This is a genomic window from Bacillus sp. HY001 (assembly GCF_007558965.1).
Lineage (GTDB): Bacteria > Bacillota > Bacilli > Bacillales > Bacillaceae_G > Bacillus_A > Bacillus_A mobilis.
The window spans coordinates 1-48,988 of sequence record NZ_VLTE01000012.1; the positions used below are offsets into that span (position 1 = coordinate 1).

At 36.9% G+C, this 48,988-nt stretch carries 65 protein-coding genes and 1 pseudogene; 14 read left to right on the forward strand and 52 right to left on the reverse strand.

The genetic code is table 11. The annotated features are described in order from the left end of the window. The 21 genes from FOT98_RS08770 to FOT98_RS08870 form a co-directional block, all read right to left on the reverse strand. On the reverse strand, positions 1 to 323 hold a 323-nt coding region (locus tag FOT98_RS08770), incomplete at its 3' end, for a hypothetical protein (RefSeq protein ID WP_186292097.1). 8 nt (positions 324 to 331) lie between these two features. Further along, positions 332 to 985 (reverse strand): hypothetical protein, encoded by a 654-nt coding sequence (locus FOT98_RS08775; RefSeq protein WP_144290994.1) that lies wholly within the window; start codon positions 983 to 985, stop codon positions 332 to 334. Between the two features lie 13 nt (positions 986 to 998). Continuing rightward, on the reverse strand, positions 999 to 4,010 hold the full coding sequence (locus FOT98_RS08780; RefSeq protein ID WP_144290995.1) for a Gp37-like protein: 3,012 nt from the start codon (positions 4,008 to 4,010) through the stop codon (positions 999 to 1,001). A gap of 15 nt (positions 4,011 to 4,025) precedes the next feature. After that, complete coding sequence (locus tag FOT98_RS08785) at positions 4,026 to 4,712, reverse strand: hypothetical protein (RefSeq protein ID WP_144290996.1); 687 nt, start codon at positions 4,710 to 4,712, stop codon at positions 4,026 to 4,028. 2 nt (positions 4,713 to 4,714) lie between these two features. Beyond that, entirely contained in the window at positions 4,715 to 5,584 is an 870-nt protein-coding gene (locus FOT98_RS08790) for a phage tail family protein (protein WP_186292098.1), read from the reverse strand. 2 nt (positions 5,585 to 5,586) lie between these two features. Continuing rightward, positions 5,587 to 11,142 carry a hypothetical protein gene (locus FOT98_RS08795; protein ID WP_144290998.1) on the reverse strand — a complete coding sequence of 1,852 codons (5,556 nt, stop codon included), beginning with the start codon at positions 11,140 to 11,142 and terminating at the stop codon, positions 5,587 to 5,589. A 383-nt stretch (positions 11,143 to 11,525) separates the two neighbouring features. Further along, entirely contained in the window at positions 11,526 to 12,089 is a 564-nt protein-coding gene (locus FOT98_RS08800) for a hypothetical protein (protein WP_144290999.1), read from the reverse strand. A gap of 134 nt (positions 12,090 to 12,223) precedes the next feature. After that, positions 12,224 to 13,036, reverse strand: a complete 813-nt coding sequence (locus FOT98_RS08805) for a hypothetical protein (protein WP_144291000.1) — start codon at positions 13,034 to 13,036, stop codon at positions 12,224 to 12,226. Further along, entirely contained in the window at positions 13,036 to 13,230 is a 195-nt protein-coding gene (locus tag FOT98_RS08810) for a hypothetical protein (protein ID WP_144291001.1), read from the reverse strand. Before FOT98_RS08810 ends, FOT98_RS08805 begins: the two co-directional genes overlap by 1 nt. Positions 13,231 to 13,243: 13 nt before the next feature. Further along, positions 13,244 to 13,600: a hypothetical protein gene (locus tag FOT98_RS08815; protein WP_144291002.1), complete on the reverse strand. Its 357-nt coding sequence runs from the start codon at positions 13,598 to 13,600 to the stop codon at positions 13,244 to 13,246. A 9-nt stretch (positions 13,601 to 13,609) separates the two neighbouring features. Then, the gene (locus FOT98_RS08820) at positions 13,610 to 14,014 is read right to left on the reverse strand and encodes a hypothetical protein (protein WP_144291003.1); all 405 of its coding nucleotides are present in this window, start codon (positions 14,012 to 14,014) and stop codon (positions 13,610 to 13,612) included. Then, on the reverse strand, positions 14,007 to 14,384 hold the full coding sequence (locus FOT98_RS08825) for a hypothetical protein (RefSeq protein WP_144291004.1): 378 nt from the start codon (positions 14,382 to 14,384) through the stop codon (positions 14,007 to 14,009). The genes FOT98_RS08820 and FOT98_RS08825 overlap by 8 nt, the downstream gene beginning before the upstream one ends. 2 nt (positions 14,385 to 14,386) lie before the next feature. Further along, the gene (yqbG, locus tag FOT98_RS08830; RefSeq protein ID WP_144291005.1) at positions 14,387 to 14,767 is read right to left on the reverse strand and encodes a protein YqbG; all 381 of its coding nucleotides are present in this window, start codon (positions 14,765 to 14,767) and stop codon (positions 14,387 to 14,389) included. 1 nt (position 14,768) lies between these two features. Beyond that, complete coding sequence (locus FOT98_RS08835; protein WP_144291006.1) at positions 14,769 to 15,092, reverse strand: YqbF domain-containing protein; 324 nt, start codon at positions 15,090 to 15,092, stop codon at positions 14,769 to 14,771. A gap of 11 nt (positions 15,093 to 15,103) precedes the next feature. Then, on the reverse strand, positions 15,104 to 16,030 hold the full coding sequence (locus FOT98_RS08840; protein ID WP_144291007.1) for a phage major capsid protein: 927 nt from the start codon (positions 16,028 to 16,030) through the stop codon (positions 15,104 to 15,106). 28 nt (positions 16,031 to 16,058) lie between these two features. Further along, positions 16,059 to 17,267 (reverse strand): XkdF-like putative serine protease domain-containing protein, encoded by a 1,209-nt coding sequence (locus tag FOT98_RS08845; RefSeq protein WP_144291008.1) that lies wholly within the window; start codon positions 17,265 to 17,267, stop codon positions 16,059 to 16,061. Positions 17,268 to 17,373: 106 nt separating this feature from the next. Next, positions 17,374 to 18,294, reverse strand: coding sequence for a phage minor head protein (locus tag FOT98_RS08850; RefSeq protein WP_186292099.1), 921 nt, complete (start codon positions 18,292 to 18,294; stop codon positions 17,374 to 17,376). Continuing rightward, a complete protein-coding gene (locus tag FOT98_RS08855; protein WP_144291009.1) occupies positions 18,282 to 19,844 on the reverse strand; it encodes a phage portal protein in 1,563 nt (520 codons plus the stop codon). The genes FOT98_RS08850 and FOT98_RS08855 overlap by 13 nt, the downstream gene beginning before the upstream one ends. A 2-nt stretch (positions 19,845 to 19,846) precedes the next feature. Beyond that, positions 19,847 to 21,328 carry a DEAD/DEAH box helicase family protein gene (locus FOT98_RS08860; protein WP_144291010.1) on the reverse strand — a complete coding sequence of 494 codons (1,482 nt, stop codon included), beginning with the start codon at positions 21,326 to 21,328 and terminating at the stop codon, positions 19,847 to 19,849. A gap of 4 nt (positions 21,329 to 21,332) precedes the next feature. Next, positions 21,333 to 21,653, reverse strand: coding sequence for a hypothetical protein (locus FOT98_RS08865; protein WP_144291011.1), 321 nt, complete (start codon positions 21,651 to 21,653; stop codon positions 21,333 to 21,335). Further along, positions 21,634 to 21,873: a DNA translocase FtsK gene (locus FOT98_RS08870; protein ID WP_144291012.1), complete on the reverse strand. Its 240-nt coding sequence runs from the start codon at positions 21,871 to 21,873 to the stop codon at positions 21,634 to 21,636. The genes FOT98_RS08865 and FOT98_RS08870 overlap by 20 nt, the downstream gene beginning before the upstream one ends. 159 nt (positions 21,874 to 22,032) lie before the next feature. Here FOT98_RS08870 and FOT98_RS08875 point away from each other — a divergent pair, with 159 nt between their 5' ends. Beyond that, entirely contained in the window at positions 22,033 to 22,869 is an 837-nt protein-coding gene (locus FOT98_RS08875; protein ID WP_144291013.1) for a tyrosine-type recombinase/integrase, read from the forward strand. A 4-nt stretch (positions 22,870 to 22,873) separates the two neighbouring features. On the opposite strand, the gene terS is transcribed toward FOT98_RS08875, so the two are convergent. From terS to FOT98_RS08915, 9 genes are all read right to left on the reverse strand, one after another. Then, complete coding sequence (terS, locus tag FOT98_RS08880) at positions 22,874 to 23,818, reverse strand: phage terminase small subunit (protein ID WP_144291014.1); 945 nt, start codon at positions 23,816 to 23,818, stop codon at positions 22,874 to 22,876. A 97-nt stretch (positions 23,819 to 23,915) separates the two neighbouring features. Next, a complete protein-coding gene (locus FOT98_RS08885) occupies positions 23,916 to 24,149 on the reverse strand; it encodes a hypothetical protein (protein ID WP_144291015.1) in 234 nt (77 codons plus the stop codon). 139 nt (positions 24,150 to 24,288) lie between these two features. Then, a complete protein-coding gene (locus FOT98_RS08890) occupies positions 24,289 to 25,329 on the reverse strand; it encodes a DNA cytosine methyltransferase (RefSeq protein WP_144291016.1) in 1,041 nt (346 codons plus the stop codon). A gap of 11 nt (positions 25,330 to 25,340) precedes the next feature. Beyond that, on the reverse strand, positions 25,341 to 25,868 hold the full coding sequence (locus FOT98_RS08895; RefSeq protein ID WP_144291017.1) for a ParB N-terminal domain-containing protein: 528 nt from the start codon (positions 25,866 to 25,868) through the stop codon (positions 25,341 to 25,343). Between the two features lie 844 nt (positions 25,869 to 26,712). Continuing rightward, on the reverse strand, positions 26,713 to 27,201 hold the full coding sequence (locus FOT98_RS08900; protein ID WP_144291018.1) for an ArpU family phage packaging/lysis transcriptional regulator: 489 nt from the start codon (positions 27,199 to 27,201) through the stop codon (positions 26,713 to 26,715). A gap of 26 nt (positions 27,202 to 27,227) precedes the next feature. Next, complete coding sequence (locus FOT98_RS32285) at positions 27,228 to 27,371, reverse strand: hypothetical protein (RefSeq protein WP_186292100.1); 144 nt, start codon at positions 27,369 to 27,371, stop codon at positions 27,228 to 27,230. A gap of 32 nt (positions 27,372 to 27,403) precedes the next feature. Continuing rightward, positions 27,404 to 27,694: a hypothetical protein gene (locus FOT98_RS08905; protein ID WP_260850956.1), complete on the reverse strand. Its 291-nt coding sequence runs from the start codon at positions 27,692 to 27,694 to the stop codon at positions 27,404 to 27,406. Beyond that, a complete protein-coding gene (locus tag FOT98_RS08910) occupies positions 27,694 to 28,086 on the reverse strand; it encodes a hypothetical protein (protein WP_144291019.1) in 393 nt (130 codons plus the stop codon). The genes FOT98_RS08905 and FOT98_RS08910 overlap by 1 nt, the downstream gene beginning before the upstream one ends. A 172-nt stretch (positions 28,087 to 28,258) precedes the next feature. Then, positions 28,259 to 28,438: a hypothetical protein gene (locus FOT98_RS08915; protein ID WP_144291020.1), complete on the reverse strand. Its 180-nt coding sequence runs from the start codon at positions 28,436 to 28,438 to the stop codon at positions 28,259 to 28,261. 131 nt (positions 28,439 to 28,569) lie between these two features. Here FOT98_RS08915 and FOT98_RS08920 point away from each other — a divergent pair, with 131 nt between their 5' ends. Continuing rightward, positions 28,570 to 29,094: a hypothetical protein gene (locus tag FOT98_RS08920; RefSeq protein ID WP_144291021.1), complete on the forward strand. Its 525-nt coding sequence runs from the start codon at positions 28,570 to 28,572 to the stop codon at positions 29,092 to 29,094. 105 nt (positions 29,095 to 29,199) lie between these two features. Here FOT98_RS08920 and FOT98_RS08925 read toward each other — a convergent pair whose 3' ends face one another. The 12 genes from FOT98_RS08925 to FOT98_RS08975 all read right to left on the reverse strand — a co-directional run bounded on the left by FOT98_RS08925 (position 29,200) and on the right by FOT98_RS08975 (position 34,748). Then, on the reverse strand, positions 29,200 to 29,787 hold the full coding sequence (locus FOT98_RS08925; protein ID WP_144291022.1) for an HNH endonuclease signature motif containing protein: 588 nt from the start codon (positions 29,785 to 29,787) through the stop codon (positions 29,200 to 29,202). Beyond that, positions 29,787 to 30,020, reverse strand: a complete 234-nt coding sequence (locus FOT98_RS08930; RefSeq protein ID WP_144291023.1) for a hypothetical protein — start codon at positions 30,018 to 30,020, stop codon at positions 29,787 to 29,789. Before FOT98_RS08930 ends, FOT98_RS08925 begins: the two co-directional genes overlap by 1 nt. 52 nt (positions 30,021 to 30,072) lie before the next feature. Continuing rightward, positions 30,073 to 30,699, reverse strand: a complete 627-nt coding sequence (locus tag FOT98_RS08935; protein WP_144291024.1) for a dUTP diphosphatase — start codon at positions 30,697 to 30,699, stop codon at positions 30,073 to 30,075. Then, complete coding sequence (locus FOT98_RS32290) at positions 30,700 to 30,852, reverse strand: hypothetical protein (protein ID WP_186292101.1); 153 nt, start codon at positions 30,850 to 30,852, stop codon at positions 30,700 to 30,702. Continuing rightward, positions 30,837 to 31,301 (reverse strand): hypothetical protein, encoded by a 465-nt coding sequence (locus tag FOT98_RS08940; protein WP_260850957.1) that lies wholly within the window; start codon positions 31,299 to 31,301, stop codon positions 30,837 to 30,839. The genes FOT98_RS32290 and FOT98_RS08940 overlap by 16 nt, the downstream gene beginning before the upstream one ends. Next, entirely contained in the window at positions 31,302 to 31,442 is a 141-nt protein-coding gene (locus FOT98_RS08945; protein WP_144291025.1) for a Fur-regulated basic protein FbpA, read from the reverse strand. Further along, complete coding sequence (locus tag FOT98_RS08950; RefSeq protein WP_144291026.1) at positions 31,442 to 32,254, reverse strand: hypothetical protein; 813 nt, start codon at positions 32,252 to 32,254, stop codon at positions 31,442 to 31,444. The genes FOT98_RS08945 and FOT98_RS08950 overlap by 1 nt, the downstream gene beginning before the upstream one ends. Positions 32,255 to 32,271: 17 nt before the next feature. Beyond that, the gene (locus tag FOT98_RS08955) at positions 32,272 to 32,634 is read right to left on the reverse strand and encodes a cell division protein SepF (RefSeq protein WP_144291027.1); all 363 of its coding nucleotides are present in this window, start codon (positions 32,632 to 32,634) and stop codon (positions 32,272 to 32,274) included. 14 nt (positions 32,635 to 32,648) lie between these two features. Next, on the reverse strand, positions 32,649 to 33,071 hold the full coding sequence (locus FOT98_RS08960) for an AbrB/MazE/SpoVT family DNA-binding domain-containing protein (RefSeq protein ID WP_144291028.1): 423 nt from the start codon (positions 33,069 to 33,071) through the stop codon (positions 32,649 to 32,651). Between the two features lie 62 nt (positions 33,072 to 33,133). Then, entirely contained in the window at positions 33,134 to 33,646 is a 513-nt protein-coding gene (locus tag FOT98_RS08965) for a hypothetical protein (RefSeq protein WP_144291029.1), read from the reverse strand. An 11-nt stretch (positions 33,647 to 33,657) separates the two neighbouring features. After that, entirely contained in the window at positions 33,658 to 34,185 is a 528-nt protein-coding gene (locus FOT98_RS08970; protein ID WP_144291030.1) for a Holliday junction resolvase RecU, read from the reverse strand. Between the two features lie 362 nt (positions 34,186 to 34,547). Beyond that, entirely contained in the window at positions 34,548 to 34,748 is a 201-nt protein-coding gene (locus FOT98_RS08975; RefSeq protein WP_144291031.1) for a helix-turn-helix domain-containing protein, read from the reverse strand. Between the two features lie 195 nt (positions 34,749 to 34,943). On the opposite strand from FOT98_RS08975, the gene FOT98_RS08980 reads away from it, so the two are divergent. Then, on the forward strand, positions 34,944 to 35,381 hold the full coding sequence (locus FOT98_RS08980; RefSeq protein ID WP_186292106.1) for a helix-turn-helix domain-containing protein: 438 nt from the start codon (positions 34,944 to 34,946) through the stop codon (positions 35,379 to 35,381). A 102-nt stretch (positions 35,382 to 35,483) separates the two neighbouring features. Here FOT98_RS08980 and FOT98_RS08985 read toward each other — a convergent pair whose 3' ends face one another. From FOT98_RS08985 to FOT98_RS08990, 4 genes are all read right to left on the reverse strand, one after another. Continuing rightward, a complete protein-coding gene (locus tag FOT98_RS08985) occupies positions 35,484 to 35,873 on the reverse strand; it encodes a DUF559 domain-containing protein (RefSeq protein ID WP_144291033.1) in 390 nt (129 codons plus the stop codon). Positions 35,874 to 36,072: 199 nt separating this feature from the next. Then, entirely contained in the window at positions 36,073 to 36,231 is a 159-nt protein-coding gene (locus FOT98_RS32295; protein WP_186292102.1) for a hypothetical protein, read from the reverse strand. Between the two features lie 122 nt (positions 36,232 to 36,353). Continuing rightward, positions 36,354 to 36,509, reverse strand: a complete 156-nt coding sequence (locus tag FOT98_RS32300) for a hypothetical protein (protein ID WP_186292103.1) — start codon at positions 36,507 to 36,509, stop codon at positions 36,354 to 36,356. A 108-nt stretch (positions 36,510 to 36,617) separates the two neighbouring features. Next, positions 36,618 to 37,790 (reverse strand): AimR family lysis-lysogeny pheromone receptor, encoded by a 1,173-nt coding sequence (locus FOT98_RS08990; protein WP_144291034.1) that lies wholly within the window; start codon positions 37,788 to 37,790, stop codon positions 36,618 to 36,620. A 145-nt stretch (positions 37,791 to 37,935) separates the two neighbouring features. Between FOT98_RS08990 and FOT98_RS08995 the strand changes: the two genes are divergently transcribed. The 9 genes from FOT98_RS08995 to FOT98_RS09035 all read left to right on the forward strand — a co-directional run bounded on the left by FOT98_RS08995 (position 37,936) and on the right by FOT98_RS09035 (position 44,551). Continuing rightward, the gene (locus FOT98_RS08995) at positions 37,936 to 38,175 is read left to right on the forward strand and encodes a hypothetical protein (RefSeq protein WP_144291035.1); all 240 of its coding nucleotides are present in this window, start codon (positions 37,936 to 37,938) and stop codon (positions 38,173 to 38,175) included. Positions 38,176 to 38,691: 516 nt separating this feature from the next. Further along, positions 38,692 to 39,930, forward strand: coding sequence for a DnaD domain protein (locus tag FOT98_RS09000; RefSeq protein ID WP_144291036.1), 1,239 nt, complete (start codon positions 38,692 to 38,694; stop codon positions 39,928 to 39,930). Between the two features lie 105 nt (positions 39,931 to 40,035). After that, positions 40,036 to 40,332: a hypothetical protein gene (locus FOT98_RS09005; RefSeq protein ID WP_144291037.1), complete on the forward strand. Its 297-nt coding sequence runs from the start codon at positions 40,036 to 40,038 to the stop codon at positions 40,330 to 40,332. An 89-nt stretch (positions 40,333 to 40,421) separates the two neighbouring features. After that, positions 40,422 to 40,976, forward strand: coding sequence for a hypothetical protein (locus FOT98_RS09010; protein ID WP_144291038.1), 555 nt, complete (start codon positions 40,422 to 40,424; stop codon positions 40,974 to 40,976). A 21-nt stretch (positions 40,977 to 40,997) separates the two neighbouring features. Beyond that, positions 40,998 to 42,035 (forward strand): tyrosine-type recombinase/integrase, encoded by a 1,038-nt coding sequence (locus FOT98_RS09015; protein WP_260850958.1) that lies wholly within the window; start codon positions 40,998 to 41,000, stop codon positions 42,033 to 42,035. A 142-nt stretch (positions 42,036 to 42,177) separates the two neighbouring features. Next, positions 42,178 to 43,293 carry a ParM/StbA family protein gene (locus FOT98_RS09020; RefSeq protein ID WP_144291039.1) on the forward strand — a complete coding sequence of 372 codons (1,116 nt, stop codon included), beginning with the start codon at positions 42,178 to 42,180 and terminating at the stop codon, positions 43,291 to 43,293. Between the two features lie 9 nt (positions 43,294 to 43,302). Beyond that, positions 43,303 to 43,665, forward strand: a complete 363-nt coding sequence (locus tag FOT98_RS09025) for a hypothetical protein (RefSeq protein WP_144291040.1) — start codon at positions 43,303 to 43,305, stop codon at positions 43,663 to 43,665. Positions 43,666 to 43,756: 91 nt separating this feature from the next. Continuing rightward, the gene (locus tag FOT98_RS09030) at positions 43,757 to 43,996 is read left to right on the forward strand and encodes a hypothetical protein (protein ID WP_144291041.1); all 240 of its coding nucleotides are present in this window, start codon (positions 43,757 to 43,759) and stop codon (positions 43,994 to 43,996) included. A 15-nt stretch (positions 43,997 to 44,011) separates the two neighbouring features. Beyond that, positions 44,012 to 44,551, forward strand: a complete 540-nt coding sequence (locus FOT98_RS09035; protein WP_144291042.1) for a hypothetical protein — start codon at positions 44,012 to 44,014, stop codon at positions 44,549 to 44,551. 115 nt (positions 44,552 to 44,666) lie between these two features. On the opposite strand, the gene FOT98_RS09040 is transcribed toward FOT98_RS09035, so the two are convergent. Beyond that, the gene (locus FOT98_RS09040) at positions 44,667 to 44,975 is read right to left on the reverse strand and encodes a hypothetical protein (RefSeq protein WP_144291043.1); all 309 of its coding nucleotides are present in this window, start codon (positions 44,973 to 44,975) and stop codon (positions 44,667 to 44,669) included. Positions 44,976 to 46,118: 1,143 nt separating this feature from the next. Here FOT98_RS09040 and FOT98_RS09045 point away from each other — a divergent pair. Then, on the forward strand, positions 46,119 to 46,466 hold the full coding sequence (locus FOT98_RS09045; protein ID WP_186292104.1) for a YolD-like family protein: 348 nt from the start codon (positions 46,119 to 46,121) through the stop codon (positions 46,464 to 46,466). A gap of 49 nt (positions 46,467 to 46,515) precedes the next feature. Next, a complete protein-coding gene (locus FOT98_RS09050) occupies positions 46,516 to 46,890 on the forward strand; it encodes a hypothetical protein (protein ID WP_144291044.1) in 375 nt (124 codons plus the stop codon). A 44-nt stretch (positions 46,891 to 46,934) separates the two neighbouring features. Here the strand turns inward: FOT98_RS09050 and FOT98_RS09055 are convergent, their stop codons facing one another. The 5 genes and pseudogenes from FOT98_RS09055 to FOT98_RS32310 all read right to left on the reverse strand — a co-directional run. Then, a complete protein-coding gene (locus tag FOT98_RS09055) occupies positions 46,935 to 47,741 on the reverse strand; it encodes a GH25 family lysozyme (RefSeq protein ID WP_144291045.1) in 807 nt (268 codons plus the stop codon). A 76-nt stretch (positions 47,742 to 47,817) separates the two neighbouring features. Continuing rightward, the gene (locus FOT98_RS09060; RefSeq protein ID WP_144291046.1) at positions 47,818 to 48,021 is read right to left on the reverse strand and encodes a hypothetical protein; all 204 of its coding nucleotides are present in this window, start codon (positions 48,019 to 48,021) and stop codon (positions 47,818 to 47,820) included. 5 nt (positions 48,022 to 48,026) lie between these two features. Next, on the reverse strand, positions 48,027 to 48,515 hold the full coding sequence (locus FOT98_RS09065; protein ID WP_144291047.1) for a phage holin family protein: 489 nt from the start codon (positions 48,513 to 48,515) through the stop codon (positions 48,027 to 48,029). A 65-nt stretch (positions 48,516 to 48,580) separates the two neighbouring features. Further along, on the reverse strand, positions 48,581 to 48,727 hold the full coding sequence (locus FOT98_RS32305; RefSeq protein ID WP_186292105.1) for a hypothetical protein: 147 nt from the start codon (positions 48,725 to 48,727) through the stop codon (positions 48,581 to 48,583). Between the two features lie 21 nt (positions 48,728 to 48,748). Next, positions 48,749 to 48,988, reverse strand: a pseudogene (locus tag FOT98_RS32310) (hypothetical protein); the annotation flags it as partial.

Genomic DNA, 48,988 nt, shown 5'->3' on the forward strand with positions numbered 1-48,988 from the left:
AAACCATCAATTTTTTCTGTTAAGGATGGTTGATATATAGGATCCGGTGTAGGATTTTCCTCACTAGGATAAGAGAATAATATTTTTTTAGTTTGTAAATCAATACGATAACCGTTACATCTAGCAAACTCTTCGCTATATTCACCATACTGCAGCTGCAGCATACCAAAAGATTCTCTATTTCTTTGTGAAAGTTCCGTATACATATCAATATCTTGTTCTACGGTTGTTTCTACAACATTATTTTGCATTTCACTTGTAATCAAAATAATGTTCCCTGTTGCTATCTCGTAATAAATCTTACGCCCGATTTTAAGCACCATATTTCCTCCTATTCATATGCAACCCATTCGTATTCCCCGTTATTTACGCGCCAAGAAGTAGGTAACGTAAATCCACTTTGTCTTATAGTATCGGCTTTACTTTTATATCCCGCTGCCCCACTATCGTAATCAAAATACGATATTCCGATTCTAGTAATACTAGGTAAAAGCCCTATTATCAACTCGTTAGGCTCTCTCTTTGCGATTACCACACTCGGTTGGAAGGCTAAACCGTTTACCGTTATTGTACGCGTATCCATGAGGTGACCATTAAAAAGTTCATGAGTAACAATGGTTTGATTCGCCATAACTTTACCACTAGCAACTCTCTTTCCAGTTGAAATAGCACCTACTTTTGCTACTAGGCTTTGTAAAGACTCTGAATTAACAGCTGCTTGTCCTTTGCTCGTTAAAGAAGTAGCTAATTGATTTTTATTGTTCTGTATATGCGTTTTTAATTGTGCAAAAGAATCGTTACTGGTAGCAGGAGAGCCGATAACAGAAGCGATATCTTTTTTTCCATTATCGGCACTTGTAAAAAGCTCTTTAAGCGCATCTTCTACGTTTTTAGCAACAAATAATGTACTGCTAATTGAAACTTGATCTGCGTCTGTTCCGATAACTACCCATTGTGTTCCATCCCAATATTTTTGTTTAGGCATGTTTTCACCCCTTCTAATTTGTATCTATCCACAATAGATTTTTATTTGTAGGAGCAGTCTTTGCAGCAACAAAAGCAACTCCAGGTGGTCCTACATCACCTTTATCTCCCTTTGGCCCTTGTATTCCTTGAGGTCCTTGCGCTCCAGTGTCGCCTTTTGGCCCTTGAACTCCACGAGAAGGCTTTCCTGTATCTTGTGAGCCTAAGAACCAGTTACCGTTTGCTCCTACAGTAGGAGCGGTTCCTGCGTCACCTTTGTCTCCTTTTGAACCTTGTATCCCTTGAGCACCAGCATTACCCGTATCTCCTTTAGGACCTTGTATCCCTTGAGCACCAGTATTGCCTGTGTCGCCTTTAGGGCCCTGTATTCCACGAGAAGGCTTTCCAGTATCCTGAGATCCTAAAAACCAGTTACCGTTCGCTCCTACAGTCGGAGTGGATCCTGCATCACCCGTGTTCCCTTTAGGTCCTTGAATCCCTTGAGCACCAGTATTACCTGTGTCGCCTTTAGGGCCTTGAATCCCTTGAGCACCAGTATTACCAGTATCGCCTTTAAGACCTTGTATCCCCTGAGCGCCCGTGTCGCCCTTATCACCTTTAGGACCTTGGATTCCTTGTGCACCCGTGTCGCCCTTATCACCTTTAGGACCTTGGATTCCTTGGGCACCAGTATCGCCTTTAGGACCCTGTATTCCACGAGAAGGCTTTCCTGTGTCTTGAGTACCTAAGAACCAGTTACCATTCGCTCCTACAGTAGGAGCGGTTCCTGCGTCACCTGTGTTACCTTTTGGGCCAACCGCTCCAGTATCGCCTTTGTCTCCTTTAGGACCTTGTAAATCCACAACTGCTTGCATGGCTTCTATTAAAACGGAATCTCCTGCAGTAAGTCCATTTTTTAGCGTAATGGTTTTATTATTTGTTTCTGCAAAAGAATCATTAGGTTGCTTCGTTCCTCCGATAAATAAAGCAAGAGCGTTTACTCCCATCGGATATACATATCCATCATTCCAGGAGAATATCTTCTGTCCTTCTGTTGCTATAAACTTACGTTGGAATACTACATAAGATTGACTACTTCCCGCAGGACCTTGGGGACCAATACTACCAGTATCGCCTTTAGGACCTTGTATTCCTTGAGAACCAACTGCTCCAGTATCGCCTTTAGGACCCTGTGTTCCTTGAGGACCAACTAAACCCTGATCTCCTTTAGGACCTTGTATTCCTTGGGGACCAACTGCACCCTGATCTCCTTTAGGACCTTGGGCACCACGTGGACCAATATCACCTTTAGGGCCTTGCAGGTCAACCACCGCTTGCATGGCTTCTATTAAAACGGAATCTCCTGCCGATACAGGATTTTTTAATGTGATTGTATGATTATTAGTTTCAACAAACGAATTATTCGGCTGCTTCGTTCCACCCACAAACAAAGAAACAGCATTCACTCCTAAGGGATAAATATACCCATCATCCCAAGTAAACACTGTTTGTTTATCAGCTGCTGTAAATTGTTGTTGAAATACTACATAAGATTGGCCGTCACCAGCAGGACCTTGAGGACCCGTATTACCCTTCAGACCTTGAGGACCAACTGCCCCAGTTTCACCCCTGTCACCTTTTGGTCCTTGAATTCCCTGAGGGCCAGGGATCCCAATCTCACCTTTAGGACCAACTGCTCCAGTTTCACCCTTATCACCTTTTGGTCCTGGGATTCCCTGAGTACCAGGGATCCCAATCTCACCTTTAGGACCAATTGCCCCAGTTTCACCCTTGTCACCTTTTGGTCCTGGGATTCCCTGAGTACCAGGAATCCCAACCTCACCTTTAGGACCAACTGCTCCAGTATCGCCCTTGTCACCTTTAGGGCCTTGAATTCCCTGAGGACCAGTAGCACCTGTAGCCCCTTGAGGACCAGTTTCACCTTTTGCTGATTCAGCAGCAGGAGTATTGGTTTCTTGTTTAACAATTTCAGTTAAAGTAGGAGCTGATTTTCCGAAAGTAACCTTCAGAGATTTTGTGTTTTTCTCCCAAACTTCCTGTACTTCTGCAGCTCTTAAATCAAGTGATTTTCCTATTTCATCATCCTTAACTGTGACAATATCTCCTTCAAACCAGTGCTTTCCATACACAAAACTAGAATATGGATCAATATCAACTTCAAAGCTTTCAATCTTAGAAAAATCTGTATCTAGCTTTTGTTTTCCTCGTTGTGGCAGATCCGTTTCGTCTTCAATATCGCGCGCATCAATGAATACTTCTCGCCGATCAAATCCCGACAATTCAGATTCTCCTACAGTAATAAGACTCCGATCTACCCCTTCTCCTTGACCTGCGACATACCCTACATTTTTATAATTGGTTTCACTATCGATATATTTAATATTAGTTATATTGTCAAAATCGACACTGAATATAACGTAAGGGATCAATTTTTGTGAAATAGATCTATCTTGGCCTTCTAAAATATCAAATACAAAACGCTTATTATCATAATCTAATTGAATATCCCAACTTAATCCCGATGCAGCACTAATTTTAGACAACTCTTCTGCTAAATTTTTAAACCTGCTCTGGTAAACCATTTTAGAACCACGTTTTTTATCAGGCGCTATAACTAATCCAGGTATCTTTCGTTTCGGATCCACAGGACTAACCGCTTGTAAATTCACGTATTCCTTCATAATCGTCTCGGCATTAGCATTTATTCTATGGTTTGCTAGTCCTTCTGGTGGTAGAGTAATTCTACGGCTAACAAACCATTTCAAAGTATCCCCTTTAATGATTAAAAACTTTTCTCCCTTATCCTCGTCTTGTTCGATATGAGAGATAATACCAGCTTTCTTAGGATCTTCTTCTAGAAAAATCAGTACATCTTTTTTTAATTTCTCGACATTAGCAATAGATTTACTGACTTTAATTTGGAATGTGCTGCAGTTATGCCAATCGTTATTTACCATTAAACTTCTATTTACATCTACTTTTCCTAAAAAATTAAAATCCATATCAATAAGATTGATTGTACTCATACTTTCACCTTCTTATTACTTTCCTGTATCAATCCATAAATCATTTTTCTTAGGATTACTTGGTGTTGTACTAGCAATACTAATATTCATTCCTCCCGTAACATAAGCATTTTGCTGTGCAGCAGCAAACCAATCACGTACTTGGGCCATGAATGTATCAAACTCTTTTTTAAACATATCAGTTGGAATGGTAATAAGTGACGATACTAAACCACAGACACTCTCATCCAACCTTTCATCGGTAATTTTATTTACTTTTGTTGAAGCAGCATTAATTAATACCTGCGCTAAACTCAATTCATAAACAATATTGTTTCTGGTAAGAGCAGGAGGAACAGGTGTAGTAGCTGGTGTTCCTTGTTTAACCATAACTTTTATATATCGACTACTTTCAGCTCTATCTAATCTAACTACAATACGATCGATGCGAGGATTTGTAGAATGAGCAGCAGCATGAGTTAAAATAATATTATCCGTATTCCGATACATATAACCTTCCACATAAGCTGCTCCTGCTTCCACCTTAGTTTTCAATTCATTCGGTTGTTCTAATACTAATAAAGATGGCTTATTATTTTTATGATAAATACCACTTGTTAAAAATTGCTTAAAGTATGTTGCGTATTGTTCAGCATTATATTCTCTATCAAGTTTCCCGTTACTACCTATTAGGGAATCAAAAAAACTAGATTCTTCTGCCATACCTACACCCCCAAGAATCTTTCCTTAAATTTTATAGTTACAGGAGCACGTTCATACTCTGCTCCTGTACTATAAGACAATCGGTTATTACCATCTTCCAATTGAAAATACTTCGAAAAGGGATGCACATAATCATTGGCATCCCTTTCATTCCCGTTTGCATCTATTTTTGTAACTCTTTTATTCCTGTATGCCGTACTAATAACAAGTTTTTCGCCTTCTTTTAAGGACTGATTAACCTCAATGAACTGCGATAATGTTTCATTTACAATTCGTATAGGAGCAGTAGCAGGACCGTTAAATGTTATGAGTGGCGGTGTACTCACATCGCCATTGTTGGTAACTACTTTTGAACGAGAAGGAGATTTAAAAGCAAATGCATTTGGTAATCTGAGTGGGAATGACATCCCACCTTCATACACTGCTAATTCTTCCACTCGATCCTCTGCGCTTAACCATAATGCACCTGGACATATCAAATCAATGATGCACTTTTGATGAGTTTCCCTTCTGTTATCCTTACCAGAAGGGAAGTTTGGTACATGCTCTGATATAGCAGGTATTTCTCTTACTCCTAGTGGATACTCATATCGTAATATCCCTGGTTTAAGAGGAGTAAATACCCGTGCAACCCGCTGCCTATACTCATATAATTCTTCTATATTATTAGTTTTTATTTCTGCATTAATTGTTATCGATCTCGGCTCCAAATAAGCATCCTCAAAGGTTCTACCATGTTGTTTAAAAGATTGCGTTAGGATCATTTCCGCTGCTACTTCTCCAGCTCCCACCCAGGAGGTTAAATAGAAGGGACGGTAATGGCCGATTTCAATCGATTCTCCTCTGAAATTAATAAAGGTAAGCTTCTGCAACGTTACCGCCTCCATTCCATCGCTAAATCACGAGAAGCTTGTTTTGTTTTCCGTGCAATTTCTGATTCTGATAAAGTTGTGGGACTGTGGATAGTAATATATTGATTAATATCTCCACTTCCATTACCAGTTGTATTTTGTGTAACTGTCGCCATTCGCTCTGCTAGTCTATTAAATACTGCATCAGCAAACGGATCCATACGACGTCCAACTAGAGGAACCGCTGCCTCTGGACCTGCTTCACCAATTCCTATAACGCTTGCTGAATTGAAGAAACCACCATTCTTATGCCAAGTAACACCAAAACTAGGTAACACACCATTTAGCAGATCCCCTTTGCTATAACTAAAGCTTGGCATTGGTATCTTAGGCTTCGGAATTTCAATTTTGAAATCAAATGCTTTTTTAATGTTCGATACAATTTCCTTTACTTTGTCATACGCGCTAACTATCGGATCAATAATCGCCTTTTTTACGGAATTAAAAATTCCACTGACAATCCCAGAAAGACTGCTCCAATTATCCGAAATATACGATTTTACAGCATTTACTTTTTCGGACACATAACTATATATGGAATTCCAAACATTTGAAATGGTAGAAACTATAGAATTCCAAATATTGGAAGTGGCGGAACTTGTAGCATTCCACTTTTCGACAATGTAGTTATACGCGGCTGATATCTTGCTAGAGATATAGCTGTATATTTGACTTAGAAAATTTGAAATGGCAGAAACTATCGAATTCCAAATACTAGATGTTATCGACAGTGCCGCATTCCACTTTTCGGAAATAAAGTTATATGCAGCTGATAGTTTTTGGGAAACATAGTTATACATTTGACTTAAAAAATTTGAAATGGCAGAAACTATCGAATTCCAAATACTAGACGTTATCGACAGTGCTGCATTCCACTTTTCGGAAATAAAGTTATATGCAGCTGATAGTTTTTGGGAAACATAGTTATACATTTGATTCAGCCAATTTGAGATGGTAGAAACTATCGAATTCCAAATACTAGACGTTATCGATAGTGCTGCATTCCACTTTTCGGAAATAAAGTTATATGCAGCTGATAGTTTTTGGGAAACATAGTTATACATTTGGCTTAGCCAATTTGAAATGGTAGAAACTATGGAATTCCAAATACTAGACGTTATCGATAGCGCTGCATTCCACTTTTCAGAAATAAAGTTATATGCAGCTGATAGTTTTTGGGAAACATAGTTATATATTTGGCTTAGGAAATTTGAGATGGTAGAAACTATGGAATTCCAAATATTGGAAGTTGTAGAACTAATCGACTCCCACCCTGCCGCTATATATGAAACCACTAAACTTAAGAAACTAGTAACCGCAGAATAGATAGACTGCCAAATTGATTGTATAGTTGAGTATATAGCATTAAAAACAAACTCAGTCGCAGTTTTCAATCCTTCCCACGCCATGGTAGCAGCCGCGACCACTAAACCAATTGCCGGAGCAAAGAAATTTAGGATATTTGCAGCCCATTCACCTAAGAAATTCAGGACAGAATTTAAAGTGCTCATGGTAATTTCAACGCATTGATTCCATAAATCGCTAAAGAATGTACCTATCCCACCTAATACCGACATAGTAATTTCAACACATTGTGTCCACAGATCACTGAAGAATGTCCCTATGCTTCCTAGTACAGACATCGTAGTCTCAACGCATTGTGTCCATAATTCACTAAAGAAAGTACCTATACTTCCTAATATGGACATTGTCGATTCTACAAGTGAATTCCACTGATCTACCACATAGTCAATCACCATCTGGATATATGGCGAAATCCAATCTACCAAAGCACCCCAAATCGAGGCTAGTATTTCTAGTCCAATTTGGAAAATTCCCTTCCATATCTCGAATGCTGTCGAAAATACAGAACTGATAACTGTAACTACACCATCAAATATAGATTTAAGACCCTGCTTCCAGCTCTCTACATCTCCTGAAAGCCACCCAAAAAACACCTGTATAATTCCGCTTACGATTTCTACAATTCCGGTGACAATTCCAGTTAGACCTTCTAACATAGCAGAACCAATATCTTGAAGAATCGGCAGGATACTGCTACTAAAGAAACTCCACAAACTATTTAAGGTGGATTTGATTCCCTCTACGATTCCGCTTATTTTTTGTATCGTATCATCTGACATACCCAGCTGCTTCAGTAGATCGACACCACTTGTTTGATTACCAGTGAAGAAATCAAATAAAGCTTTTACAAACGTATAAGCTTGGGTAAATCCTTGTATTACGCCATCTATAAAGCTACGAATAACAGATTTAACTTGTGTAACACTTGCTATAATTTTTTGTATACTCTCAGGAGAGAATCCTAGCTTTTCTAAGATATTTACTCCTGCTCCAATATCACCTTTGAAAATTGAAGCTATCGCACTACCGAACTCGCGAACTTTTTCCACTACGAAAACAAACGCTTGTACAACTGCAGTTAGTATTGTAATAACATTTGAGAAATGTTTGGAAAATGCTGCGCCTAATAGGTTAATTGCCCCTACTAAAATATCTCTAATAATATTTACTAGAAAATTAAATATATCTGCGATGGTTTGCCATACTGAAGCAGCACTACCACCACTACTTAATGCAGAAAAGGCCTCAAATACAACACCAATAAAGGTACGTACTTGTGATACTACAGGTTCTATTGCTTTAAAGATTGCTACAAAAATATCAACCACTGCTGAGAAAGTATTAGATATTACACTACCTGCAGCAGAAAGGATTGGCATGAGCATTCCAGATAATAAATCTATAACTTTAGCAATGCCATCCCCCATCGACGTCCAAAAACTCTGTGTACTGCTTCCGCCGCCACCTACCAAGAGATTAATAACTTTCATGAAGGCGTCAAACAAACGCTGTGCATCCGCAGCTATTGAAGATATCATTGATCCGAATATGGATTGTATACTTTCCCATGCGTTAACAATGGAATTCCTGAATTTTTCCGAGTGCTCCCACATTTTCATTATGGACCCACCCACTACAACGATGGCCCCTGCTACTACTGAAGCCATACCCGCAACCCGTAGGAAACCTAACGCGACAGGTTTTATAGTCGTCCACAGTAATGTGAATGCAGCAGCCATTCCTTCCGCTCTACCTATACCAATTGCCATCGGTGCTAAAAATGCTACCATAGCGGTAAATAGGAAGGTGAACATTCCAACGGCTGCTGTTATACTTGGATTCATTTCATTCATTTTGACGATGAATTCGCCAACTTTAATTGCTGCGTTTACAATAACAGCAGCGACTTCACCCCAAATTTCCACGAATGGAGATAGTGCATCTGCCCAAGTTCCTTTAAATTGCTCCCATGCGATTCCGAGAGGACGCAGACTATCAACTAGCTCCTTCACCTGTTGATCTGTAGCTTCTTTTAATCCAGATAACTCATCGGTGGCTTGTTCTTTAGCTAAACGAGATTTTTCACGCCAGACATCTACATAATGATTTAATCCTTCGTCTGTCATTTGTGTTAGGGCATCTACTTCATTAGCGGCCTTTGGTCCCATTTGTTGTAGTTCCTCAATCAACCCTTCATCGACACCACGAGCAGATAATTCTTTTAAATTACCCATCCAGTTTCTTAACACTTCTGTTTGAGTTTCTAAATTCTTCGTTAACTTAGCAGGGCTTACTGCTTGTACTTGGACTTCTTCAAATATATTGGCGAAATTTTTTATTTCGTTTGTACGCTTGTCTAACTCTTCTGCATATACAGCAGTTACAGCTGCTACTTCACTTCTAATTTGTTCAGGATCCGGCCCAATTGCAGCGTTGGCCATTACTGCCGTGAATCCAGCCAGTGCAATACCAGCAGCCATAGCAAGTGACTGCATGCGCATAATCCCTGTATTGATTAAAGTTATCCTATCTTGCAAGTCCTTCATACTGGCACCGCTGCCTAGTTGTCTTAATGCAATTTGAGCGGCAGTTCCTCGTTTGGCCATTTGTTCCAAACTGTTACCCACTTGTAGGAATGCTCTATCTAAATTTTGTATCTGGCTTGTATTGCCAAGCGCATCCATCATTTTTTGGCTCGCTGTTTTCATGGCATTCATTCTATTTATAGAATTCATAAATGCATTTCTCTGGGTTTCGGCCATGATAACAGTTTGATTTGCTGCATCCTGCGTATGTATCCCTAATTGTTGCAACATAGCGTTGTACTCTTTGCCACCTAAAGCAGCTGCTTCCATCGCCTTTTTAACCTGCTTCAATTGTTGTTCTAACGCTTTGTTTGCTGCATCATAAGATGAGTGATCTCCTGCATCACGTAATTCACGGAGTTTATCCCTAGTTTGCGCGATTTCTTGTCGATACTTAGCTAATTGAGCTTCTGCCTGTTCCGTACTTATACGCATGGTTCCGTCTTTATTAAGACCTAATACAGCCAGCTGCGTTTCGTGTAATGATGAATTTAAATCTTGAATATATCTAGCGGCTTGTTTAGCACCTACTCCAGCACTCATCATTTTTTCTATGCTAACTCTATTTCTTACAGCAGCTTCTGCCATTTCATCTAGCGTTCTAACCTGTTTTGAAAGCGCCTTTAAATCTCTGCTCATTTGATCGAATTCGCTATGGAAGCCTTTTAAATGTTCCGGCATATTAGCTAACGCTGTTTGTAACTTTTGAGCAGCAGCAGCGGCTCTTGCGGCAGCAGCTCCGGCAGCGGCAGCGGCGGTTGCAGTTGCCCCAGCAGCGGCAGCAGCAGCAGTTGCAGAAGCGGCAGCAGCAGCGGCGGCTGCACTCGCTGCTCCAGCACCAACATTAGCAGCTGTTGAAGAAGAATTTGAGTTACCACTAGAAATCCGCGACATACGATTTTCAGCACGATCTAAATAGTCGTAAAAATCATTAAACGCAGATTCTGCTTCACTTAAATCACTTCTTACAACTCTAGCAATACCGCCACCAATATCGATATTCCGTATTCGTGACTCTAGAGCTCGGATTTTCGCTTCTACACGGCTTGTATCGATGTCTAATACTTTTGTATTCAGTTGTGGATTAAACCCTGCAATCTTTCTTTCTAGTTGTTTCAATTTCTCTTCAATACTTGTCGTGTTAATTTCAATTGAATTGATTTTGATTGTTGGATTAAACCCTACAATTAATCTTTCTAATTGTCGTAGTTTTTTCTCTACGCTTGTTGTATTAATTTCAATCGAATCGATACTAATCGTCGGGTTAAAATCTTGTATTTGCCGTTCTAAATTACGTAATCCACGTTCAACCGTACTTGTATCGATTTCTACATCCGAAATATTCAGTACAGGGCTAAAACTATTAATACGTCGTTCTAACGTATCAAACGATTTACTCACTTTTTTCAAAGACTTTTCTACACTGTCTGTAAAACTACTCATAATATCAGCTTGTTTTATACTTTTTTCAATTTTTACAGTTGCAGTTTCTACATATTCGAAAAATGAGTCAAACGATCGCCGTGCTTTACTGGAATCTGCTTCGATTTCAATTGAGGTTCTCCCCACATTGCTCATAGTATATTTCCTCCTTTCTGACAAAATAAAAAGGCTGGAACATTAAGCTTCATCAGCTTTTTGTCCCAACCACCATGACGTTTTATCATATTGTTCTTGATTGTTATGAGTATTTTCACTGTCCTCTTGCTTATTCTGCTGCGCTATTGCAGCATCGAGAGTAGGAGGCAGGATATTCGTAAAGTCCTTACCTTCATTCAGCATAGAATCCATAAGTAACATGAAGCTTTTAAATTGGCCATAAACACTCTCAACATGCTTCTCATACTTTTCTGTTACGGCTTGCTTATATTTCCGCTTAACCCAAGCAGGAGTATGATCTAATACATACTCCTCTGTATATCCATAGTAAGAAGAAACGAATCCTATTTCTTTTACCAGTTGTTCACAGAATTCTGTCCAGCTGATACTACTATTGGGTTCGTTACTGGTACCGTTGGAGTCAATTGGGCTTCCTTGATTAGTTGATCCATTCCCTCTATGTTGCTCTCTTTCTTCGGAAACCATCTGTCCAGAAGATCCCCGAAATTCGGTAACTCTTTCTTGAACATCACTTTCGTCAGATGCTGAATTTGAGAATAAGTCTTTCCCACGTTCGTTTTCTCCGCATACTGGATAAATACATCTAACGTTTCATTTAAATCCAATTTCAATGCTTCTTCTTCACTTATGCCTAGCAGGATAGATTGGATTTTAACCAATTGACCATCTTCTAAAGAATCAATAACTAGCGCCAATTTGCTGAATGTATCCATATCCGGTTGAAGCATGATAGTCCTAGAATGATTCCACAATTTCAAACCATCTACACCGATAAATTTAACAATAGAAATAATCTTCTTCATTCCAATTTTAGGTAGTAATAGCTTATTACCGTTCGAAAGTATAACTTCCCCAATATGATCTTCAATATCTACTGCATTTAAAATGTGATTCATGTGTTAGTTCCTCCTGCATATTCTAAAATTTTTTTCCAGCTATTTACGGGCAGTAACTTACCCACCTCAAAATAAATAAATTAGGTGGGTATTGAGCTACCCTTAAAATTCCGATCGTTTAAAGCTGCAATTTATTATAAAGATTCTTCAATTTCGTAATACACGTTTGAATCCATTGGCATGTTATCCTGCGCAAACGCCTTTACAGCGAATGGTAATGTGCGCTTCTCTTTACTCCATTTTTGCTCTTTTGATTCACCTGAAACTTTTGTTTTAGGGATAACCAACATTGCAAGAGTTCCATCTTTCTTTTTGCTAATTAAAACTATAGAAATTAATGGAGCAGTTGAAACCGTACCGTATCCAATACGTTTGGATCCTAACTCCTTAAGAGGCATTACATCTGTACTAGTTTCATATGCTGCCCCTAAAGTACCGTCAAGAACAAGTGTATTACCTGTAATTTGAGCGATTTTTTGTGTTTCATTACCTACTTTCAAATAACTGCCCGCTTTAAAATCTGTACCAGGAGTAGTTGCTAATGCAATCAGAGAAGCACCTGCTGCAAGAGCATTAGCACTTTTAACAGCCGTTCCATATTTAGGAGCCGTTTCAATGATCTTGCTACCAATTGAAGTTAATTGGCGATTTTCAATTGTATTTTCAGCTAATAAAGTAGCAAGCGTATGCTCCCATTTCGTAATGGATGTTTCAACTTCTCCTTGAACCTGATCCACTTCGGTTCCTTCTTCCTCGTATGAACGTGATACCGTAATACCTTCCTGAGTTGCGCCTAAGTCTTTCCAAGGTGCAATTAATTCATAAGTTTCTAAACTCATTACATCTGAAATTTTTTCAGGTAATTTCACTCCATATGGTGCAGTAATAAGACGACCTGCGCCGCCTACAATATTATTCGCATTAACTTTAAATAACTCTGGTGCCATTATTCCGTTACCTCCTTAAATGTAAACGCCTGTGATTGAAGCAATTGTTCTGCTTCTGCTTCATTAATTTCATTACCAACTTCTAATTTTTGCCCTGGATAAATCGTGAGATCATCACGAAAGACATAACAAAAGGAGCCGCTATTTTCAGCTGCTCCTTCACATTCAATAATACGTTTAGGCTTTTTAACCATATAATCACCTCATTTAAGCTTCTAAGTGTTCTAGAGACATATAACACCAAGACTCCTCTTTATTTGATTCCTGGTCAAAATAGGACACTGGATTCGAGTCTCTACGACACCATAACACTTGTAAGTTTTTCATTTCTGCTGTTTTTTTCTCTAATATATTGATAGCATCTGTAATTACTTTCATAGCTTCAATATCATTCTTTTCAGATCTAGAAATCAGCTGCAATCTTGAATATCCATTACCTCCAGCAGTTCGAACAACAACAGCCGGATACTCAGCATCACGAGGAAACTTATTACCATAGCACGGCACTCGATACGACTGAAGCAGCTGAAGAATAGAGGGAATTGGGTTCTTATACTCACTCATAAAAATCACCTATTTCGAAAATACTTTATTTACTTCGGCTATCCCTGCTGCATGCATTTCTGCTTCTGCATTATCTAATCCCCTGGCCAATATGTTATATCGTCCTTCGTTGTATATGCTATATGGAACTGCTGTGCCTGATTCTAATATTGTTTTATCCTGCGTTTCAGTAAGGTCGTGAATAATATCATCATCGCTTGGAAGGATACGACCTTTTCCGCTTTTATTCGTTTCAGGAAAATCAGTTCTATAACCGATAGAGTTAATGTAGCGCGATGTATCAACATGATCTTCATCCCGAACAAGGCGCTTTGCTTCATCGGCAAATGGATACATAGCTGCTTCAACTGCATTAACACGTGCTTCTTTCAACATGCTATTCACCTTGTTCCTATCAAGAAATATCTTAGCCATCTGCGCTCACCTTCTTTAATTCAAGTTCGAAATGATTTAGCTTTTTTCGACTATACTGCGGATTCAATTTCTCAACATTAAATGTACCTGACAGAATAGGAATATCGTCTTTTGTTCGTATATTGGTTACTTGTAATGAAGCAGCAATATCCTTACAAGGAAGAACGAAAAGTACGTTTTCCTCAACCACATCTACATTTTTATCATTATTAACAACGCGCCTACGGATCGTATCAAAACGACAGGGAATATCGTGTATAGTTACATCTTCGTATATATTGCGGTTGTATTCGTCTTTCCCTACTACCACACCACGTTTTATAAAGGAGCAGCGGTGAATGAGTAACCGCTTGAAAGCCCTGCTACTCATCCCTATATACTCCTCAAACGTAGTTTTGCTGTACCCTTACGCTTCTTGTCTTTGATCCATGTACTTAATAATGATGATACATCCGGTTTCACATAACCATTGGATTGTTCTGAATAATTCCCCATTCTTTGAGATTTCACGTCTTCTACAGACGATTCATCAGAATTTACCAGAGCATGGTATTGCGCTAACTTAAAACATGCAATTTCAACTTCCTCAGGAATTGTTGAATATTTACTCTTATCCTGGAAATCCACTAAAGTTAATGTGAAAATATCATTTTGAGCTTCTACAATATCCATTCGGAGCAGCTTAGGATCTCGCTGCTTTACTTCATCAAATATTGTGTAATCAATAAGTTCCTCTGGTGTAATAATGGCCATATTATTCCTCCTGCTCCTGCAGTTGAAGAATTAAAGCAATACGCTCGTTTTCATTCTTTGTTTCTTGGATAAGGTCACCCTTAGTTAAAGAACGAATAATATCCTCTTGCTCACCTTTAGGAAGCTTCTTCAGAGCGGACTCTGTATGTTTTTCACCATCAGAAAGGGAAGGTGCTTTTTCTTGCTCACCTTCCCTAACTTCAAACATTTTATTACCTTTTAAATAATCATAGGTATCTTTACCGATGGCTTGTTCTACACCATCAATAAAATTATGGCCATCAACCGCATATGATTTACCGCCTACCAATTTAGCAAAATACAAGATTAATCACCTCACTCTTTTACGTTGATGATTTTTGCAACTGCATCTTCTTCTTCAAATTTAGCATCAATTTTAGCAGTTAATACAATAATGAACTTACGCTCACGAATATCTTTATCTACCTCAATGCTAATTTGACGACTCATACCAGTTAAAATATTTTTAGGATGAGTTAAAATGATGTCAGATACCGTTTTCTCAGCTTCATTATACGGTTGCAGCATAGCAATACCCTGTACAGGAACACCATAAGCAGAAGGTAATCCTCCATTAATTGCTGCATCACCTAATGCTGTTTGACGGTTTGACATAGCATCTAAGTATTCAACCTCAATACCTTGCGATGTATAGAATCTCCAGTCTTTTTTGTTACGTAAATATTTTGCTGGCACTGCTTTATACCCTGCTTTAAACACTTCTTTAGCAAACGCTGCTCCTTTATGATCGTAGATGTGAGAGACAGCCTGTTTACGAATACCGTTTATTAATGCTAAATATGGATCAGCTGAAGAAGTATCTCCATTTACAATCAGTTCTTCCCAATCAAGAGCAGCACGTTCTGCAATCATTTGCATAAGCGTATCCTTCAATTTACCTTTTTCAATGTTGTTTTCAAGCGTGTCATAAGTAATATTAACTTCTGCAATTACTTCTTTCGCTTCTAATTTCACAGTACTAGTTTGAGGTACAGCACGATCTTTATCTTCTAGCGCTTTCCCCTCAGTACCCGGTCTTAGAATTCTCGAACCAAATCCTAGCTTTTCAACCTTACGAGAATCTGATTCCATAGGAACGAAACGAGACTCTTTAATGATAGTTGGCGCAGCTTGTACCATTTTCAAAAAGGCGTTCGATTGTTCTGTGTTTAATTTTCCACCTGTCGCTAAATCCGATAGCGTCATAGCAGCTTTTTCAATGATTGTATTGTTATTTAACATATTGCAAATTCCTCCTTATAAGTTCCGATTAAAGTACGCCGTCCCAAACAGATTGAGATTTTTGAATTTCTTCCTCGTGTTTTTCCTCTTGCTTAGAAATCCCTCGTGCAGATTCAAGATCACCAAGACGTTTTTTAATTGGCTCTACAGCTTTTGTAACTGCTGCAGTAACTGATTTTAAGATTTCATTATCTCCCTCTTCTGGTGCAGGTGTTTCTTCTTGTTTTGCTTTTTCTAATTCTTTTAATCGTTCATCAAGTGGCGCAATAGCATCTGTTACAGCTTTTGTAATATCCTCTAATTTCAATTCGTCTTCCTCCTTATCGCTTACGCGTTCAATAATATTTTGCAACGCTGCTTGAGCAGTATCGATATCAGCCATCGTAGCAGCACTGATCTTTTTACCAGCTTTCTCAATTTCTTCTGTAAGAGTAATTGCAGGTCTTGCTTCTAGTGCTTTTGCAATGGCCACGTCACCGCCATCTCGTATTTCTTGAATAATTTCTGTGAAATCTTGAATAGCTTCCAGTAAGCGATCAAAATCAACTGCTTCATTGGTATAGTTGTCCCATCTGGAACCCCAATAAGCGTTCTCCATACTGTCCCATGCAGCCCATACATTACGCAATTGCTGATTTCTAGCGTAATTATCTCTTACTTCACCTTTAGCAATAGAAGCAGTGTTTTCTGTATTAAAAAAAGTCTTCATATGATTCATGAAAGACTTAATAACACCAACTTCTGTTTTAGATACTTCTTCCGTTTCTTCTGTTTCAGCAGTTCCGGCCATACTATAACCTGTAATTTCACCTTTTTGAATTTTCTCCCACACTTCGTCAGTGGCTTTAGTAGCAATAACCCACGATCCTTTTTGGATTGTTGTACCATTGATTTCAAAATCAGCAGGAGCAATATAACTTTCTACTATTTCGCCTGCCCCTGCCGTGAAATCATGCTGCGTATCGATGTTTTGAGATTCTTTCATAAATTCATGAGCAGCTTTCTCAATTTCTGCTGCAGTCATATAATCATTATGGGCATCAGCAACACCCGGCTCATATACAACACCATAAACTAATTTCTGCTCATCTTCTGTTTTCGTTAGAATGGTTACTTGCTTTTGGAATGTAGGGTTGTTATCTGCTGATTTCATTAAAAAGAACTGTTTTTTATTAGCAGCCTTATCTACATAAGAAATGTGTGTTATTTTCGCATTTTTAAGCTCTCTTACCGTCATTTTCTCACCTCCTCTCAATGTCTATTTAATAATCGGTTGGTTATTCCTAATGCACCTGTAACTAAATAAATCCCCACGCCTGTTAGAAATTTTTTTTGATAATTGGTCATGATTTTAATCTCCTCTCAGCAAGATACTCCTGCCGCAGCGCTTCTTTATCTTCTTGGCTTAATCGTAATGTTTCCCCATCAACAACAGGAAACACAACACAATTGCAATTTATCTTCTCACCTGCAGATAGTTTAGGTTCTCTTGGATACATACAGGTTTCATCAGAATCAATAATCTCAAATTCTTCATCCACGGCAATTTCAATACCATCCATTTGCACATGGTTCGCTCTTGGATCTCCTTCTTGCCGATTTGTATGTACCCACAACTTCCCAGTAACAGCAGGACTTTGGCCGTAACTTTCTTGTTGAGCAATACTTAATGCAATTAGTACTTCATTCTTTGCTATAGTAGTAGCCCTGCTTCTGCTGAATGCCCATAAATCCTGTATAGCAGTGGATAGAGCAGTAAGTGTTAAACTACCTGTTATAGCAGCAGTAACCGCCCCTAATATCCCATTTCTAGTAACCAGAAAGAGTAATGCAGCTAATTGTACTCCCCAGGCATTTACATCAGCTTCAGTTTGTTCCGATAGTTCTTCAAATAGAATGTCAGGATCAATAGCTTCCATAATAATTCCACATAAGGCGATAATAATTGAAATCAAAACTTCATTAGACAAATCAGCCATATCACTTTCAAACGTATCGTTTACAAATAGATCGTCTTCAAAAAGTATAAGGATATCCTCTGAAACAATATCCTCTCCTGCTCCATATTCACTTATAGCTTTATTGTAATATTTCAGTTGCTTCCGCAGCAGTTTAGCTAATTTCTTTTCGTATTCTTCAATGAAATCCTGTAGATTATCTGCACCTGGCATATCCTCTGGTAAATCATCTGCAATATCATTATTATCAGTTGCCGATTTTATAATTAGATTCAGCGATTGTAAGGCACGCTCTAACGATTCCACTTATCTCTCACATCCTCCAACGTATCACGTAAATCCTTTAATAAAGTCACTACATCACCATCTAATGACTTTACAATTGGATTCACGGGTAATTCAGGATTAACAGGGTTATTCATCGGGATTGCACCTTTATTAGCCCCTACAATCAATTGCAACGGCTTTTCATCTGCCCCTTCATACGTAAGAGGTTCTAATTCTTTCCCTAAAATCTCACCCACTAGATCCCGTGGATCATTAGGCGTAAGTGAACCATTAGTGATAAATGGTGCAAGAGCTTTCGCTTTTTCAAGTGGATCACTAGACGTTGGTCCTTTCAAGGATATAGATACATAATGTATATCTAGTGCCTGGCAGAACAATGTTGTTAACTTACCTGCTACTACATTTCTTTGAGGTACAAATACTTGTTCCTCTGTCACTTGCTTTGCAGTTTGAGCAGTTGACTTATTATAATCCTGGGATTCTCCAGTATAAAGCGGTGGTAATCGGAAGGACGAACGTAACTTATCGCGCGTTTTTGTATCATATTCCAAGAATAAAGCATCTTGCTGCAACATCTCTGCTAATGACTTTATTTGCACTTTTACAGGAGTTATGTCTTCTTCACCGCGCATTTTCTCCTGGTCAATTCCCTCTGCTTCAAGTAGAAGGAATTTATGAGAGTTCTCCACCCCTTGAATCTCGTTCATATAATTTTCTACAGCAGCATAAGATTCATCAGTTAATTGGCCGTTTTCTACAACGATAGCAGCAGGTACATGTCTACCTTGTTTGAAGTAATAATAATTCAATTCTTCTGCTTTCCTGGCACCGTACAAAGAAATAAGGTTCCCTAAATATCTAGGTTTTCCATATGGAGTTGGACCTATCTTCAGTTGTAAAACCTCAGTCGCTTCATCATCCCCATTATGTTCACTCGTGAATTCACCTGTTTGTGAATTCATAAAGCGCGGATCACCAAACTCTTTAAAAAATGTTTTATTTCCATTTCGTAATTGGACAAACTTCCTAAATTTCTTAGGCATCTTTACCTTTACAGGTTGATTATCACGCATCACAACGAACATAACCTCTACAGGAGTAGTGTACTTCGTTACCCGGACATCCTCACATTCCATATATATAGCAGAGCAAGGTTCTCCTTTTCCGTTCCGTAGTACTTCTATATATCCTGCTCCTGCCTTTTCTCTGTCAGCTAACGCCCAAGATATAATAGTTTCAGGAGTTTCTTCAAAACTAAGGTATTTTAAAAAGAATTTAAGTTTTTCCCACTCTATATCTGCTTTCTTTTGAATTTCTGTTTTGGCCGCTCGATAATCAAAAGAATATTCCGGTGTAAATCCGAAACACGCTATATTAGTTGTCATTGCTTCTATACACTGCTGCAGAATACTAGAGTACTCTGATATTTTTTTAAGCTCTTTAATATTGTGTGGTGGCTGTATAATCCCATCCGTATCATACATTCCACTAAAAGCATCATCATATATTTGTTTAGTGGTAGAGGTTACACCATCAACCTTAACTACCGTCGCTCTTACTTTACTCATTATTATTTACCCTCCCTTCCTTTCCGTTTTCTTTGAGGACGTTTTGAACGATCTCTTTCTTTTGGATAGAATGGAGCAAATGCCATTACTACTGCTTCTGCTCTATCAGGAGATTTTAATCCCCTATCTTTCATCGCCTTTTTAGGTTCTATTTTTATACGACCATCACTATTAATTTGATATTTACGAACAGATAATTGAGCAATCAAATCCTCATCATCTGGAAAAGCTACGAACTCTATACAACTATCCTTGAAATGACCGTACATAACGCTGATAATACATGCATATTCCGCATTACCTTTAGATGCAAAATTAATAGGTATTACATCGATTGGATAATTATTTTCTGCTACAACTTCTCTTAAACGGTCTGTAACACCGCCACCCACTCCTGTATCATCTATTCGTATTGGAATACGTTTCCCTGTTCGTTCGCACCAGGAGAAATATTGCTTTGCTTCTTTTATAAGTAATCCAGTAACATACATCGTATCCCTTTTATGATGTACTTGTAGCGGCAGCACTTTCCACCCTCTTCTTGTTGCAATAATCGTTTCATCAGATCCAAAACGAGCAACGTCGCATCCGATTTCTATGACCGCGGTATCGGGAATAATTTCTTTTATCGTCGATTCTTCTTCTTCATTTTCAATAATTTCAACTTTATATACTTCTCGCATACGTGCTGCCTCTGCAGTTTCTAATGAAATAAATGCATCTGCTTCACCTCGAGGAAATTCGCCCTCTACACGAACGCGGTATACATCTGAACCTTCCCCGTATTTTTGTTTGAGCATTTCAATGTTCTTTTTACTCGTTCGAGGAGAATCTTCACTAGATACTTTGTGAGATTTATATAATGCTCTGTCTTTATTATGAGAATCAAAAAAGACCCCACTTGTTTTAGTCGGGTTTCCACACATAAAAAGTTTATTCTCTGCACCGGATAATGTACCAAGAATGGCTTCCATAATGTCATCGGCTATACCAGAAGCTTCATCTGCAATAAATAGCATATAATCTTCATGGAAACCTTGCATATTTTCAGGACGAGTAGCAGTCTTTGCAGTAGCAAACCAACGATCTTCAAAGCCTTTCATATAAATCTTGGTTTTCGTCCACTTTAGCAAGTCTTTCACTTGAGAACTATTAAGCCATTTCGCAATCTCTGCCCATAGCACATCGTATAACTGTTGTTTTGTTGGAGCAGTACAGATTATTTTTGGATATGGTCTGCAGCAAAGGAACCAAATACAGATCCAGGACTCCATTGCAGTTTTCCCTACCCCTTGGCCAGACCGTACGCTAACATGCGAATGGTTCGCTATATCATTAAGTACTTCTTTTTGCCAAGGATCAGGTTCTACTTCAAGGATATCCTCTACAAATGCCACCGGATCATCTACATATATTTCTAGCAGTTGTGTAATTATATCTTGAAGTACATCTTCCTCTGTTTCTACATCATAGGAAACTGCCATACTATCAATCCATTACACCACTAACAAATTCTTGTCTTGTGTCTTCTGCTACAAGTTCAACATTTAACCTCTTCCAATAACTCTCATCATGGTTGTATTTTTTTAAATGATCTGTACACCAACCGCGCTGTTCATAAAACTTTAGCTCTGATTCATAATCTTCATTCCTAGATTCCTCTTTAAATTCCGATTCAGCAAGCTTTTTTGCTCTATGCTCATTTTCTGCAATTACATATACATGTACTGCAGCATATCCCATAAACCCGTTGGTTACACAATATAGATTCATAACTCTTCGTTTATGTTTATATCGTTTTTTCTTCATTATTGCACCTCATCAATACTTTTCTAGGCATACACGTTTCATACGGAGAAATCACACCATCATTCTCTAAACGATCAATAATGAACGCTGCTACCACATAACCGACTTGAAACTCTCGATCTATTTTATAAAGTGAGGTTGTTTCTGACTGCATTACAAAACATTTTACCTTTTCATAGTAATGTTCAATTAAAGAATGAGTGGTTTCTGTTGTAATCATTTTACAAACCTCCCTCACAAAATAAAAATAATAATTGCGTGTAATTTATATTACACGCTATAATGTAGATAATAGCTGACATAACAATGCAGGTTTACCAATCATATACCTGCATTTATCTACCATAAAATATTGCGTGTAATTAAAAGGAGTGTTTTTATGCATATACTAGATTCATTTATCGATAACGAAAAAGAACATGGAAAAAGCCCCGAAACAATTCGCGGCTACCGTTACAAGCTGCTTCACTTTGAAAAATGGCTAGGAGCAGTTGAAACTGATCTATATAATTTTTCTCGTTCGGATGTTCAGCAATATTTAGATGACCTTACTTCACAAAAGAAAAGTGCAGCTACCGTTAATGGCCATTACGCTGCAATCAGATCATTCTCTCAGTTTGCTAAGAAAACAGATTGCATTAAAGATATTCGTATAGTTAAAGCACCTAACTTATATCGTGAAGCTCCTGTTGCATTAGAAAGAAAAGAAGTACTCCGCATCATGCGAGAAGTAGACCGTAGCAGAAACAAACGTGATAAGGCCATTCTTCTAACTTGTGTATATGCAGGTATACGAGTTGCAGAAATTGTAGCACTCGATAGAGACGATATTAGTTTTTCTGAAAGACAAGGTACTATTCGAGTTCGACAAGGTAAGGGTAATAAAGAACGCATCATACCATTACATAAGGAAGCACGGTATGCCATCTCTGATTATTTAAAATCTAGAGAGAGTACAGCAGATGCTTTATTCCTTAGTAACAGGCAAACACGCATTAGCAAAAGAACAGTGCAGCATATCTGTAATAAGTACGGTGTAAATCCTCACCAATTCAGACATACATTTGTTACTGATCTTGTTGATGCTGGTATCGATGATAAAACCATACAAACTTTAACTGGTCATGAAAGCCCGGCCATGATTACTCGTTACCGTAGCGTTAGACCAGAAGATAAGCAGAATGCTATTGAAGCATTGTATAGAGACCGTGATTAAGCGATTAGGATTCTTTCCTTTTCGCTTTTCTTTTGGCAAATATACTTTCCAAGCTTCCTGCCCACGCTTTCGTTTGTTGTTGTTGATTTCCTGCGCTGCCTTTTTCCTTTTCCCACTTTTCTTCTAAAATAGCGAGCTTTCTTTCTTCAATTTCTAATTTTCGTGGCGTCGTATTAGCTAGAGCATCTAATTTCTCAACTGCTTTTAGCTTTTTATCTTGAATACGAGTCAAGGCTTCTTCATGTGCTAAGACAGCAGCTATTTGATCGCCTTCAGTTTCTTCTATAGATTGCTCTACCATTTCGAATTCTTTAACAGTCATCGTTTTATATTCACCACTTGGCAAATCCTCAACTTGTATCTGCCTTTTGACAGGTGTACGCTCTTTTACGATTCTTCTTTGAACAGGAGTCAATCCTTCGCGTATTGCTTTTATACGTTTCATGATGAACATCTCGCGATACGTATACAGCTGAATCGCATCGATAAGTTCCTGTATAGGATCTATTTCTTCAATTTGAAGCAGCTGCCTCTCTTCTTCATCTAAAGCATCTTGCCACAAACTGCGATATTCTCCCGTTTTAACCGCATTAGAATTACGTAATGGAGCAGCGCCACCTTTGTTACCAATAGCATTTTTATTACCTAGTTTAGCACCAGGACCGCCCTTGTTGCCCACGGCATTTTTATTACCTGGTTGGGCCCCTTTTGATTTAGGAGCGTTCCTTTTACTAATAGGAGCGCTCTCTTTTGATTTAGGAGCGTTCCCTTTTAGTTCATTCTCTAATTCTTCTTCCCAATTATCTTGAGATTTCCATTTTCGAATGGTATTAGCAGGTATTCCGATTTGTTTTGCAATATCTACTAATTTATTTTCGTTACCGCTTTTTTCATTGTTAATCCATATTTTTTTAGCTTGATCCCGTCTAGGATCTCTTTTTCTAGCCATCTCTCATCTCACCACCTCCTCACCAGAATTCGAGTTTGAGTTTGTTTTATTAAATTCACCTTAAAGAATATGCATGACTTATTGCCTGACCCTCAAATTATAGGTCTTCATTTCGTAGTTTCTGTTCCAATTCTAAAAGCCGTTCTAAATCACTTACGGACTTAAATTCTATACTTCCATCACGTAGGCACTTATACCACTGAGCAATAGCAGATTGAACTACCTTTTTATACTTTTCACGATTTTCTTGCTCTGCTTCATAGTCCTCTAATTGTGACTGCAGCAATACCTTATCTGCATCTTCTGAAATAAAATGTTTAGTGTTTTTCATTGAAACAATCCCCGCTTCTGTTTATGATAGAAGTCGAGATAGTGGTCAACCAAAAACGTGGCCACGTAATATCCACTATCTCTCTACAAGGGATTGTTCCTTTGTACATGAAAAAGAGGAGTATTCGGGTGCGATCCGTTTACTCCTCTTTATTTTTAAACCATTGTATATAAATTTGTTCCGCTATTTTCTTAGTCATTACTGGTGGGACACTCATACCACATACATATTGAGGATTAACATCACCAAAATCATAATCCCTTGGGAATGACTGTATTTTAATAATATCTGCTACAGATATTTGAAACGGTTCATCATAACGAATATTAATCCCGCCAGCTGTTAATGTAGATGGCACTTCATGATTCTTTACAAATACCGTATTAAAATTAGAATCTTTCCCCTCAATACGTTTTGAAATATCCCCCATATTTTTATCAGACGGCGTTCGTTTTAACCATCTGCGGTACGTCTTTGTTTTAGGATTTATAGGATTACCTTTTCCGCTACGTATATCCCCATATGGAATAGGTACTTCATTGAATGATAATTTTAGATCAGGTAAATTTAATTCTCGTCGACGCGCAATGAAGAATATGCGTTCTCTCCTTTGAGGAACACCCATAGTTGCTGCATTCAATTTAAACAGTTGTACATCATATCCAATATCCTTAAATCCTTGAATAACTTCTTTTACGTACCCTTTTGCTTTTCCTATAATCATTCCCGTTACATTCTCTGCAACAATGACCTTAGGCTTTAATTTCTCTGCTACTTCAATAAATTCAAAGAATAGATCGTCTAGCACTTGTTTCGCTTGTCCCTCTCGAAAAGCTTTCTTAACTCCCCAGGCTTCTTCTCTTACACCTGCAGTAGAAAATGAAGAACACGGCGGTGAACCATCTAATATATCTAAATTAAATAGTTCTGCAGGCAGTTCCTTATTAGGGATATCTTTAAACTCTCTAATATCCATACAATACGAATAGCGCGGCTTATGATTATTCCGATATAGTTCAACCATTTGAGGATCTATATCACAATTACCTAGCACTGTACACCCTGCTAATTTATAACCCATAGTGGAGCCACCACCACATGCAAAACAACTAAATACATTTAGACTATTCTTCGGAATGAATTGTAAATCCGCTAACTTCCAATCGTACTCCCTTTTCATTATTCCACCTCTTAATCAAAATGGAATCCGCATTTAGGACAAGTATGATCGAAATTATTTTCCGAATAATCGTCTAAATTTAATTCCTGATTTTCACGCACTTTAGCTTCACCAAACTCTGTCTCTGCTGCAGCATCTATTTTAAGAAGTTCTGCAAGTTCATTTTCATCAAAACCAGTGATTTGCAAGTCCGCTCCTGCTTCTGCTAGATCCTGTAGCAATTGCTCTAACTTATATTCATCCCATTCGCCCTCTACCTTGTTAAGTGTGATATTTAAGGTCTTTTCCTCAGTATCATCTAGATTAACAACTGAAACCTCAACTTCAGTTAATTTCATCTCATTTACAAGAATTTTAAAGCGCTGGTGTCCTCCAACTAAATTACCGGTTCTTTCATTCCATACTAGCGGTTGTACATATCCGAATTGCTCAACTGACTGTTTTAACTTTTCATATTCTGCATCTCCCGGCTGTAAATCAATTCGGGGATTATATGGTGCAGGATTAATTTTATCCGTTGGTATTCTTCTAATATCCATTCCATATCCTCCTACAAAACATGAAAAGGAGCCCTATTATTTAGAGCTCCTTTTCTTCTCATATTATTATGTGAGATTTTATACCTCTTTGAACCAATAGCACTTTATTACTAAATAAATGAAGGCTGGCTATTAGCTCAAAGAGAGACAAAAGTCTCTCCCTGTTAGTTGAAGATTCTGTTCAAGTAACTTAACAAATTAAATGGCTGTGTGAGTTTTTACTATAAAATCAAAATTGTGAAAGTGTGAATGAATTAAATCTATATCCTAACGACTTGAAATCAAGAAAAACATAAATTCATTCAATCCACAACCACCATTTTTGATCCATATAGTTCCGTTCTAATACATATTTCTGAAGGAGATTTCCTACTACTATATCGGCCGACGTTCCAACATAATAGCATTCTAAAATAGTACAAGATGGCATTTTGTAACATTTGAGAGCAAGAAGGGGACGTTCTCACTCTCAATAGGATACAAAATCTATCTTTTTGAAAAAGGAGCCCCATTATGAAGCTCCTTACCTGTTTTTCGTACTTCTCGCATAATATAAAGGGATTGCTAGAGTTGAGGGTACGGGGCTGACGCACCCTCCATATATTCTTTTAGAATACATTCATTAAAAGGATATATGGAGAGGCATGTAGTTGCTTAGTCAAGCGAAAAACACCTACATCCTCAAAGGTTCTGGAGGGAACCAAGTAGCAAACAGTTCGTCTTTTTAAGTTATTTTCTCTACAATATCATAATACCACATTCAGAATGTATTCTTTAAGCATATTTTCTGCCGTTTTTCTGCATTTGAACTGTAAATAAAAAACACCCCTTATTTTGGAGTGTTTTAATCTTTTTTCAAATACTTTAATAATCGTAAGTTAGCAGCTAATTTATAAAATGCATCTGATTGGATATTATAGAATGTGCGCTCTGATACATCTAAAAAATCTTCGTAAATCTCTTTATCTATGTAATCCTCAAAATCGAGGTATTTTTTCACAATTAACGTACGTTCTCTTTGACTTAATCTATTTACCGCACGCATTATTCTTCCCATGAATTTTTTACGTTTATCATTTCCCTCCATATTACGAATGACAGTATCTTCTGTGCTACTGTGAAATGAATTCGAAAACGTTGGCGGAGCAATATTATAGCTTGGCGTGATCTTGGGTAAATTCTCTTCTTCCATCTCATACATATACATTTTGTATTGATATAGTTCTACCTCTACTGCTTCTTTTGTAGCATCTCTATCAATTTCTTTTAACATAGAAGAAATTGATTTCTTTTTTCTTACTCTTCCTATTTTCCCAGTCTCAGTTACGCTCATTTCTAATATTGCCCCTTTCTCAATATCTATCTAATTACATGGATTGTTTTCCCGCTATATCGTGGATTATACGCACCCATGAGGTATTTAATATCATGCTCTGTTAATTTTTCTTGTTGAGGTTTCTTTTTCTTTCTTTTTCTCTTTTTATTAATCACTCCTGGTTTCATACAGCTTACCTCTTCCCCTTACGAATTTTTATTTACGTAGTCCTGCTGTACTTTCTTTTAATACCGTATCTTTTCTTAAATAACTCTAATTGCCTATGGTCCCATCCCCACATCTCTCTAATACTGCTTGCGCTATGTCCTGCTGCAATTAATCTTTCATAATCTGCTTTTGTATGAGTTGGCCGCTCTTTTTTGATTTTCTGTAATTCTTCATCACTTAGCTTGTACTCAATTAACTTGCTAGGCAATCTATCTATATCTTTCGCAAAACGCATTGGACCTAATTGACGTGTCGACTTGGACCCTCTGTAAAAAAGGACCATTATCGGTTTCTCCGCTTCCACTTACTCCAATTCCTCTGCTGCGTCTTCTTTTTATTAATAGATAATTGACGATTAATAGAGTAATTGCCCTTAGACTCTATAGAGCGCATAGTATTTTCTACTGCTTCTTTTACAACTTTTACATAGTTCTGGTATAGTTCCTCGGGTACGTTTCTTTTCTGCGCTACTTCTTTTTCAAAATCAGAAAATAATTTGCTACTTTTAGAAATTACATGATCTGTTCCTGCTTCACCTATAGTAACTGGACTAGTTCCTGTATATATTCCCCCATTTGCTTTATCTTTAGGTTGCGACACGGTGTTAACAATTGCTTTTATATTTTTCGTAAGGTTATTAAGTCCTCTTGAAATAACTCCTATAATTCTATTCATACCTATCAACCTTTCTATTAAGATAGTGGCTTTTATATTATGAAAATAGTTATTTCTTTTTAGCTGCTCTTTTATTTCGATTTCGTGCTTGTTTTTCAAAAAACTCTTTAACGGCATCTTTCCAGTAAGTACACATCGACTATGCTCCTTTCTATTCCAATAGCGTTTTTGTTCAGCTCTCAGTTATCACCAAATCCAAATCATATGCTTCGTTTACCATTTTTATATACGACTTGAACTCTTCTTCAGCTTTGTCCATTTGCTCTTGTGTTTTTGCAAAATCAAAGGAAACTCTTGTACCTTTTTTAAATGCCTTAGACCACTTTGTAGGAATCTTTCCTTCTTTTAACATGTTGAGCCCTGCATTTGATATATTTTACCTCTCCAATAACCATAGGATTCATGCACTTCACATCAATACAGTTTTGAATAGCTTCTCGACTAAATCCTGATATAATTCCTCATAGGGAGGAGGTGATACTTATGAAGATTTCAGATTGGATACAAATATTCGGAATAGTCGTTTCAACATTTGTTGCTATTACATCCATTTGGATAGCATTAAAATCATTAAAGTTAACTCGAAAATCTATCGAAGAGGCAAATCGACCTTATGTCACCTGTTTTGTATCTGCAATCGATACAGGTTTTCAAGCAAAATACTTTGTTATTAAAAATTTTGGTAAATCAGGTGCACGAATTATTAATATTGAGTTTAATAAGAATTTGCCGAAGCTCGGGCGCAATGGCACGATCGACTCAATCATTAATAGTCTCATAGCACCAAACCAAAAATTTATGACTACCGTACCGTCCGAAATGGATGATATAGTTGATGTGAAAATTACATACAAGGACTCTAATAACAATTTATTTGAAGAATCCCACACTATTAATTTCGGATATTCTAAAGATTTAACTTATAAAATTGTTGATAATTCTAGCCTTAATGACACCGCTAATACTATGCAAAATGTCACTCAATCTATAATCAAACATTTCATCTAAGTTATCTTGAATAACTTAGATACTTTTTGTGAAGTTCAATTTCAAACTCAAGACATTTCTATTTGAGAAATTTCTTGAGTTTCTCTAAGGCACTTTTTATACCATTTATGACTTGGCCTTTTTTCGATCATTTACGGCTTGATGGATATCTGCTATCACAACACCCACCCTCGTTAAATCCGCATTATCTTGAATTAAACCTCGAGCATTCAATGAACCTAGTTGTTTATGACTCACTAATATCAAGTTATCCAAATTAAAATTACGTCTATTTTTATCACCGAATATTACAGCGTGCCCTTTAGGAAGAGGACCATTAACCTCTTCCCAAATAATTAAATGCTTAGCTCGCCATTTATTTGGATCTGCAATTTTCATATCTACATAACCATCACTATTGACTCGTTCAGTACCTACAGGTTTATGGTTATGAGGTGTATGTCCTTTTTTGAATTGTGTAGGTTCCCATCCACCACAACCTTTTTTCCCTTTATTAAAAGGAATATTCCCTTTTGCAAAACGTGTATTTAGACCACTTTTTAATTTGAAGCGTTTTTTAAAACCTCTAATTTGTTCTATCGTTAATTCGATGCCAAAATGTTCATTAACCATCCTTGTTAATTCGCCACTAGTTCTTCCAGCAACGTGTTCCTCTATAAACATTTTCTGCTTAATCGTATACTGGTGCCCCATCACTTAGCCTCCAATATTTTAGGCGTCTTATTATTGGCATTTAAACGATTATCATATGTCGTATTCGCTTTTAAAACTAATGCCCCGTTAGCAATAATTTGAGTTGCGATGTAAGCTACCGTTTTCGCCCGATTTATTTCTTCTACTAATTGCTCACCAACTACTTCTTCATCACTAAGACGCTCTAATTGTGCAAATAAGTGATTGTTCAAATCTCCAAGTGTATTTTTCATGCCCTTCCATCCTCTCCATCATTTGTCCCTTATTTTATAAACGCGACTTTAATTAATAACCGTTATCCTGCCGATCATGATTCACTTGATTTTTTTCTATATAAGCACGCTCAATCTGTTCTAATTCGAAACCTAGCATTTCACCTAATCCTAAGTAATGGCATAGCAGCACATCCGCATTATATTCTGTAGGATCATCTTTCAATTTGCTTGCAAGTGCATATATTTCTAAAAATTGTTCCGTTACATCTTCACAATATATTGCTGCAGGTAAATATATTTTTGCTCCCGTGTGAATACATAAGCTAATCGCAAAATGAAGACCATCAACATATTCTTCAAGCAGTGGATTTTTATCGATAACAAGATGACCTGCGCACTTTTCGCAATGGTACCAGTGGTTACCTAATCCATGTGTACCTAAGTTTTCATCAGTAGGTGGATTTCCTCGTGTATATCCTTTTTCAGCACAAGTAGGACAATCTTCTCTAACAAATGTTCTTGGTGTAGTATCGTTACTCCAAAACTTAAACCCTCGCCATTCCTTCATGCATTCCGCTACTTCATCAATAAAAGCTAGTATTCTTGATTGGAATGTTTCTTCCCAAGTGAGATTTTTCTCTTCTAAAACTCGTGCATCAAAGCTTTTTTGCATTAAGAATAATTTTTTAATATCCATCTATTCCACACTCCTTACTCCTTTTATTTTCGCTCCAGGCGTTAAAAAGCTACTTACTATATAGCGAGCTTCATATTTATCTTTTGCGTTCACATCAACACTCAGAACACCTTGCATTGGTGGTATTTCATAATCGACTATGAATGGATACATACCGCAAATTCCCCTTTTCCTTTGCGAAAATCCTTAACGACTGCTCCCGCTTCATCAAAATAAACAATTTGCCAACGTGGATCTGCTTTCGATTCATAAGAAAAACCATCGTATATTACTAGCAAATCAGATTTATGATTCCCGACGATCGTAGCCATCTTCCCAGCTATTTGTACTCTCATTCCCATACGAGCAAATTCTACTTTTCTGAACTTACACATTCTTAAAAAGTTTTTTTCCTTGCAATAAAACTGCTCCAAGTTATCTAATCCCAAACATTCGCAGTTTGTGATTCTTTTAAAATCTGCAAATAGCATGTTAGTTTTGTTAAGCTTAAATTCTTTGTAGTACATGGATATCGCTTGTGCCTCTGAATAAGCAGAAACCTCCATGCTATGTTGTTTTCCTTTTAGTTCAATCGATAACCGATAGCGATACTGTACATCCACTTACATATCCCCTTTCTTTTTCGATTCATTTTCTTTCAATAGGAGAACCAACTCCGAAATGTGTAATTCCCAGAGCTGGCGTCTTCCTTGTTTAAAAACCCCTTTATCAATCAGCTGATCTATGATGCATTGCTTGTCCATTAGTCCTCCAAATCAACTCTGTCTTCCGCTATATATCGAAGAGTAAGTTCTGCTGCAGGTCGAGAAACAGCTAAATATTCATCTTCCTCATTCCCGTAAAAAACAATTACCTCTCCATTCGCATCTGACTCTTTTTCCACTCGAACCAATGAACCGTTTTTGTCTGTCGCTATGTCATACGGCTTAAATTGATTTAATTTTCTGTTATTTTTTATGAATGCTGCAGCACGTCGAAACTCTTTAACCTCTTCTTCTGTCGCAATTCTTACATCAAACATATACATCGGTACCTCGCCGCCATTATCATAATCATATTTCCCTAATTTAAACTCTATAGCGTATTCAAATTGCAGTTTCTTCTCTTTAATCCCACAACACTTAGCAATCCATTTCACCTGCTTATTTTCGAAAACAACATAATCACCTTTCTTGATTTCAGGTTCCTCAACTTCATATCCGTCTTCGATTGCTCTTGCTAATTTGATAAGATTCCCTTTTTCGAATAACCACGGTGTTTCAAATAACTTGTGCGCATGTTTATCTAATACTTCCCACATACCATTTGGCGAACTAGAGTATTCTTTTAAATCTAAAATAGCTGCAATTTCTTTCGGGATTTTCACAGTTTCTGCAGCAGGACCCTTAACTTCACTATCTACTCCAACCATTTTTTTCTCATTCACGAATGCTATCCCATTTTCTTCTGCAATAGCCCACATACCAGGCGATTTCATTTTCCCTAGCACAATCCCTAACACACGATCACACCCGCAATTGCATTTAACCTCTTGTTTAAATTCAAACTTTGCCATTTTCGTTGCCCCTCTCGTTATCTCAAATATTTATCTACCGTCAACGGTTTAAATCCACTGTCAAAATAAATACGCAATCTCACCGCTTTACCTTTGTCACGCATTTTCTTACATAATTCTTCCGCTGCTTCCCAACTAAAATTTTTCACCTTAGATCGTTGGTATCGCCATAATGCCATTACATAATCCATAAATAGATCAAATCTATAATCCGGAGTAGTTTTTTTAGGAAGTTCTTCTGCATCTTTAGCATTCTTCGGTATTTTCGCTACAACATCTGCAAAACTCACTTTTCCTTTCGATTGCTTCACATGAGCCTTACGTATATCAAACTTTACGATTTCTGGTTCTACATCGAATATATTGAGTTGTTTACTCATAGCGGCTCACCTACTTATACTGTCAGTCCTAATTGTTTCATCTCTTTTGCGATACCTTTTAAAGCTTTTGGGCTTAATACCACTTTCCCGCCAGCTAGAGAAATATTCTCGTAATTAATTTCACCAGTAACCGCGCATGCATATGATGCTTTATATTTCTTCAGAATGATTTCATCTTTATTAGTAAACACTTCTACCGGATCCCCTTCACTGATTTCCAAAACTCGACGGAGTTCCTTAGGTATGGTTACACGCCCTAAATGATCTACTTTCCTAGTAACGCCCTTAGATTTTTGTTTTCTTAAAACCACTGTATTTTCATTTCTATAAATTTCGATTGGATCACCGTCTACAATGATTTGTGAACGACGGATTTCAATAGGAAGTACAAAACGTCCTAAGTTATCAATTTTTCTTACAATGCCTGTTGCTTGCATGTTAATCTCTCTCTTCTATGATTAATTTTTATATTCTTCACTTCATCACCATCTCACCAGGTTTAACAATCAAACAGAGATAGTTGTTCGGCTTTTTCAATTTTAGGTACAATTTCTACTTCAACTGATGGTGAACACATTGCTGCTTCATCTAATACCGTTGAAACATCACCATCAAACCACCGCCATTCTATAAAACTTCTTTGCGGCTGGCATCCCAAAAACTTTCCATCACTGACTCGATACACATAGCAATTTTTACTGGATTCGCTATGTGCATATTTACTTTTACTCAATAAGTACTTTTGCCCTATCCTCAAATTGAGAGTATTAATCGTACTTTCTGCTATTACAACTGCTTCATCTTGCAAATCAATTTGCGCGGCAGCCATTTCCACATTAGGACTCTGTTTTATATGTTCCATTCCTACTCGGTGTATATAATGGCCATCGGAATCCGGCTGCTCCATTCGCAATTGAATACCAAACATTTCGCCTGGTATTACAAAATCTACTGATCCCCAGCCACTAAAAAGCAAATCTTCTACATAAACCCGATCCCCTTGAGCAATCATGCGATTTCCCCCTAATTAACTTGTGGTAGTGCAGCAAGGTAATCCAACGCGATTCCTCTTCCTGGCCCACATCGGATGCAATTATCTACAAAGAATTGATAAGGGATACTTTTCCTTCCTCCTTGTACTGCTTCCGCCCACCATTCCGCCAATTGGTCAAACATTAATATGTAGTGTTCTTGATGAACTGAAAACTCAACTAACATAAAGCTAATTCCTTTTTGTTGTTGGTGTTTCCGTAAATATGTTACTTGGTGACTTTTTATGTTTTTCAGTGGAAAATTCATTTTATTCGTCGTGCTTTTCGCATCGAACGCGATTGACACTCCATTAGTTATTCCTTTATAATCCACGGTACTTTTATGGTCATACCAACCACTTTCTATCTGCCCACGCTGATCTAATTTCTTCACTTTAACTGGAGTTGCTACTTTATCGATCAACGCAACTTCCCTGGCATCGTATTGCGCATTCGCAGTTTCAATTGCGATTTCTAAAGACTTCCCTCGATTTGCATAATTCGTTGCTCTTTTCACCATTTCACCACCTACTTACCATGATTAAATTTATCGTCATACAAAGTTGTTAATTGTTCATCAGTACATGAATTCAAATACTGTTCACTGTAGTTACTATTCAAAGAAAGCAGGATAATCATTTCTTCCCTCGTCATCCAGGAACCCACCTTTCAGATCAGACTCAGGGATATAATCAGTAACTTCCCATTCAATCGCATCGTACATGCTGTTCCCTTCTTTCCAGTTCTTTAATAGCTGATCGCTTCAATCTAATCCCACAAGATTCAAATCGTATAATCTGATACAGTTGATTTAATGTTGCTTTCCGCAAATTAATCACCTCTAGTATGTGCTTTTTTCAAATGTATTCTTTAAGAAACATTTTAGTCCAAAAAAAATTTAACATCTATATCCAGAAGCTCTGAAATAGCCAATGCTACTTTTAAGCTCGGAACCCTTAATTTAGTCTCTAAAGTTGCATAATAGCTCCTTGATATACCTAATTCAGAAGCTACCTCTCGTTGTTTCAATCCCTTTTGCTTGCGAGCTGTCCTGACATAGTACTTTTCATATTTATCGTCCATTGAATCACCTCGCCATTTTGTACGCTATAAGCAACATTTTTCTATTTGATTATACCGCCCCTTCTAAAATTTAACAACCACTTTATGAAAAAATGCATATTTTTTCTATTCATCATTCTTTGAAATGTTGCAATTAGAGAACAAAGTCTTCATAATAAGAAATAGATTGGAGAATATGTGGGCATGAAAGGAGATATGGACGTGGGCAAACAAAATATAGATAAAAACATTTTCTCTCTCAGTTCCGATGATATAACAACTAATGAAAACAAATTAAGAATTGGAGCAGAGGATGGATTTGATCCTATACGACTAAGATATTTGCGGAAAAAACACGATTTGAAGGTAGAACAAATAATAGAATATATAGACGTAGCCAGAAGTACGTATACAGGATATGAACAGGGACATAGGACCCCACCACCAAAAACTATAGTAAAATTATCAGAAATCTTACATACCACACCCAATTACTTATGTGGATGCTCAGACGTCGAAGAAAATATGAACGATGATCTAAAAGCAATGTTAACTAAAATGGACCTAAATTGGGATGGCCATAAACTAACCGAAACTCAAAGAATACAAATAGCTAATATAATAAATGGATATTTTCAATCTATACCTAAATAAAACCATTGAAATTTAATGACACCTAATAACACCTATTAATATTCAATAATTACATTATATATAATATAGAAAAATAAAAAAGCGCTCATCATGAGCGCTTTTTTATTTACATTTTTTCATCAACACATCGATGATACGTTTGTTCAGGTCATCCAAGATCCACTCTGCGACAGCTGTTGCTCCTTTTTCATCCACAAACTTATAAGAGATTCGTACGACAATCCAACCTCGTGCTTTTAAAAATGCGTCCCGACGTTTATCTTTTTTTATACGTTCAGGTTTAAGGTGATCCGGTCCATCAATTTCATAATTTACTTTTAAATAATCGAAAAAATATGCTGTATCTAACCATAATCGACCTACTCGGAACTCTTGCGCAGGACCTTCTACAGAATACACCTCTCTGCCTAGTCTGTTCAGCTCTTTAATCACCTGTCTTGCAGTAAAACTTGGGGTTGGCCCCTCATTCCAAACTTGAAAATTTTGCACCATATAATCCCTTCCTTTCGTAGTTTATATAAACCAACCACGTTTCCGGAAGTAGACTACTGTTTACAACCCATATATTATTCCTACCGGTTTTTCTCTCCTATCCCTACTATATGAACCTGCAAAACTTTTATTCCAAAAAACTATATTTTTTTATTCTCTCTGACATCCCAACTGAATATAGGCAAATAAAAAAACCCGCTTATGCAGGTTTTTTTATTACGTCTTCGATTGCTGATAAAAGCGCTTCTGGTAAAATACCTTCCACAACACTTTCCTTCATAACGTTTCGTAAATTCACCCCATCTTCAGGTGTACTTTTCTCCTGGTGTTCTTTTAATATATATAGAAAATCATTCATTTTTATCCCCCTACATCCATTAAAAGTTTAGTGTTTTTCATATTTTTATAATTGCTAAATCCCCATAAAAACACGTAATGACACCGCTAAATTACGGTGTCATCATCAGAATAATTTATGTATCAACCAGCGCCTCCGCCAGGTCCAGCTTCATTACTATAAAGTACGATATTTTCTGCCTTCACTGACTGTTTTGCAGCAGATTTAGCAGTATCATTTGTTGGAATTACCCCAAGTGTAATAACCGCGGCTAAAATAAGTGATGCTATTTTTTTCATGTCATACCTCCTTAAATTTCAGTGTTTATTAGTGCCCCAAGTCGTTAGAATATATTCTTATTGTAACATTATAATTTCATATTTAAAACGTTTTTGTAAATATTTTCTTTACGAATCCTTTAGCCACTTCTTCGGAAGCTCCGCATAGAACTTATTACCATGTTGCTCAAAGAGTATGCTAGATTTTTCGAAATACTCCTTATTCTGCGTGGCCAATCCTAAGTAATAATACATATACGGAACTGACGCTTCATCCTTACATTCTGCCAAACGCTGATTTAGTATTTTTATAGCTTCATCATCCCTGCCTAGCTTAACGTACATGTGGGCCATTTCAGCCATTGTTCTTGGAACTATAGTATGTAAATCAATTCCTGCTTCAATCTTGATAAAATCCAAAGTATTGTTGAATTCTTTTATATTTCGTTCGAATTTTTCTGTTTTATATGACTCTAACAGGTCTATTGCTTTTTCAACCCATTTGACCGCTTGGTTTACATCCTCATGTAAAAATGATTGCCCTAAATAGTGGTAGATAGATGCTGTGAATGTAGGGAAATCATTTATTAACTCCGGAGTAATACATTCCAACGCGAGTTTTCTCATTGTTGGCACATTATTATTCATAAGATGTGCAATGATTTGTAACTCTTTAATCCGTAAATCATACGCCCCTGTAATGTATTCGTTATTTATACTTTTTTGTTTCTTTTCATCTTCTTCATCAAGATGCTCTTCAGGAGAAATTTTTAGTAAACTGTTGTATTCCCTCATATCTACAAACGAATACATGAGAATTAAAGAATATAAAGTTTTCATCTCTGCGAAGCTAGGCTTCTTTTTCTCCTTCAAGATCGCTTTCCATAGTTCATTTCCTGTGAGTTTTCCTCTTGATCGTCTGTACAAATAATCATAAAATGTCGCACATTCTTTAACCATTGCATTACGATGGGTCAAACCTTTTTGCACTAAAAAATTTAACAAATCATATTCTCTTTGAACACTTGCAAATTCCATAGCTACACATAAGTTTAATGGTTTAGAAGTAGCTGCACAAAATTCGAAAATCAGATGACGTTCTCTTTCTTCATCCTGGTATATGTACCGGATCATCTCTATAAAATCGATAAACGTAATTCGACTCGTCCCACTGAAAATTTGGCTTATGAATCCTTTTGATACATCCAGGATATCTGCCAGCTGCTCATTTGTTATTTTCTTCTTTTTCTTATCCACATTTATTTCTTGCAAAAGAGGCAATGTGTTCACAGCACGTTTCACTCTCCTATCTCTCCACTAACTCCTAGAGTTGAACTCTTAAAGAGAGTATACCCTATTTTTCCTTGTAATGAAACAAATTATAAAAAATACTAAACGTGTATAGTATAATCTATTTAACCGAGATAGGGTGAGGAGACTTTATATTATGGGACGAATTCAATTCACATTAGCAAAAACACTAAACAATTTAAACGTGTCACCATATCGTTTTTCAGTTCTTTCTACAGTGAGGAGTAATACGATCCTGGATATGGTAAACAATCAAAGCAGCAGATTGAACATCTCAACATTAGAATTAATCATTACAGCTCTCAATAAGATTGCTGATGAACGCAAACTAGACCACACTTACGATATTTCCGATGTATTTATTTATGTTGATTAACTTCCTTTATTTTAGCAGATAACACCCAAAAACAGAACACTTGTTCTTCAAAATGCAAAATTTTTTTCTAGAAAATGCAAAAAAAGAGGGCGAATTTTCCATTCACCCTCTTTTTTTACTATGTATCTATGTTGCTAAACGCAACATCATGCTATATACTGTTCATATAAAAATCATAGCATTTTTAGTCTGATTTTACATCAGATTGAGGTCTATCAATCGGTTCGCCTCTTCTTTTTTCAACAAAATTCTGCTATGATGAATGCTAGATACATATAAAAATACAACAAAAACATTAAAATAAAAAAAGAAAAAACCCCGGCAAACAGTTTTCGATGGCGAGCGGCCAAACTCAAATACCAGAGAAAACTCGGAACAGCAGAGGTTATATCTTACGAATTCAATTGTGATGTTATCTATAACGATATTATCACATTTTGAAAAAATCGTCTAGATATATCCTTTAGTTTGCTGTACCCATTTATAACCGGGGAACAAACTGGAGGTTTTTTTATTATGTCAACTTCAAATACTTCAAATAATCTTCATCAATTTTTATTTGATGAAGCCCCTCTTTTAGTTAGACCTGCACTTGCTAGAAAACTGAATGATAGTGATATGGCACTTATCGTTCAGCAGGTTCACTACTGGATTACTACAAAACAACAACTCTCCGATGATAGAACTTTTAAAAACGGCCATATGTGGGTTTATAATAGCATCACAAAATGGCAAGAACAATTCACTTGGATTCCACGAAAAACCCTAACTCGAAAATTTACAAAACTACGCGAACAAGGTGTCTTAGTTGCCGATACGCTTAACGAAATGAAGGAAGATCGTACACTTTGGTATAGAATCGATTACGAGGTGTTATTAAGCTTACCCGAAAAAAATTACTACGAAATCGAATGTAAAAAAGATACAGAGAAAAAAGAAAAAAAGAAAAATGAATACGCTAAGAAAAAATCCGAATCAAAAACAGATAAAAAAGAACCATTAGGACAAAATGACCAAATGTATAATAGCAAGGGTTCAAACAAAGATGAGGCTATAAAACCGCAATCTGATACATTAGGACAAAATGGGGTAATGCATTTGGACAAAATGTCCCAACCAATACCAGAGACTTCATTACCAAAGAATCCTTTATCTTTATTTAGTAAGTATGTAAGTATCGCTATGTCTCCTATCGACTTTTTCAAGGAATCTATTTCTAGCAAACCAACAAAATATGTGCGGATAGAATTAGAATCTCTTACACAACAATATGGAAAAGATATTGTAAATGAATCTATTAAACGTTTAGCAGATTTAAACACAAATAAATATATTGCTACAATCAAAGGGATTATCAGTCGCTGGGAAAAACAAGGTATGGAATCATTTGACGATATTGAACGTGTAGAATCTGTTTATGTAGACAATAAAAAACAACAGCAGAAAGAAAAACAGAACGCTGCTAAAAAATCTAATAAATCTAAACGTACTGAAATGGTACCAGAATGGGTTCACGATGAAAAAGCAGCACAAGAATCAGCTGCTAGTGTTGACCAAAAACGTGAAGTAGGACAAAAAGACATAGATCAATTAAAGGAGTTTTTACTACAAGAAGCTAAACATTTGCAAAAAGAAATTAACATATCTGAATTGACACTAGAAAACTTCAATACGCTCGGAGTGTATACAAAAATGGGATTTACTCTACAGGAAACAACAAAAATCTTAAAAGAATCACCTTTAATCAACCTGTAACATTGAATCCGATAATACGTTGATTTTGTACGCTTAAAGCAGACTGTAAGTACCCATACCTACATGCTAAAATTAGGATAAAAACATGTAGGAGGTCTATTACTTATGGGCTTATTTGGAGCAAAGAATCCTAAACAAATTACCGCTAACGAATTTATGTGGAAAGATAATATTATCAAGATTACAGATATGTACGTGGAGTCTGCAGGTTTGATTAATATCGTACGTGTACCGAAAAAACACATTGAAACTGTTACATATGAAATCAAAACAGGCAAAGTGTCTATGTCTGTAGATATAAACCTTATCGGAAAAGGCGTAGTACTTGGAACTATTGCTGTTGGTATTGATTTAAAAGACGAAGTTCAAGATTGGTTGCTAAAAAGTTTAGATTTAGCATAAGGTTATATTCTTTTTTGTTAACTAATCGCAACCTTTTAGCAAGACTTTGGCCGCGCACGTCGAATTATTACTGGTGAGGTGATGGCGTGATGGTGAAAGAATGGTATTCGATCCAGGAAGCAGCGGATACGTTAGGTATTAGCCATACTTCTATTTCCAGATACCTGCATACTTATCCGGATTTTTTTAAAGTGAAATCTGTTGGTAGAAAAAAGATGGTATTTAGCGAAGGTTTGCCTCTGCTCCGGCAAATAAAAGAACTGTATGCACGAGGTATACAGACAAATGAAATTTTGGAGCAGTTGCAAGGATCTATCCCGGTATATCATGATGCAAGCAATGATGACGATGTGGTGAATACTGTTCCCTTGGCGAAGATTGAGCCATTCCTAAAGAACTTGGAGACGATAATTCATCAACAACGCAACTTATCGGAACAGAATACACTTTTAGTGGAGCAAGTTATTAAATCCGATCAGCGAGCAGAAGTAATTCATGAACAGCTGCTCCAATCAGATAAACGGAATCAAGAACTCCAGGTGCAACTGCAAGACCTTACCGATAAAATGAATAAGCTCATAGAAATACAGGAAGCAGCTGCTACAACAGAAAGGCAGCCGTGGTACAAGCGAATCCTAAAATAGCACAGCAGCAGGAATCCCCTTGTGGACGTCTTGTTGTTTTTTCTTTTACCAATAGTGGTACACGATTTTTATAAAATGGAGATGATTATTTTGACTTGGGACCAGTCGATTCATGAATTCCTTTTGTACATGCAAGGAAACGGGCGAAAACTTTCTACCATGCAACGTTATCGCTATGACTTAGTATTATTCTCCCTATGGATAGAAAACAGCGAGGACGCCCTGCAACGCCCGTTTAAACGAAATATAACTACAGATAGATTTAAACAGTATTTAAAAGCAGCAAAGACGACTCGCAATTGCTCCCCTACTTCTTTAAAAAGGATTAGCGGTGTAATTGTTAACTTTTTAGATTATCACAGTGTCTTCCTGGAATCTGTAGATCGTGGGAAGCAGGAGCTATTACAATTACATAACTTTGCTTCTGATACAGAAATCGAACAGTTACTGCAGACCCTGAATAATCTCGAGGGATTGACCCCCTACCAATTAGCCGGCAGAAGACATATTATCAATCGTAATCTACTAATCGCACACTTAATGATCTATTACGGATTTAGTATTCACGATCTCACCAACTTAACCATGCAGGATGTTAACTTTGGACAAGGCGTACTATTCCCTACTGCTGCAGGTGGCATTAAACGGGCCATTCCCTTGAATGCTACCGATCAAAAATTACTCTTGGCCACGTACAAAGATATACCAGAATCCGTACGACCGCGCCAAAATACGCTGGATCCACTTTTCGTAACGTTTCACCATGCTACGAATACGTTCCAGTGGGATTACAGTACGGATTCGCCAAAAAATTTAACAAAAATAGCGATTCAGCGGATGCTACAAAAAGAAATTAAACGTGCTAACATTCACCACCTCTCCCCCACTACACTACGTAACCGGCACATACTAGACTCGCTCCGGAATGGCAGCAGCATCGCAGAGATAAAAGTTATGCTTGGAATGAAGAGTATAGAAGCTATGCACCGTTACATTATATTTTGGCGCTCCTCCCCTCTCGCAGAAAACTATCAAAAGATTTGGAGAGCTCACAAATAAAATCTATGCAGAAACCCTATTATATAGCGGTTTCTCTTTTTTATTCATAAAAAGGTGTTACCTTAGTATTACTTTTTGTTGAAAAGGTGTTACCTTAGTGTTACTATGTTAGTGAGACATAGATTTTAAGGAGATGATAAGTATGTTTTTAACAGCTTCTGTGGATGCTGGAAACGATGCATTAAAAGCCTATATTGGCGGATTAGAAGAAGGGAATAAGGTTTATATTCCAAATGTAGTGAAGAAAATGGAGGATCGTCCAATTCTATCTTTAGGTGATGATCCACTTGCTGAATTACATTTACGTATTACAAGTAGTGCGATTAACATCTCCGGTACTTATGCAGTCGGTACATTAGCGGTAAAAGAAAAAGATAGCTCACATATTCCTGCTACTGTTATGAAAAGCGATTCAGATCAAACAGTAATCTTAACACTTACAGCTTTAGCTTACTATGCAGCCATGAACAGTAAGGCTAAAAAAGTAGATGTAGAGTATTTACTTTCGTCAGGGCTTCCAGTAGATGAAGTTAAAGCAGACAGACGCGCTTCATTTAAAGAGAAGTTAGTTGAAGGAACGCACGTTATCGAATTTAAAAAGACACCATTATTAGAAGGTAAAACAGTAAACATTAAATTCCGTGATGCATTCATGAATGTTGAAGGATTCGCTGCAATGGTTAACCTTACTGTAGACGATAAATTACAGGCCATTAACAATGATCTGAAGCAGAAGAATATTCTTCTAAACGATATGGGTGGTAATACTACCGATAAAGCTGTAATCCGTATGGGACGAATCGATAATGAATACTCGTCAGGTTCTCCACTAGGTATTGGTGAATACTTAGATGCAATCAAAAAAGAGGTATTTACAACATTCCGTGTAGATGTATTTAAATCTCGTAGACAGCTTGTTGAAAACATGACTGCAGAAAAAGAAGCGTATGTAATTAGACCGCACGGAAAAGCAGAATCATATCAAGCGATTGCCGAGAAGCACTTAATGGAATTTGCAATGAGAGAATATGCGGATCTAGTTGAAAAGTGGAAAGAAGTTGGAGATTTACATTGTATTTATAATGTAGGTGGCTCTGCTGCAATCGCTAAACCTTTCTTAGAGCAAATTAATAAAGAGAATAACCAGTTTGAAATGTACTTCCTAGATACTGAAGAAAGTATTTGGAGCATTGCAAAGGCTTATTACAAACTACTATTGATTATTGCTAAGCAAAAGGGACTAGACCTAAAAAAATAGGTGGTATACATGAAGAAAAATAATAGTGTTGAACCTGGTAAAACCTTCTCTGTTAAAGTTCCAGTTAACGCAGATCCAGTAACGTTGGATTTCTTAAATAGAGAACGTTCGATTTCACGAAACAAATTAGTTTATGGCATTGTTGATCGCGAAGCAAAGAAAGAGCAAGGTTCTGAAATTACACTTCCTATCAATTTAGATTTAAGTGAAGCTGAAAAAGAAAGACTTTTAGAACCAAACACCCTTAGATCAATTGAAGTCTTTATACAGACCTTAATCGGGCAACAAAAAGAAGTAAGTACTACTCCTGCTGCTGAACCAACAAATGAAGTAGGAGCAGATGATATAGCAGGATTTATAGACTATCAATAAATTGAATACAAAAAGAGCAATCTCTTCCCAGCTTGGCGGCACGAAAGAGATTGCTCTAGACATTATCTATGAGATGAAAGGATGATTTAACATGGCAAATACCCTATACAAAATCACAAATAATGAGGTTATTGTACCACAACATAAAAGCAAAAGTGAATTTTTCGGAATGTTTCGTAATTTTATGGCTGCAAAATACAATGCAGTTAACGAATGGTTTGGTATTGATGGAGACGCTTCAGATCGCGTGTGGTTCTACGGAACGATCTCTTTAGCTATATTCCTATTATCATTTACTTATCTTGTCTCAGGCCTAGCATTCGGCTTTTAAGGCGTGGTAATTGATATGATAAACCATAAAGAACTAATGCAAGAAGCGTGGGACATGGCTAAAAGTGGTGCAGTTCGTTTTGGTGGTAAGGTTAAAGAATATTTATCTGCTTCTTTAAAAATCGTTTGGGAGCAGGTTCGTAAAGTCATGAAATTAAATTCTAAATTGGCAACGATGGAACGGGTGCTAGATTCCTTACAATCGACTAGAAGGGAGTATGCAGCATATGTACACAATGTGCTGCTACCTTTTGCAAAAGATGGCCAACCCATCACTAGGAAGCTTATGAATGCTGTTTACAAAGTAATTGGCTTTAAAAATAGTATCGATCCTAGTACTAAATCAATCATTGGATTCTCAAAACGCTATTCACTAGAATCATACTATTTACTAGCCGATATTAAACTACTACGGAACACTTCCAAAGCTACTAAATATGTAATAGAGATTAGAAATACTGCAGTTGCTGTGCATTGGATCCCGAAAAGTATTCTAAACCAAAAGAAAGAAATCCCTGATTGGTTCATTAAAGAGAAAAAGTTGTTTTTAATCTAACTTATTTGCACGGAAGTTGCCTGATAGCAGGTCAACCTCTGTGCAACCCCTCTTTTTTATTTTTTGGGGTTATGTTAAGTTATTATTGTTAATAATATGTTTAAAGTGATGCCAGTCACTTAACGGAGCGTTGGTGCCTTTCTGAACGTGTTTTGGGCTTAGGCTTATCAGCGTCTCCGGCTTTCTTTTGTAACTTGTACAGTTTTACAATTAAAACAATGTTACATACCAACATTAACAATCCAAATGCCGTCCCAGTATTTCCTGCTACAAAGCTTTTAAATGCCGTTGTGTATGCTAAAAATTCTTTTGGAGTGAACCAGAGTGCATAACTGTGAACTGGTGCTAACTTAACCAGTACCACATAAATAAATAAGATAACTTGCGTGAAGTAATTTGCTACGAATTTTAAAATGTTCTTCATGTTGTATTCCTCCTAGTAATAAATTTGCGGTTGTGTTTAGGCTTCTTACTTTTTAATTACAATCAATAGCACCAACTCCTTTAAAATCACCAAAATAACTTACATTCAAATCAAAACCTTTTTAACGCAGAAATTGCAAGGTATAAAATCATCTTTTTTTCACAAATTTCCTCCTACTTATTATTGAGTACAAATTGCGTAATTTTGATACAAGCTCACCAGATTTCTAAATAGTCATTTCGTTATTGGCGCATTTTTCTTATGTTTTTATGTCCTATCTCTTTTATATCCTATTTCTATTAAAAAAATCCTTGGTTTTTGGGGCTACCATGTCGGACCCATATACTAGTTGTGTTCCATTTAATTCAAAGTCTCATTACTTATATATCTCTCATTTTTTTCATTACGTGTGCAGGAATACAAAGATTTTCTCCCCACACGCATTATATACGTCAAAACTAGACGACTGTGTCACCAATTCTAAATGTTTCTTGTTCCGACTTATATAAGTTACCTTATTTTAATAGCCAACATCATTTTTTTCCCAAGGATTATTACTTAAAATCCCCCCTCATCATATGGAGTATTAGCAAAGTAAAAAAAAGAGCAATTTATATGATAATAATTTAGCGCTTCCTTGATTTCGTAATTTTGATACCTTCGTAATATATTCTCGACACTTATTACGTTACTGGCACATTTTTCTTATGTTTTTATAACGTATCTCTTTTATAAACCATTTCTATTAAAAAAATCCTTGTTTTTCGGGGCTACCATGTCGGACCCATATATATGTAGTGTTCCATTTAGTTCAAAGAGTCACTACTTATATATATATCTACAATTCTTTTCTTTCTGGAAAAAAACACAAAGATTTTTTCTCTCATATATACTGTATAACCGAAAACCAACAGATTGTTTCACCAATTCGAAATGTTTTTTTGTTCCGACTTATATAAGTTACCTTATTTTAATAGCCAACATCATTTTTTTCCCCAAGGATTCTTACTAAAAATCCCACCTCAGCATATGGAGTATTAGCAAGAAAAAAATGAGTAATTTATATGAAAATAATTCTGCACTTCCTTACGAACGTATATTCGTTTAAAATATACACAAATAACAAGAATAGAGGGATTCATCATGGGAAATTGGGGAGCGCCAAAGATTCGCGGGAGAGGGATGGTAAAATGGCTACCATTCGCAAGTCTTACGGAGCAGTTCGAAGAGATCGATCGAATGATAGAAGAACAATATAAGGTATCAAAACCCGTTATTACAGATGATACAAAACAGCTAATAGAACGAGCTTTAAATGATTCTTTACAATGTAATAAAGAAGTCAATATAGAATACTATCGAGACGGATATTTACATGAACAATACATAACTGTCACTGGTATAGATATCCATAGTAAAACTGTATATTGTACAGATGCTTATAACTTAAATACTAGATTTAATATAGATGAATTTACCGATGTGAAATAGAATAGATTTAGATAGATATTCTTGAATTGTTATAAAGGGAGTGTATGAAATGACAGGGAGTCAGATTAGAAAGAATGCAGCAGGAGCGTTAATCCATGATGATGTAAACAATCATGCCTTTTTAAATATACCTATGATAATAAGTGAACAAGATGGACGAGTATATGAGGTTTTAAGTGCTGGGTTCCACTCGAAAAACGAGGTTGCAATGGTAACAACAGATGGTTTTGCTACAACTAGGGTAAATACACCAATCGTAACAGTAAAAAACGATGATGGTAGTATTCAGGCATATCGCTTACCTTTAGAACTAGAATATTGGGTACTTGCCTGTATGAGAGCTGCTTCAGAAGGGAGTAATCCGTTTCCCTGTAAAGTTGCTTTCGGAATACTCGACACCAAATTTTATGTGGAGTTGAAATGAACAAATAAAAAAAGCCGCCCATCAATTAAGGGCGGCTCTTATTTTTACTTAACTTCATACCACCAGTCTTTACGTTCCCGATCAAGCCAGTCCGTCATACCTTTTAATTGCGCATCTGATGTTGGTTCAGAAACGAAATATGTTAATCCATCCGGTTTTAAAATGAATGTAGCAGTCATTTTAACGGATGTTAAAGCGCTCATAACCTCAGGAGTTTCATATGGTGAAAAAGCACCTGATTGGATGATGTTTTGTTTAGGAACTTGCGCTTGTTCTTGCTTCTCTACTGCTCCAGTAAACCAAGAAAGTGATTTATTCCCTATAAGTGAATTAATGTCACATTTACCAATGCCAGGTACATTTCCTGTTTCAGTGTATTGCCAAATATCACAAGGATATGCTGGTTTATTACCGCCATAACGAGGAATCCATACAAAGTCACTATTTACATTCGCCATACCAAAAGGCGCATACATATGATGGCCAACATATAAGCCAACTTTTCCTGCACCTAATCGGCGTAATTCATCAATAAAAGCCTGCGTTCCTGCTCTCATATCATCCATTGTTTTCACTTCTACATCAGCCACCCAAACCGTAGCGCTCTTGTCACCACGGTTCCAAAAGTCTTGCGCTTCTTTTTTTGCATCTGCAATTGAAACAAAACGACAGAATGCATAGTTACCAAAAGGAATGTTGTGCTGCTTCATAGCTTGTACATATTCTTTGTATAATGGATCTACATAATTTGATCCATCTTGCACACGCGCAATTACAAAATCCAAATACTGTTTTGCTAATGGCCAGTTAATCTTACCGTTCCATTTTGAAATATCTACAATGTTTCCCATTATATTTACCTCTTTCGTATTTTATAGTTTAAATAGAAATCTATTTAAACGTACTTATTAGGCTTATATGACGTTTTTATTCGTCTTGACTACTCTTTGTATTCTTAGTTAACTTTTGACCGACAGGAACAAGTCCTCCTGCTGCTAAAACGAGTAAGATTGCATCTACATATTGTTGGTATCTTCCTGCATTAAAATTAGGGATGGTATCCATTAATATCATCCCTAGCAGCGCAAATACAGCAACCCAAAGTCCACGGCTTTTCAATACATCTTTCATTTTCATTACTTCCTTTCTTTTCGTGATTCAGAACGCTGTATTTTTGCTTCAATTTCACTTGCCACACTCTCTAATAGCCTTGTAGGGATCCATTTATCCCACCCAATACGTGCACAATTTGCAGTGAAACTGTTAAAGATGTGATAAACTAATCCACCTGTAAACATAAAAAAGAAAAAGTCAGGTAATTTAAATGCGATATCGAACATGTGAGCTAAACAAGGTAATAAAAAAAGCACTGCGGTTCTCGCAATGCCTTCAATACCATATTGACTACTGTATGTTCCATCTATTTTAGAAGCCTTACTACCGGTAATCCAATCTAAACTAACAACCATCATCAAAATTAGAATCCATATCACATTAGCCTTTCCATATAGAAATCCGATAATGGTTCCAAATGTTCCACTGATTAACGATGCTACTTTAAATTGAGTACTGTTTACTACTTCCGCTATGTTCATCGCTCTTACAATATCATTAATACGTTCCAATGTTTCACCTCCTCTCATTGTTACCGCATAGCTACTTCAATTTAAATGAAAAATAAAAAAGCCCACTATTGTGCGCCATTCGTAATTATATCTGCTCTGCCATTATCCGTTAGGTATTTATCGATCCTATCTTTGTAAGCCTTCATTTTTGTAATAATATACGCATACGTAAAAACTTCATCGATAACTCGTTGTGCCATATATTCCGCCATTTCGCATTCGCTCCTTTTTTATTAGATACTATTAATGATTAACTCATCTATAGCTTGTTTCATTAAGCTCTGTTGTTCATTTAGCGCTTGCAGTTCTTCTCTGCTTGGATTATTAATAATCATCTCATCTAGAGCTTGCTGCATTAATTGTAGTTGTTTTGTCAAACCATCAATTTTTTCTGTTAAGGATGGTTGATATATAGGATCCGGTGTAGGATTTTCCTCACTAGGATAAGAGAATAATATTTTTTTAGTTTGTAA

Coding starts and splice junctions, on each gene's coding strand:
- FOT98_RS08775 (WP_144290994.1), bottom strand. CDS start 985: ATGCCTAAACAAAAATATTGGGATGGAACACAATGGGTAGTTATCGGA.
- FOT98_RS08780 (WP_144290995.1), bottom strand. CDS start 4,010: ATGAGTACAATCAATCTTATTGATATGGATTTTAATTTTTTAGGAAAA.
- FOT98_RS08785 (WP_144290996.1), bottom strand. CDS start 4,712: ATGGCAGAAGAATCTAGTTTTTTTGATTCCCTAATAGGTAGTAACGGG.
- FOT98_RS08800 (WP_144290999.1), bottom strand. CDS start 12,089: ATGAATCACATTTTAAATGCAGTAGATATTGAAGATCATATTGGGGAA.
- FOT98_RS08805 (WP_144291000.1), bottom strand. CDS start 13,036: ATGGCACCAGAGTTATTTAAAGTTAATGCGAATAATATTGTAGGCGGC.
- FOT98_RS08810 (WP_144291001.1), bottom strand. CDS start 13,230: ATGGTTAAAAAGCCTAAACGTATTATTGAATGTGAAGGAGCAGCTGAA.
- FOT98_RS08815 (WP_144291002.1), bottom strand. CDS start 13,600: ATGAGTGAGTATAAGAACCCAATTCCCTCTATTCTTCAGCTGCTTCAG.
- FOT98_RS08820 (WP_144291003.1), bottom strand. CDS start 14,014: ATGGCTAAGATATTTCTTGATAGGAACAAGGTGAATAGCATGTTGAAA.
- FOT98_RS08825 (WP_144291004.1), bottom strand. CDS start 14,384: ATGAGTAGCAGGGCTTTCAAGCGGTTACTCATTCACCGCTGCTCCTTT.
- yqbG (WP_144291005.1), bottom strand. CDS start 14,767: ATGGCCATTATTACACCAGAGGAACTTATTGATTACACAATATTTGAT.
- FOT98_RS08840 (WP_144291007.1), bottom strand. CDS start 16,030: ATGTTAAATAACAATACAATCATTGAAAAAGCTGCTATGACGCTATCG.
- FOT98_RS08845 (WP_144291008.1), bottom strand. CDS start 17,267: ATGACGGTAAGAGAGCTTAAAAATGCGAAAATAACACACATTTCTTAT.
- FOT98_RS08855 (WP_144291009.1), bottom strand. CDS start 19,844: ATGAGTAAAGTAAGAGCGACGGTAGTTAAGGTTGATGGTGTAACCTCT.
- FOT98_RS08860 (WP_144291010.1), bottom strand. CDS start 21,328: ATGGCAGTTTCCTATGATGTAGAAACAGAGGAAGATGTACTTCAAGAT.
- FOT98_RS08865 (WP_144291011.1), bottom strand. CDS start 21,653: ATGAAGAAAAAACGATATAAACATAAACGAAGAGTTATGAATCTATAT.
- FOT98_RS08870 (WP_144291012.1), bottom strand. CDS start 21,873: ATGATTACAACAGAAACCACTCATTCTTTAATTGAACATTACTATGAA.
- FOT98_RS08875 (WP_144291013.1), top strand. CDS start 22,033: ATGCATATACTAGATTCATTTATCGATAACGAAAAAGAACATGGAAAA.
- terS (WP_144291014.1), bottom strand. CDS start 23,818: ATGGCTAGAAAAAGAGATCCTAGACGGGATCAAGCTAAAAAAATATGG.
- FOT98_RS08885 (WP_144291015.1), bottom strand. CDS start 24,149: ATGAAAAACACTAAACATTTTATTTCAGAAGATGCAGATAAGGTATTG.
- FOT98_RS08890 (WP_144291016.1), bottom strand. CDS start 25,329: ATGAAAAGGGAGTACGATTGGAAGTTAGCGGATTTACAATTCATTCCG.
- FOT98_RS08895 (WP_144291017.1), bottom strand. CDS start 25,868: ATGGATATTAGAAGAATACCAACGGATAAAATTAATCCTGCACCATAT.
- FOT98_RS08900 (WP_144291018.1), bottom strand. CDS start 27,201: ATGAGCGTAACTGAGACTGGGAAAATAGGAAGAGTAAGAAAAAAGAAA.
- FOT98_RS32285 (WP_186292100.1), bottom strand. CDS start 27,371: ATGAAACCAGGAGTGATTAATAAAAAGAGAAAAAGAAAGAAAAAGAAA.
- FOT98_RS08905 (WP_260850956.1), bottom strand. CDS start 27,694: ATGGTCCTTTTTTACAGAGGGTCCAAGTCGACACGTCAATTAGGTCCA.
- FOT98_RS08910 (WP_144291019.1), bottom strand. CDS start 28,086: ATGAATAGAATTATAGGAGTTATTTCAAGAGGACTTAATAACCTTACG.
- FOT98_RS08915 (WP_144291020.1), bottom strand. CDS start 28,438: ATGTTAAAAGAAGGAAAGATTCCTACAAAGTGGTCTAAGGCATTTAAA.
- FOT98_RS08920 (WP_144291021.1), top strand. CDS start 28,570: ATGAAGATTTCAGATTGGATACAAATATTCGGAATAGTCGTTTCAACA.
- FOT98_RS08925 (WP_144291022.1), bottom strand. CDS start 29,787: ATGGGGCACCAGTATACGATTAAGCAGAAAATGTTTATAGAGGAACAC.
- FOT98_RS08930 (WP_144291023.1), bottom strand. CDS start 30,020: ATGAAAAATACACTTGGAGATTTGAACAATCACTTATTTGCACAATTA.
- FOT98_RS08935 (WP_144291024.1), bottom strand. CDS start 30,699: ATGGATATTAAAAAATTATTCTTAATGCAAAAAAGCTTTGATGCACGA.
- FOT98_RS32290 (WP_186292101.1), bottom strand. CDS start 30,852: ATGTATCCATTCATAGTCGATTATGAAATACCACCAATGCAAGGTGTT.
- FOT98_RS08945 (WP_144291025.1), bottom strand. CDS start 31,442: ATGGACAAGCAATGCATCATAGATCAGCTGATTGATAAAGGGGTTTTT.
- FOT98_RS08950 (WP_144291026.1), bottom strand. CDS start 32,254: ATGGCAAAGTTTGAATTTAAACAAGAGGTTAAATGCAATTGCGGGTGT.
- FOT98_RS08955 (WP_144291027.1), bottom strand. CDS start 32,634: ATGAGTAAACAACTCAATATATTCGATGTAGAACCAGAAATCGTAAAG.
- FOT98_RS08960 (WP_144291028.1), bottom strand. CDS start 33,071: ATGCAAGCAACAGGCATTGTAAGAAAAATTGATAACTTAGGACGTTTT.
- FOT98_RS08965 (WP_144291029.1), bottom strand. CDS start 33,646: ATGATTGCTCAAGGGGATCGGGTTTATGTAGAAGATTTGCTTTTTAGT.
- FOT98_RS08970 (WP_144291030.1), bottom strand. CDS start 34,185: ATGGTGAAAAGAGCAACGAATTATGCAAATCGAGGGAAGTCTTTAGAA.
- FOT98_RS08975 (WP_144291031.1), bottom strand. CDS start 34,748: ATGGACGATAAATATGAAAAGTACTATGTCAGGACAGCTCGCAAGCAA.
- FOT98_RS08980 (WP_186292106.1), top strand. CDS start 34,944: ATGGACGTGGGCAAACAAAATATAGATAAAAACATTTTCTCTCTCAGT.
- FOT98_RS08985 (WP_144291033.1), bottom strand. CDS start 35,873: ATGGTGCAAAATTTTCAAGTTTGGAATGAGGGGCCAACCCCAAGTTTT.
- FOT98_RS32295 (WP_186292102.1), bottom strand. CDS start 36,231: ATGAATGATTTTCTATATATATTAAAAGAACACCAGGAGAAAAGTACA.
- FOT98_RS32300 (WP_186292103.1), bottom strand. CDS start 36,509: ATGAAAAAAATAGCATCACTTATTTTAGCCGCGGTTATTACACTTGGG.
- FOT98_RS08995 (WP_144291035.1), top strand. CDS start 37,936: ATGGGACGAATTCAATTCACATTAGCAAAAACACTAAACAATTTAAAC.
- FOT98_RS09000 (WP_144291036.1), top strand. CDS start 38,692: ATGTCAACTTCAAATACTTCAAATAATCTTCATCAATTTTTATTTGAT.
- FOT98_RS09005 (WP_144291037.1), top strand. CDS start 40,036: ATGGGCTTATTTGGAGCAAAGAATCCTAAACAAATTACCGCTAACGAA.
- FOT98_RS09010 (WP_144291038.1), top strand. CDS start 40,422: ATGGTGAAAGAATGGTATTCGATCCAGGAAGCAGCGGATACGTTAGGT.
- FOT98_RS09020 (WP_144291039.1), top strand. CDS start 42,178: ATGTTTTTAACAGCTTCTGTGGATGCTGGAAACGATGCATTAAAAGCC.
- FOT98_RS09025 (WP_144291040.1), top strand. CDS start 43,303: ATGAAGAAAAATAATAGTGTTGAACCTGGTAAAACCTTCTCTGTTAAA.
- FOT98_RS09030 (WP_144291041.1), top strand. CDS start 43,757: ATGGCAAATACCCTATACAAAATCACAAATAATGAGGTTATTGTACCA.
- FOT98_RS09035 (WP_144291042.1), top strand. CDS start 44,012: ATGATAAACCATAAAGAACTAATGCAAGAAGCGTGGGACATGGCTAAA.
- FOT98_RS09040 (WP_144291043.1), bottom strand. CDS start 44,975: ATGAAGAACATTTTAAAATTCGTAGCAAATTACTTCACGCAAGTTATC.
- FOT98_RS09045 (WP_186292104.1), top strand. CDS start 46,119: ATGGGAAATTGGGGAGCGCCAAAGATTCGCGGGAGAGGGATGGTAAAA.
- FOT98_RS09050 (WP_144291044.1), top strand. CDS start 46,516: ATGACAGGGAGTCAGATTAGAAAGAATGCAGCAGGAGCGTTAATCCAT.
- FOT98_RS09055 (WP_144291045.1), bottom strand. CDS start 47,741: ATGGGAAACATTGTAGATATTTCAAAATGGAACGGTAAGATTAACTGG.
- FOT98_RS09060 (WP_144291046.1), bottom strand. CDS start 48,021: ATGAAAGATGTATTGAAAAGCCGTGGACTTTGGGTTGCTGTATTTGCG.
- FOT98_RS32305 (WP_186292105.1), bottom strand. CDS start 48,727: ATGGCGGAATATATGGCACAACGAGTTATCGATGAAGTTTTTACGTAT.